The sequence below is a fragment of the Amycolatopsis iheyensis genome (genome assembly GCF_024703995.1).
GTDB lineage: Bacteria > Actinomycetota > Actinomycetes > Mycobacteriales > Pseudonocardiaceae > Amycolatopsis > Amycolatopsis iheyensis.
The window spans coordinates 1-54882 of the sequence record NZ_JAMXQV010000001.1 but is presented as its reverse complement, the minus strand read 5'-3'; the positions used below and the strand labels follow the sequence as shown (position 1 = coordinate 54882).

Genomic DNA, 54882 nt, shown 5'->3' with positions numbered 1-54882 from the left:
TGTCGCCGCCGACGGGCGGCACCTCGATCAGCCGAAGCACCGAGCCGAGGGCCGGGCTGGGCCGCCAGGTGACGTCGACGTGCCAGATGTTCTCGTAGCCGGGCATGGCGGCGGTGCGCTCGAAGCGCGTGACAGCGTCGTCGTCGCCCTTCGGGATGAACGGGTTGGTCTCCAGCTCACCCCAGTGTGCGGCGAACGCGCGCTGCTGCGCCGACGTGATGTCCTGGTCGCGGAAGAAGAGCACCTTCCACTCGAGCAGGGCGTGGTTGAGCTCCTCGCGCAGTTCGGGCGTGAGCGGTTCGCGGAGGTCGACGCCGTCGATCTCGGCGCCGATCACCCGGCCGAGCGGACGAAGCCGGAAGAGTTCGTACGTGCCCCGCGGATCCCGCAGGACGCGCGGGCCTTCGATGAGGCCATCGGCGGGCGCGACGGCCTCGCGCAGCGGAATCCGGGCAGGCAGGTCTACGGACATGGTTGTGCTCCAAGGGTTTTCGGGACGATTCGGACGGCGGGTTCGCGTCAGGCAGGGGGCGAACCCAGGCGGCCGCGGCGCAGCAGGAGCTCCACGGTGCCTTCACCGACCGACCGCTTGGAGGCGCGGCCGAGCCACCGGACAGGCGTGCTTTCCGAGGTGGCGGGCATGTGTTCATGGTCGCCGTCTTCCCGACTCGCGGTCAAGACGTCCACTTGGTGGAACAACTCAACGCCGCAGGTCACCACGGTGCGGGCGGCGGGAGCGCATGAGGCAAGATCTTCCACGATCGGGTGAGCGCCCTTGGACGACGGAGGTCCCCATGCCGGAAGGCAGAGGCTCGCGGATCAGTGACAGCCAGGCCGTCCGCAAGCCGGACCGGCTCCGCGCCGCGGCCGACCTGCTGGACCAGGCCACGGCGGCCGGCGACAAGGCGGCCGGCCGGTTCGCGGAGGCCCGGGTCGACTCGACGCCGTTCGGCATCTCGGCGCAGGCCCGCGAGCTGGCGGCGCGCTGGTCGTCGGCCCTGGCGGCCCGCGAGGCGGACGCCCGAGTCCTCGGCGACGCGACGTCCGATCTGGCCGGCCGCCTGCGCATGGCGGCGGAGAACACGCGCAGCACGGGCTTCCGCGGGCGGCTGGTGGTGGCGCCGTGAGCGTCGAATTGTTCGAACACCCGGCACTGACGTCGGCGGCTTCGTCGCTGGCGTCCTTGCGCGAGGCGGCGGGCCGCATCGGCGCGCCGGACCCGGTGGCGGCGTTGCGGCACCTGGACTGTTCCCCGGCGGCGATCCGCGCGTCGGCCTCGGCGGTCGACGCGGGAGCACTCGGGGTGACGTCGGCCCAGGCGGAGTTCCGCGGCGGCGTGGAACGCGCGGAAACGGGCGGCAGCGCGGAGACGTTCGGCACCTGGGCGGACACAGTGGACGGTCAGTACGCGGCGGCGGCCCGAGCGGCCGCGGCAACGGCGGCGTTGGGCGCCCGGCTCGCCGCCGAGCTGGACGAGCTGGCGGTCTCGGCGTCCGCGGAGGTATGCGAGCTGGCGGCCGCGGCTTCACCATCGACGGCGGCGGTCCTGTCGGGCGACCGGTCGGCGGAGGTGGTGAGCGCGGTGAGCACCGCGTGCGCGTCGGTGGTCCGCGTGATCCAGCGGCGCGTGTCGTCGTTGTCGGCACTGGCGGCGGAGCTGGAGCCGTTGACGGCGCCGGCGGTCGAACTCAGCTGATCGCCGGTGTCACGCCGCCGTTGACCGCGGCTCGTCAGCAGGTGGTTCGGGCGTCATCCGGGCGAAGTGCTTCATCTCGCTCAACGCGCCGTGCACGGCCATCGAATATGTCCACTCGGTTCGCGTTTTCGCGCCCCAGGCTTTCCAGCCCACTCCCGGGATGTGTGCCACGACCAGCGCGGCACCGGACGGGTTGATGTTCTTGATCCCGTCGAAGAACGGATGGTCGCGCACCGCGTCAACGAAGAGCCGCCACGAGTACAGCAGTTCTTGCTTCTTGCGCGGAGCGAGCAGCAGGATCACCCGGCGATGACTCAGGCGCTGCGCGATCATTTCCAGTTCCCAGCGCAACCCTTCGTTGATGTTCGTCGGCGTCGCTGACACCAGGACTGCCAAGCTCGAGTTGGCGAGCCGCTCGACGTCGTGCTTCCAGTTGTTGTGCGCCAGGTTCATCTTCGCGGCGCCCAAAGAGGGCAGGAAGTTGCTCGGATCGTTGATCGCGACGACTCCCGAGTACAGGTTTATCCGCCACGCGACGGTCTCTTCGAACCGCCGCTTCCGGCTGAAGGACAGCCGGCCGAGCAGGCCTCGCCTGCTCACCCTGCTCGCCCGGACCTTCAACTTGTCGTCGCCGAAGTTTCGCAGGTAGAGAATCGGCGGCCGGGAATCGGTTCTGATCAGTTCGCGCGCGTTCTTCGTCAGCAGCAGCAGGGCCAACCGATCGACGAGCAGCATCACCGTGATGAACGCGATGAGGAAATACCCGACGACCCAAACCGAGCCGGACGCGAAGATGCCGACGAATCGCAGGTAGTCGGTTGGACTCGCACTGCCCTGCGCTATTTTCTGTCCGGCGACACGCATGGCGTTGCCCATGAACGCGCCGTCCGGTCCGCCGAAGGCGGCGGACAGGCACGCTATCACGTATACCAAGCCGACCAGCAACGTGAGCGCCCGGATCGCGAACCGGAGCAACGCCGCCAAGCAGGTGCGGACGTTGATCTCTCTCGTGAGCGCGTTCACGGTTCCCCGGAAGAGCGGGTTGTCGAGCTTGCGACGTCCCCAGGTGAGCGCCAAGAACAGGAGGACCAGCACCAGCGAACTGATCATGACCCGCACCTCGAAGCCGAACCACAGCGAGCCGACCGCAAAGAGCAGAAACGCCAGCGTGCCACGCTGGAAACCGGTGACCAGACCAAAAAAGTAGGACCTCCACCGAAGATTTCGCGAGGCTCTTTCCACATCGACGAAAGAGCCGGGTGCAGCGGGAATCGCATACCTGTCGCGCCCGATGAACGAAGCGAGCCCGAAACCGCCCACCCAGAAGACCCAAGGCAGCGTGAGGGAAGTCAGGCCGAAGTTGAGCATCTCCTGCAGAATCGAGTGACCCACGAGCGACGGTTCGCCGGGCAGCGACGCCGACAAGCTCTTCGAGAGCACGCCGTTGAGAGCGAGGCAGTCCTGCGCTGTCCCCTGGCCACAGAAGGTCTGGACCACGACGACCGAAGTGGACTGCATCCACTCGCGGCCGTATCCCCACACCGTCGCGTTCGGCAGCTTGTAGACATCGTCGGCCCGGTTCAAGACCGAGCCTTCGTCGATCGTCGTGTAAGCGGTCCTGATCGCGGTCGCCGCCTGCTCGGTCACCTTGCCGGTCGGGCACTTGACCGTCCGCACGTCCAAGGTCACACGATGGTCCGTTTCCAGCCACAGCGACCGGTAGACCGCACAGGTCTGCACCACATCGACATCGTCGGTGCTCGTGCCGACGCGGAGCGACTGCTTCTGGGCGTCGACCTCATCAGCCTTCCAGTGACCGGGCGAGACAGCACCAGGCGCCCAGCCGCCGGTTTGCGCGAACGCCGTCACACCTGACCCACCCAGCAGGAAAAAGGCCATCAGCACGGCGATTTTTGCGAAGTTGGTTACGAGCCTCACCGGACTGAAGTCGTCCGGATCGACACCCGGCGTTACGAAGGGAACTCAGGCAATCGAGTGATCCGGCAGCCGCGCTTGTCGGTTTCTCACCGATAACCGGCGGCCGACAACCCGACGCGACCACACAGGGGTCCGCGGCCGACAACCCGACGCAACCACACAGGGGGTCCGCGGCCGACAACCCGACGCAACCACACAGGGGGTCCGGGGGCGAAGCCCGCCGGGCGGGGTTCGGGGGTTGCACCCCCGAAAAACACAGCGAGCGAGCTACGTCGACGCTGTCCGTCGACATAGCTCGCCCACTCGCGAGCGGTGGCGGTGGGATTTGAACCCACGGACGGGATCAACCGTCACACGATTTCGAGTCGTGCTCCTTCGGCCGCTCGGACACGCCACCGCCGAGAACAATACCGGAGCGTCTTCACAGCTCTCGCGAGGGGTCGGTTCGGCGCCTGACCTGGGCCTGCCGGAAGCGGTCGCGCAGGTCGTGGGCGACCTCCGCCACCTGGGCTCGACGGCGCTGCACGCGCCCTGACGTCTCGAGGCGCCGGTTGCCCGTGGCCCTGCCGAGCTTCGAGCGCGCGCTGCCGACCGCCTGCTGGACCTTGTCCTTCATCGTCATGCCGGAGGGGTACCCAGAATCAGCGGCGCGTCGCGAAATACGTCTCCAGGACGGAGGCGCACTCCGCCGAAAGGACCCCTCCGTGGACCTCCGGACGGTGGTTCAGCCGGCGATCGCGCACGACGTCCCACAACGACCCCACCGCGCCCGTCTTCGGCTCCCACGCCCCGAACACCAGCCGCGCGATGCGGGCGAGCACCAGGGCGCCCGCGCACATCGTGCACGGCTCCAGCGTCACCGCCAGCGTGCAGCCCTCCAGCCGCCAGCCGTCGCCGACGACCGACGCCGCCGCGCGCAGGGCCAAGATCTCCGCGTGGGCCGTCGGGTCGCCCAGCTCCACGCGGGCGTTGCGGGCCGCCGCCAGCGGGAGGCCGTCGGGGCCGAACACCACCGCCCCGATCGGCACGTCCGCGCCGGGGGCCCGGGCGGCCTCCAGCGCGGCCTCCACGGCCTCGGTGTCGGATGGGCGTCTCAGAGCTCGTCCAGGAGCTTGGCGAACTCGCTGCCGAACCCGCAGCGCTGCGCGACCATCTGCAGCTGCTCGTCCGGGTAGAGGTCGACTTCGCCGACGATGACCTCCAGCTCCGGCCCGGGCAGCCCCAGGTCCGTGAGGATCTCCAGGTCGCCCTCGGGCCACACGGAGTCGTCCTCCTCGTCCGGTGGATCGACCCGCAGGACGTCGAGGACGTCCGCCGCGATGTCGTAGTCCAGCGCCGCTGCCGCGTCCGAGAGCAGCAACGACGGCCCCCGCGGGCTCGGCCGGACGATGACGAAGAACTCGTCGTCGACCGCCAGCAACCCGAAGGCCGCGCCGGTGGATCGTAGTTTGCCCAGTTCAGTGATCGCCGCGTCCAGTTCGGTCAGTGCCCCCTGGTCGAGCGCACTGCACCGCCACCGACCGTCTTCCCGGACCACGGCTACCGCGAAGCCCGTGACCGGCTCATCCACCGCCATGCGCACACCGTATTCCGCCGGTCGACCGAACGCACGCACGGTGCGCCCGAAGCGCCGCATGGGGCACTATCGGGACCATGACCGGCCCCACTGACCTGCCCACCCTGCCCGGCACCCCGTTCGCCGGCCTCCTCGACGCCGCGCGGGCGCTGCAAGGCCGCACGGTCGCCCTCCGCCGTGCCGTGCACCGCCACCCGGAGCAGGGGCTCCACCTGCCGCGCACCCAGGCGGCCATCAGGGAGGCGCTCGACGGCCTGCCGCTGGAGATCACCGAAGGCAAGGCCACGACGTCGCTGACGGCCGTCCTGCGCGGCGGGAAGCCCGGTCCGGCGGTCCTGCTGCGCGGCGACATGGACGCGTTGCCGCTGACCGAGGAGACCGGCCTGGACTTCGCGTCCGAGGACGAGGAGTCGATGCACGCGTGCGGGCACGACACGCACGTCGCGATGCTGGCGACGGCGGCGCGCCTGCTCGCCGACCGGGTCGAGCAGCTCGCCGGGTCGGTCGTGTTCATGTTCCAGCCGGGTGAGGAGGGTCACCACGGCGCCCGCTTCATGATCCACGAGGGCGTGCTCGACGCCGCCGGGACGCGGGTCGAGCGCGCGTTCGGCGTGCACACCCTGGCCAACGCACGCAGCGGGCTGCTGCAGCTGCGGCCCGGCCCGCTGATGGCGTCGGCGGACTCGTTCACCGTGCGCGTCACCGGCAAGGGCGGCCACGGCTCGGCGCCGCAGCACACGATCGACCCGGTGCCCGCGGCGGCGGCGATGGTCGGCGCGCTGCACACGATGATCACGCGCCGGGTCAGCGTGTTCGACCCCGCCGTGCTCTCGGTGACGCGGATCCAGGCCGGCACGACGTCGAACATCATCCCGGAGACCGCCGAGCTCGAGGGCACCATCCGCACGCTGTCCGAGCAGACCCGCGCGCTGGTCCGCGACGAGCTGTACAAGGTGTGCGAGCAGGTCGGCGCCGCGTACGGCTGCCGGGTCGTCGCCGACGTCGAGCCGGGCTACCCGGTGACGGTCAACGACGACCGGATCGCCGGCGAGGTGCTGCGGCTCGGCGCCGAGGTGCTGGGCCCGGACGACGTCGAGCTGCTCGCCGACCCGCTGATGGGCGCCGAGGACTTTTCCTATGTCCTGCAACGCGTTCCGGGCGCGTACGCGTTCATCGGCGCGTGCCCGCCCGGCGTCGACCCCGCCGAGGCGGCGGCCAACCACTCCAACCGCGTGGTCTTCGACGAGGACGCGATGCCGAGCGGCGCCGCGATGCTCGCCGCCTTCGCGCTGGACTACCTGCGCTAGGGCCCGGTGCGTGACGGGCGCCCGTCTTCCAGGTGCCCGGCGAAGCGTCGACGCCACCCCGGCGTCTCGAAAACGACGTCGTACCAGCCGTTCTTCGCCGGCACCGGGAAGTCGTGCGCCCCGCCCGGCGGGAGGGTGACGCCGGTCAGCACGACGGGCGCCGGGCCGCGGTTGGTCACCGTGATCCGCAACGCGGGCGCGTCGGTGTAGGCGACGGTGGCGTCGAGACCGGCGCCGCCCGAGGCCTCGACGACGAAGCCGTTCGGGCCGTGGATCGCGACGTCGTAGGACTCGCCGTACGCGACTTCGCCGGTCATCTCGCCGCGCGGGCCGACGTCGAAGCGTTGTGACGTCCCGCCCGCGTGGTAGGCGTACGCGGCCAGCTGCAGCGCCTGCGTCCCGTGGTTGGCCAGGTGCAGCTTCAGCACGCCCGGCTCGGCGACGGCCCACGCCACCGGCTGGTACGGCAGCGGGCGCGCCTTCGCCGTGCCCGGGTCCTGCACCAGCGCGCCCGGTCCGAGGCCGGGCTTCGGCAGCCGTGACTGCGTGCGGTCGGCTTCGGCGCGCAACGCGTCCGCGTCCGGCAGCAGCGGGATCGTCGTGTCGTGCGTGCCGAAGTCGAAACAGCTGGTCAGGTCGCCGCAGATGGCGCGGCGCCAGGCCGAGATGTTCGGCTCGCGCACGCCGGTCCACGTCTCGAGGAAGCGCAGCACCGACGTGTGGTCGAAGACCTGCGAGTTCACCCAGCCACCGCGGCTCCACGGCGAAACGACGGTCATCGGCACCCGCGGCCCCAGCCCGATCGGCAACGGCGGCCCGGACGCCCCGCCCCGCTCCGGCCGGTTCCCCGGCAGGTACTCACCCGGGGTCCCGGGCGGCGGCGTCGGCGGGAGGACGTGGTCGAAGAAGCCGTCGTTTTCGTCGTAGTTGATGAAGACGACGGTCGATTCCCACAACTCCGGCTTGTCCCACAACGCTTTCAGCATCCGCTGGATGTAGGCCGCGCCGTCGACCGGCCGGGCCGCGGGGTGCTCGCAGTAGCCGTACGGCGCCACGACCCACGACACCGCCGGCAGCGTGCCCGCCGCGCAGTCGGCGAGGAACTCGGCCAGCACGTGGTCGAGGTCCTTGCCCTTCCCCGAGTCGGGAAGGAGCTTCTCGCGCAGGTTCGCGCGTTCGGCCACCCGCCGCTGCACCGGGTCCATCGAGTACAACGCGTCGTGGAAGTGCTGGAACAACCACAACGGGTTGTCGCCGTAGTCGCCGACGAAGTGCTCGGGGACGCCACGCTCCTCGTCGTTGGCGTAGATCCGCCACGAGATGCCCGCGGCCTCCAGCCGCTCCGGGTACGTCGTCCAGCGGAACGACGGCTCGTAGTCCGGGAAGTTGTGCGTGACCGGGCCGCCCGCGACGCCGCCGGCGTCGATGGTGCCGGTCCAGTGGAACAGCCGGTTCGGCTGCGTCGGGCCCTGGATCGAGCAGAAGTAGTGGTCGCACAGCGTGAAGGCGCTCGCCAGCGCGCGCTGGAACGGGATGTCCTCGCCGGTGAAGTACCCCATCGTCATGGGGCTCTTCGCGCCGATCCAGCTGTCGTACGCGCCGCCGTTCCACGCGCGGTGCGTGCTGTTCCAGTCGTGCGGCAGCTCGCCGAGGTCCTGACCGTCCACCACGGACGTGTCGATCCGGAACGGCAGCACCGGGGCGCCCTTGCCGCGCTGGCGGAAGACGTCGCGCAGGGCCGCGCGGTCACCGAAGCCGCGCACGCCCGCCATGGTGCCGTAGTAGTGGTCGAAGGACCGGTTCTCCTGCATCAGCACCACGACGTGGCGGACGTCGTCGATCGTGCCCGTCCGCGGCGCCGGCGCGCACGCGGCGGACAGCGAACCGGCAACGGTCGCCGCGGCCGCGCCACCGAGCACCGTGCGCCGGCGGATCCGGCCCATGCCACCTCCTCGTCCCACGCGGGTCGCCTGGCCGAGGGGTACCTTCTCCGCCGAGAGAGGTGAAGCCATGCTCAACTCAGCGGATTTGGTCGCCTTCGCACCGTCGACCGACCTGGAGCGCTCACGTGTCTTCTACACGGATGTCGCCGGGCTCGAGTTCATCGAGCAGTCCCCCTTCGCGTGTGTGTTCCGCAGTGGCACGACCATGCTGCGCGTCACCGCCGTGCCCGAGTTCACGCCACAGCCGTTCACGGTGCTCGGCTGGGCGGTCGCCGACATCCGGGCGGCGGTGGCCGCGCTGCGCGGCCGGGGCGTGGAGTTCCTCACGTTCGACACGCTGCCACAGGACACCGACAAAATCTGGACCACGCCGGGCGGGCGGATCGCGTGGTTCCCGGATCCGGACGGCAACGTGCTGTCCCTGACCGAGTTCACTGGCCATTAGACAACAGTGTTGATTTAATGGGCGCATGATCGATGCCGACCAGCTCGCTGACCAAGAAGAACGCCTCCAGTTCACGAAGTTCGACAACGAGACCGCACTCGCCCTGGGCCAGCAGCTGCTGACCGCCGCGCGGGAGCGCGGGCTGCCGGTGACGATCTCCGTCCGCCGGAACGGCCAGCGGCTCTTCCACGCGGCACTGCCCGGGACGTCGGCCGACAACGACGCCTGGATCGAGCGCAAGAGCCGCGTGGTCGACCGCTACGGCCACAGCTCGTTCCTGGTCGGCACGCAGTTCCGCGAGAAGGGCGGCTCGTTCGAAGCGGACTCCCGCCTCGACCCGGACGAGTACGCGGCCCACGGCGGCGTCTTCCCGGTGCTGGTGCGCGGCGTCGGGCCGGTCGGCACGGTGGGTGTGTCCGGCCTGCCCCAGGCCGACGACCACGCGTTCGTCGTCGAGCAGCTGGAGTTGTTCCTGGCCTAGCCGTTCCGGAGGTTGCCGAGCACGAACTCGGCGGTTTTCAGCACGCCGCCGCAGCGGTCCTTGTCCCAGTAGACCGAGGGCGATCCGTTGCCGTGGAAGCTGAAAATCAGCATGTCGGAGTCGGTGACGGCGACACCGACGTCGCAGTTGTCCGGCCCCGGCACCTCATGGAAGACCGCCGCGGGCAGTCCGGCGATCGACACCTCGGTCCACGGATCGATCGCACCGGATTCGCGTCGGGACGTGTTCTTGAGAGCCTCGAGCGTCTTGGGCTCCCTGGTCGGCTTCAGCACCGAGACAACCGGAGACTTTCCGCTGTTCCAGCGGCATCCGAAGTCCTCGGACGAAAGGGATCGGCTCGGCTTCACGATGTCCGGCGGATCGGCGACGACGGCGGCGACCTGTTCCTTGGTGAGCAGCGAGCACGGATCGGCCTCGAATTTCGCCAGATCGACCGGCTGCTCCACCGGAGCAAGCGGCAACGCAGGCCCCGTCTTCGCGGGCGACGGCGGCTCGGAAAGCGTCCGTTCCGGCCCGGCCGGCCCGCAGGCGGTGAGCACTGAGCCACCGAGGAACGCAGCGAGAACCCACGGCGAAAAGCGCGTTCGCATCATTTCACTCCGGCCAAGCCGACGGGTCGACCCGCCACTGTTTCTGGTTGTCGATCCCCGACCCGGTGCCGAGGTCCGGAATCTCCGGGAAGTCGGTGTTGCTGCGGACCAGGGCATTCGCCTTGCCCCAGAATTCGCCCATCCGGTCGTTCGCGTCCGCCAAGAGGTCCACGAAGTCCTTGACCAAGGTGCCGAACGCCTCGACCACCGTGTCGATGAGGTCCGAAGTCGTGAAGACGTCCACGATCGGGATGACCGATGTCAGCGCGGCGACGATGGCCTTGAGGTCGAACTTGGCCAGCTCGCCGGCGCACGTGCCCAGGAACTTGATCGCCGACGCGTAGGTGTCGACCACGAGGTTCGTTACGTCGGTGAGGATTGCCGACACCGCACCGACCGCCGTGTTCTGCTTGTCCAGTGCCTCGCTGACCCTCGTCGTGTACGCCCCGAACTGGCCGGCAGCGCGTCCCGACCACGTGCCGCTGACGGCTTGGACCGCGCCGCCGACGTCGGCCTTGGCGTCCGCGAGGGTGCTGACCGCGGCGAACTGCTCGGCCAGCTTCTGCACGCTGAGCACGTCCCCCAGCAGTTTGACCCGCATGTCGTCGAGCAGCCGCAGGATGTCGTTCCGCCCGAAGATCTCGGCGATCTGGCGGACCTTCGCATCGGCGTCTTCGGGGTAGGGCGCCGGCGCATGGTGCGGCTGTGACGCCGAGACGGTCGAGTTGACCATGGTCCGCTCAGCCCTCTTCCTTCGCACGCAACCGCCGGTAGTCTTCTTCGTCCTGGGTCTCGTAGTAGTCCGCCGCTTTGTCCAGTGCTTCGGCCAGCGCGGTGAGCCGTTCGGCGCCTCGTTCGCTCTTCTCCCGCATGCCTTGGATCACCGCGTTGAAGACCTGGACGATGCCCGACCGGACACCGAGCATGCCGACGTCTTCGTCATGCAGGGTCATCGGCGCGAGGTCGCCCACCGCGAACTTCTTGACCTTCTCCCGCGCCGCGAAGACTTCGTTCGTCGCCGCCCGGAGTGCCTGGGGGTAGACCTCGAAGCCGGAGTCGCCGCCAACGGGATCGAACCCACCGGTCATCGGGTTCCCCTCTCTCGCGCCGCATCGTCGAGCATGACCTTCCGACGGGTCGATGCCGCCGACTCGGCATTCTTGAGGGCGTGCAGGACGTGTCCGGACAGGCTGGCTCCGGTCTGGCCGGCGACCGCCTCGCGAACGAGGTCAACGGAAACCAGGCTCCCCGCACCATCGACGGTCACTGTGCCCAGACCCGCCCCGATGTCGAGGACCAGTGGCATGCTCCTGCTTGCCACCTCCGCCCGCGCCACCGCGACGACCCGGGCGTCGATCTCCTTGGCCAGGTTGTAGAGCCGCTCTTCGCTGTTCACCAGCGACCACCCCCGGAATCCGGTCCTTCGTCGGTCAGGAAGTCGAGCTCCTCGAAGCTTTCGTCGTCCGGCTCGCGTTGGCGCTGAACGGGCCCGCGTGCGGGTGCCGACGGCGCGGCCCCGGGGAGCGGTTCCTTGCCGAACAGCGCATTGAGCTGCGGCAATGCGGAAGCGCGCGCCGCATCCCGCGCGTTCCGGACGGCTTCGACGATGCTCAGCCCCAGCTGCTGCGCGTGCGGCCCGGTCAGCGCACCATCGTCGATCCGCAGGTCGAGCAGCTTGGCCTGCCCGGTCACGACCGCGGTGACCAGCTGGTCGGCCGACTTCGCCGTGTGCCGGGCGGCCGCGAGCCGAGCGTCCAGCTCCCCTGCCTGCTGCCGCAGCTTCCCGAGATCGTGGTGCGTCAAGACCGCGTCACGACGTCGACCATCCCCAACCCCCTACTCCGGGTGCCGTCATGGTGACGGAACGTGCCCCGAGCAGTACCATACTGCGCCCCACCGACAAGGCAACCACGCTCCGAAATGGCCAGAGCGAAATCACAGTTCCTGCTAACGTCGAAGCCATGCAGCGCGCAGCGAACACGACGACGCCGGAAAGTGTCCCGGCGCGCTGATCCATTGCTCACGAAGCCCGGGGCGGTCGCCCCGGGCTTCGTCTTGTGGTCTTCCGCCTCGCTGTCCACGAGGAGTCCAGGATGCCCGACCACCGCAAGCTCGGCCGCGAACTCGGCCTGTTCGACACCGACCCGCTCATCGGCGCGGGCCTGCCCTACTGGCTACCCGACGGCGCGCTGATCCGGCACAGCCTGGAGGAGTACGTTCGAGGCCTCGAACGGCGCGCCGGCTACCAGCACGTCAACTCGCCGGTGCTCGGCAAACGCGAGCTGTACGAGATCTCCGGGCACTGGGCGCACTACCGCGACGACATGTACCCGCCGATGGACGTCGGCGGCGAGCAGCTCGTGCTGCGGCCGAGCCTGTGCCCGCACCACGCGCTGATCTACCGCTCACGCGGCCACAGCTACCGCGAGCTGCCGCTGCGGATCGCCGAAATCGGCGGGATGTACCGCAGTGAGCTGTCCGGCGTGCTCGGCGGGCTGAGCCGGGTGCGCGCGATCCAGCTCAACGACGCGCACATCTTCTGCACCCTCGACCAGGTCGAAGCCGAGGCCGCCGCCGCGCTCGCGCTGATCCGGCAGGCCTACGACGCGCTCGGCATCAGCGTGGCGCGGTACCGGCTTTCGCTCCCCGGCGACGGCGAGAAGTACGTGGCCGGCGACTGGGACCGGGCCGCGGCCATCCTGCGTTCGGTGCTCGGCGACCTCCCGTACGACGCCGTCGAGGGCGAAGCGGCCTTCTACGGGCCGAAGATCGACGTCCAGATCGTCGACAGCGCGGGCCGCGAATCAACCCTGTCCACCGTCCAGGTCGACTTCCACCAGCCCGAGCAGTTCGGCCTCGAGTACGTCGGCGCGGACGCGGCGAAGCACCGGCCGGTCATGGTGCACCGCAGCATCATCGGCAGTGTCGAACGCGCGGTGGCGCAGCTCATCGAGGTGCACGGTGGCGCGTTCCCGGCCTGGCTGGCGCCGGTGCAGCTCCGGCTGCTGCCGGTCTCGGCTGCCGAGCTGCCCTACGCGCGATCGATCCTCGAACGCTGTGCCGACCTGCGGGCCGAGATCGCGTCCGAAGGCAGTCTCGGCGCGCGGATCCGGGACGGGCGGCTGGCGCCGTTCCAGGCCGTGATCGGGCCGCAGGAGGTGGCCGCCGGGCAGCTTTCCGTCCGGTTGCGCGACGGAAGCCGGGTGGACCCCCAACCGGTGGAGGACGCGCTCGCTTCGATCCTGGAGGCGGTCAGGCCGCCATGGCCTCGGCCAGCCAGTCGAATGCCGGAGCCAGGCTCTCCGGTGCCGCCCAGCCGTTGATCACCCCCAATAGCCGCAGATAGCGCTCGCGGCGTGGATCATTGACCACGCCGAGCCATTCCCGGAGCTCGCCGGGATCGCGCCCCAACCCGTCGACGACCGCCTTCGCCGCCGGGGACCTCGGCACGATCCCGGCCGCGACGGCCGGGGTGACCGCGTCCCGCACCTCGGCCGCCAGGTCACGGCGCAACCCGCCTTCGTGACCGTCCGCGAGCCGGCGGATGTTCGCGCGGAACTCCGTGTCCCGCATCAGCGCGGCCAGCTCGAGCCATGCCTCGGCCTGCTCGGGGCTGGGATCCTCAGGCAGGTCCGGGGTCAGGGTCTGGGCGACCCCGGCCAGCTCGGGACGATCGCCCAGGGCATCGGCGAGGAAGTCGCCGACCAGGCACCGCCGCTCCACTTCGGACAGAATGGCCCTCTGGTGCGCGAGACTCCCTTCCTCGGGGCACGAACCGCGGTCCGCCACCGCGGTCAGCACCTGCCTTCGCCGGCGCAGCACACCGATCTGCGCTTCCACTGCGGCAGCGTGCTCCGCCGCCACCGCCGCGACGGTGGTCTCGCCGTCGATCACCCGCCGGATCGTCGCGAGGTCGACACCGAGGTCGCGAAGGACCCGGATGACGTCGAGCCGGGCGAGCGCGGCGTCGTCGAAACGGCGCTGGCCCGCGGTGTTGCGCCCGGACGGCGGCACGAGGCCGCGATCCGAGTAGAACCGGACAGCCTTGACCGTGAGCCCGGTCCGGTGGGCGAGTTCGCCGATCGAATACCGCATGCCACCAGCGTGGCAGCTCCCCTCGGGGGAGGCGCAAGACCTGCAGGTTCGCTCGATCGTGTCGATCACATGTTCGACGGATCGCGGTACAGTCGATCACATGAGCGAACGGGCTAGGCCTCCTCCCGGATCCGGGTCACCAGCTGGGTCGGGTTCACGAACCGCAACGCGATGAGAAGGAGCAGGAGCATGGAAGCGGTGTAGATGGTCGCCATGGCGTCGACGGACTGGTTGGCGCGGATGCCGGCGGCGAACACGGAGTTGTAGAGCGCCACCACGAGGGTCGTCGAGTCCGGGCCGGCGGTGAGGAACGTCAGCTCGAACATGCCGACCGTGCGGACCAGCACGAGGATCGACGCGGCCAGGATCCCGGGCAGCAGCAGCGGGCCCAGGATCCGGGTGAACACCGACACCGTCCGCGCGCCGGACATACGTGCCGCGGCCTCGATCTTCGGGTCGATCTGCTCGATGAACGGCGTCATGGTCAGCACGACGAACGGCACCGAAGGCACGAGGTTGGCCAGGATGACGCCGGTGGTCGTGCCGGCCAGGTGGAACTTGTAGAGCACGGTGGCCAGCGGGATGCCGTAGGTGATGGGAGGGATCAGGATCGGCAGCACGAACAGCAGCATCACCAGGCGCTTGCCGGGGAACGAGCGGCGAGCCAGCGCGTAGGCGGCCGGAACACCGACCGCCACCGACACGGCGATCACCACCAGGGCGACGATCGCCGTGGTGAGGAGGACGTCCGAGAGGCCGAACTCGCGCCAGGCGTCGGCGTACCAGTGAGTGGTGAAGCCGTCCGGGAGCCACGTGCCGAACCACTGCTTGCCGAAGGAGTCCACGACCACCGACAGCACGACACCGGCGAGGTTGACGAAGAAGAACACGACGACGGCCCAGACGACCCAACGTCCGGGACGCGCGACCCAACCGGTCATCCCTTGCCTCCGGTCGCTCCGCGGTAGAGCGTGCCGCGCCACGCCATGACCAGGCCGATCACGATCAGCATGAGCACCGCCATGAGCATCGCGACGGCCGAGCCCATCGAGTAGTCGTACTCCTCGAACGCGGCGTGGTAGGCCGCGATCGAGATGACGCGGGTCTCGTTCGCGGGGTCGCCGACGAGCTGCGCGCTCGGGAAGACCGAGAACGCCATCACGAACGAAAGGCAGAAGGTGATCGCCAGGCCCGGAGCGAGCAGGGGCAGCGTGATCCGGCGGAAGCGCTGGACCCGGTTCGCGCCGAGCGTCGCGGCCGCCTTCTCCAAGGAGGGGTCGATGCCCGAGAGATAGGACAGCGTCAGCAGGAAGGAAAAGGGGAAGCCGGTGATGACCAGCGACAGCAGCACCCCGACGTAGTTGTGGATCAGCGGGAGCGGCTGGTCGGTGATCCCGAGGACGGTGAGCACCTTGTTCAGCCAGCCCGCCGGCCCGCCGTACATGATCAGGCCCTGCGCGGTGAGCACCGTGCCGAGCGTGATCGGCACGACGAGGATCGTCGTCAGGAGGCGCTTGCCGCGCACGCGGCCGCGCATCACGTACGCGATCGGGATGCTGGCGAGCACGTTGATGAACGTCGCCGGGAGGGCGATGCCGAGCGTGGTCCAGATGGTGTCGCGCAGGTACGGGTCGCCGAAGAACCGCGCGTAGTTGGCGAAGACCCCGCCCTTGCGCGGGGCGAAGGACAGCTGGAGGCCGTAGAGGAAGGGGTACAGGAAGAGACAAGCAGTGACCAGCAGGCCGGGCACCAGCAGGAGCAGCGTGCGGTCGACACCGCGTTCGGCCAGGCGGTGCCGGAGGGCCGGACGCGCGGACGCGACGGCCGTCATGGCTCGAACACCAGGACGCGCTCGGCCGGGACACCGATCCGGACGGCGTCGCCCGGGGCCAGGCGCTTGTCCGTCCGGAAGTACACCGGCGTCCCGCTCTCCAGGCGGGCCGAGACCGACAGCTCGCGGCCGTGGTACTCGACGATCTCGACCGTGACGTCGAGGGCGTTCTCGGCGCCGTCGCCGACCACGAAGTCCTCCGGGCGGATCGCCACCTTGGCCGCGCCCTCGGTGGGCGCACCGCGGCCGGTCAGGCGAACGCCCGCACCCGCCACGGTGACCGCGGAGCCGGCGGTTCCGGTGACCGTCGCGTCCAGGAGGTTCCGATACCCCATGAAGGAGGCCACATAACTGTTCACCGGCTGGGCGTAGACCTCTTCGGGCGTCCCGATCTGCTGGACCGAGCCCTCACGCAGCACCACCAGGCGGTCGGCCAGTGACAGGGCCTCCTCCTGGTCGTGGGTGACGTACACCGTGGTGAGCCCGAGCGTCTGGTGGAGGCGGCGGATCTCCATCCGCATCTCGAGCCGGAGCTTGGCGTCCAAATTGGACAACGGCTCGTCCATCAGGACGACCGGGGGCTCCAGCACCACGGCGCGGGCGATGGCGACGCGCTGCTGCTGTCCGCCGGACAGCTGCGCGGGGAACTTCGCCGCGTGGTCGGTCAGCTGCACCAGGCGCAACGCCTCGTCGACCCGGCGGCGGCCCTCGGCCCGGCCGACCTTGCGCATCTTCAGGCCGAAGCCGACGTTGGCCCGCACCGACATGTGCGGGAACAGCGCGTAGTTCTGGAAGACCATCCCGAACCCGCGCTGCTCCGGTGGCCGGCCGTCGATGCGGGCGTCGTCGAGCCAGATGCTGCCGCCCGTCAGCGGGAGGAGGCCGGCCAGGCAGTTCAGCGCGGTCGACTTGCCGCAGCCGGACGGGCCGAGCAGGGCCACGAACTCGCCGCGGGTGATGGCGAGGTCGAGGCCGCTCAGCGCGTTCGCGGCGCCGAAGCTGCGGGACACCCCGTCCAGGCGCAGCTGCTCGAACGTCACTTCTTGCCGACCTTCGAGCCGCCGACCAGCTGGTTCCACTTGTCGAACGCCTTCACCTGCTGCTCGGCCGGCAGCGAGGTCTCCTTGGGGTACTGGGCGATCCACTGCTCGTACTCCGGGCGCCCGAACTGCTTGATGGTGTCCTGGCTCTTCTGCGGGGCCATCTGCAGCGTGACGTCCTTGACCGCCGGGCCGGGGTAGAAGTAGCCGTCGTCGTAGGCGATCGCCTGCTGGTCGGGCTTCAACATCCACGCGATCAGCTGGAGGATCGCCGACTCCTGGTCCGGGGACAAGCCCTTGGGGATCAGCGCGTACTGGGCGTCAGTAACCCAGTGCATCGGCTGCATGATCGCGGTCTTGACCGTGTTGGGAACCGTGCCGAGCTTGCGCGGGTTGATGTCCCAGCCGGTCGTCGACGTGATCATGTCGACCGCGCCCGACGCGAGGTTCTTCATGGTCTCGGTGGTGCCCGACGGGTAGTACTTCACGTACTTGCCCAGCTCCTGCAGGTAGGCCCAGGTCTTGTCCCAGCCCTTGTCCGGGTCCTTCGGGTCCTTGTCGCCGAGCAGGTACGGCAGCCCCATCAGGAAGGTCCGGCCCGGGCCGGAGTTCGCGGGCTGCGCGTACTGGAACTTCTCCGGGTGCGCCTTGGCCCAGTCGAGCAGCTCCTGCGGAGACGCGGGCGCGGCCGGGACGGCGCCCGGGTTGAACTCCAGCAGCGGGCCGGACGGGTAGTAGACGACCTCGACGCCGTAGCCGTTGGCCAGCTCCTGCATCTTGGCCGCGGGCTCGAGGTAGTTCTGCATGAGGTTCGGGAACCGGCCGGAGAAGTCGGGGAGGATCTTCGCCAGCGTTCCGTTCGCGATGCCGGCGGACAACCCGTCGGTGCCGCTGAGCACCAGGTGGGTCTGGGCGACGCCGCCGTCCTGCTCGGCCTTCAGCTTGCCCGCCATGCTCGGCGCGGGCGCCGTCGAGTAGGTGACCTTCGAAAGCACGTCCGGGTGCGCGGTCTTGAAGTTCTCGATCATCTGCTTGGTGAGCTGCAGGTTGCCCGCGATGTCGAGGATGTTCAGCTCGACGGGCTTGCTCGGCTTCTCCGGCACGGCCGACGGGTCCGCTGCCTGGCCGCCGTCACCGCCGGGCGCTCCGCAAGCCGCGAGGCCGGTCGTGAGGCCGACGGTGAGCCCCACCGCCAGCACCACTCGCCGGAATCGGAAGCCGGTGCGACGCTGCATGGCTGCTCCCTGGGTCCGTGATAATGTTGTATGTCGCATCGTATATCAGATCGGACATGCCAGTGGCGAGCAGTTCTTCGGCCCGGAGGCCGCCGCCGCCCGGTTCGCGGACCGATTTCGTGCGGGACGCGATCAAGGAAGCGATCTTGACCGGGGAGTTCGGACCGGGCGAAACGCTCGTCGAGGCCGAGGTCGGCGCGCTGCTCGGAGTGTCGAAGACGCCGGTGCGCGAAGCACTCCGGATCCTCGCCGGTTCCGGTTTGGTCACGATGAGCACGTACAAGGGGGCCGCGGTCCGGGTCATGGACGCCGAGGGCGCGTCCGCGGTGTACGACCTGCGCGCGCTCCTCGAGCCCGAAGCCGTCCGGCGCGCGGTCGAGCGCGGCGCCGGCTTCCGCGAGGCGCGGCAGGTGCTCGCCGAGGTCGAGACCGGCGCGGACGCCGCCGACCGCGCGAAAGCCAGCCTGACGAACCGGCTGTTCCACCGCGCGCTCTACTCCGAGTGCGGCAACCCCTTGCTGGTCGAGATCCTGGACGACCTGCGCGACCAGGCCGCGCTGATCACCGTAACCGGCTGGGGCATCAGCCCGACCTGGCAGGGCGAAGCCGCCGAGCACCGGGCGATCCTGGCCGCCGCCGAGAGCGGGAACGCCCGGCAGACCGAACACCTGCTGCGCAGGCACATCGCCGATTTCCTCGACCGGGTCGCCTTCGGGCTCCCGGGTGAACCGACCACAGAGACGAAGGGGGCCCGATGACGTTCGAGGAGCAGCGGCGGCGGTTGTCCGGGGTGGTGGCCATCCCGGTCACGCCGTTCGACGCCGAGGGCGCCGTCGACGGCGAGACGTACGCGAAACTCGTGGACCGCCTGGTCACCGGCGGCATCGAGGTCGTGACGCCGAACGGGAACACCGGCGAGTTCTACGCCCTGGACGCGGCGGAAGCCCGGCAGTGCCTGGAGGTGACCGTCGAAGCCGCGGCGGGCCGGGCGAGCGTGCTGGCCGGGATCGGCCACGACGTCGCTTCCGCGACGCGGGCGGCGCAGCACGCGCGGGACGCCGGCGCCGACCTGATCATGATCCACCAGCCCGTGCACCCGTACGTCTCCGGCGACGGCTGGGTCGACTACCACGCCGCGATCGCGGCCGCGGTGCCCGAGCTCGGCATGGTCCTCTACCTCCGCAACCCGGCCATCGGCGGCGAGCAGCTGCGCGCGCTGGGCGAAGCCGCGCCGAACGTCATCGGCGTGAAGTACGCCGTGCCGGACCCGGTGCGGTTCGGCTCGGTCGCCCGGGACGCGGGGTTCGACCGGTTCGTGTGGATCGCCGGCCTGGCCGAGCTTTCGGCGCCCGGCTACTTCGCCGTCGGTGCCACCGGCTTCACGTCCGGGCTGGTGAACGTCGACCCGGCGATCTCGCTGGAGATGTTCCACGCACTGTCCACAGGGGACTATCCGGGCGCGATGGCGGTCTGGGAGCGGATCCGGCCGTTCGAGGAGCTCCGCGCGGCCAACGGCAACGCCAACAACGTCAGCGTGGTCAAGGACGCGCTGGGCCAGCTGGGCCTGTGCCGCCCCGACGTCCGGCCGCCGAGCCGGCTGCTGACGGCGGCCGAACGCGAGCAGCTGTTCGGGCTGCTGTCCTCGTGGGGGCTTTCCTAGCGCGTCATCGGCAACCCGAACCGATCGAACACCGCGGACCCGAACGTCGTCACCTCGGCAACCTGACCGGCCACGATCGAGAGCGTGTTCAGGCCGAACGCGTGGAACTCCCCGTCGTGGCGGAGGTAGGTCGCGACGGCCGGGCCGCCGTTCGCGTGGGCCGGAACCATGAGCAGCTCCATCGACGACGGCCCGTGCAGCACCGGCGCCCAGCCTTCGAGGACCGTCGCCCGGCCGCCGTACCAGGTCGGCAGCGGGCCGTCGTGGCCGCCGGCGCCCGGCTGGTGGCTGCAGCGGACGTCTTCGCGGAGCACGGCCGCGATCGCCGTGTCGTCCGCCGTCGTGATCGCCGCGATGTAGCGCGCAACGACTTCGCGCTCTTCGCTGCTCGACGTGACGCGCCACTCCGTACGCCGCGAAGGCAGCTGCTCCTTCAACTCGGCCCGCGCGCGCTGAAGCGAGCTGGTCACCGAAGCCGGGGTTGTCTCCAACGCGCTCGCGGTCTCCTTCGCCGACCAGCCGACGACGTCGCGAAGGATCAACACGGCGCGTTGCCGCGGCGAGAGGTACTGGACGGCCGCGAGGAACGCCAGCTCGACCGTCTCCCGGGCGATCGTCTCGTCGAGGAGGTCGTCGGGGCAGGGCTGCAGCCACGGGACGGCGGCCGCGGGCCGGGGCGCCAAGTGCGACCCCGACGCCACCGGCAAGTCGACCGACGGCACGACGCGGGGCGTCCGGTCGAGGAAGTCGAGGCACGCGTTGGTGGCGATCTTGTACAGCCAGGCGCGCAGGCTCGCGCGCCCGGCGTACTGGTCGCGGCCGCGCCACGCGCGCAGGAACGTCTCCTGCACCAGGTCCTCGGCCTCGTCGAGCGACCCCAGGAACCGGTAGCAGTGCACCCGCAGCTCCCGCCGGTGCTGCTCGGTCAGTTCGGCGAACTCGGTCTCGTCCATCGTGTCGGTAACCATGCCCGGTGTGACGGCGGCCGCGCCGGAAATCCAACTCCGCGCAGGTCAGCCGGGGTGTGGCCGAAGTTACTCGCGCGTTAACAAGGAGTAAGCGAGCGAGGAGAACCCGTCAGGACGGCATTCACGGGGGAAGCACGGCGAAGGGGACGGCGGTCTGCTGGCGGAGTCCGATCCGCCGTGATGCCCGGAGGCACCCCGTGACGCTCAGCGAGCTTCTTCCCAGCCTCGGTTGCGAAGCCGCCGATCACCTCGAGCCAGGAGTCTGGCCGCGAAGCACCCGACTCGGCGAAGACGGCGAGCTGCTCTTCGCCGGCGCGAAGGTCAGCCACCTCGCCGCCCGCTTCGGGACGCCCACGTACTTCATCGACGAACAGCAGGTCCGCGACACCGCCCGCGAGTACCGCGAAGCGCTGCCGGACGTCGAAGTCGCGTACGCGAGCAAGGCGCTGTGTACGCGCTCTGTGCTGCGTTGGGTCGCCGAAGAGGGGTTGTCGCTCGACACCTGCTCCGCCGGCGAGATCGCTGTCGCGCGCGGAGTCGGCTTCCCCGCGGAGCGCATGCTGCTGCACGGCAACGCGAAGACGCCCGAAGACCTGAAGGCCGCTCTCGCCTACGGCGTCCGGCGGATCGTGGTCGACTCGCTCGACGAGATCGAGCAGCTCGGCGCGCTCGCCCACGGCGCGCAGCAGGTGATGATCCGCGTGACGCCGGGTGTCGCGGCCGGGGCGCACGCGTCGATCAGCACCGGCACCGAGGGCCAGAAGTTCGGCTTCTCGCTGCTCGACGGCGTACCCGACAACGTCGACGCCGCCGCGGAAGCCGTGCGGCGGCAACCCGGGTTGCGGCTCACCGGCCTGCACTGCCACATCGGCTCGCAGGTCTCCCGCGTCGACCGGTACGAAGCCGCGGCGCGGCGGATGGCCGAGGTGCTCGTCCGGATCCGCGACACCCACGGCGTGACGCTGCGGGAGCTCGACCTCGGCGGCGGGCACGCGGTGCCGTACGTCGGCGGCGAGCCCGCGTTCGACCTCGGCGGCTACTCGCGACGCCTGCGCGTGGCGCTCGCCTACGCCTGCGCGTCGCACGGCTTTCCGTTGCCGCGCCTGACGATCGAGCCCGGCCGGGCGATCGTCGGGCCGGCCGGGATCACGGTGTACCGCGTGTGCGCGGTCAAGCGCGGGAGCCGCACGTTCGTCGCGGTCGACGGCGGGATGAGCGACAACGCGCGGCCTTCGCTCTACGGCGCGCGCTACACGACGCGGCTGGTCGGGCGCCGGTCCAAAGCCCAGCGCGTCCCGATGACCGTCGTCGGGCGGCACTGCGAATCCGGGGACGTCCTCGCCGACGGCATCAGCCTCCCCGGCGACCTGCACGCGGGCGATCTCCTCGCCGTGCCGTGCACCGGCGCGTACCACCATTCGCTGGCCTCGAACTACAACCAGGTCGGCCGCCCGCCACTGGTCGGCGTGAAGGACGGCGTCGCGACGCTGCTCGTGCGTCGCGAAACCGAGGAGGACCTCAGCCGGCGCGATTTGGGCTGACCGCGTCGAGTCCGGCGAGCAGCACGCCGAGCGCGTACCGGAAGTCGTCCTCGACCGTCGACCCGGCGCGTTCCCGCAGCCCCCGCGCCATCAGCGGGAACGGGAACGCGCCGGACGCGATCATCGCCGCTTCGTCGGACGGCGACGGCCGCGTCTGGGCCTCGACGGCCCGGCCCAGCACGAAGTGCACCAGCACCCCGGCCGCGCGGGTCGCCTCGCCGAGCGGGAAGCCCGCTTCGTGCAGCACCCCGACCGCGCGCTCGGCGAGCTCACCGAGCGACCGGGCCACCCGGAGATCGGCGCCGAGGGCGACGCGGGCGCCGTCGCGGTGCGCGAGCAACGCCGCGTGCAGCGCGAACCCCGCGTCTTCGAGCCACTTCAGCCACGGCCCGCCGGCGGGCAGCCCCTCGACGACCGGCGCCACGATCGCGTCCGTCAGGTGGTCGAGCAGCGCGCGTTTGCCGCTGAAGTGCCAGTACAACGCGGGCGCCTTGACGCCGAGCTCGGTGGCGAGCCGCCGGACGGTCAGCTTGTCCAGGCCCTCGGCTTCGAGCAGGCGCAGCGCGACGCGCACCGCGTCACCGACGTCCATCAGGAAAACCTCCCTTGACACCTTTAACTAGTTAAGGACATCCTAGCCCTTAACTAGTTAAGGAGGAAGCATGGATGCCGACGTGATCGTGGTGGGCGCGGGCCCGGTGGGCCTGTTCCTGGCGACCGAGCTCCGGCTGGCCGGCGCCGAACCCCTGGTGCTGGAGCGGCTGGCGACGCCGTCCGAGGACGAGAAAGCCCGAGGTCTGGGTCCCTTGGCGACCGAAGCGTTCTGGCGGCGCGGCCTCGGCGACCAGCTCGCCGAGGCGGACGTCCAGGGCACGAAGGACCTCGCCCGCGACCACGGCACCACCCGTGGCCACTTCGCGAACATCTTCAAGATCACCCCCAGTGAGGACCGGCCCCGCACGTACATCTGGCAGCCGGAGCTCGAGCGCGTCCTCGCGAAGCACGCCGAGGGCATCCACGTGCTGCGCGGCCACGAGGTCACCGCGCTGGAGTCCGATGTGGACGGTGTGACCGTGACCGCCGGCGGAACCTGGCGGGCGAAGTACGTCGTCGGGTGCGACGGCGGCCGGAGCACCGTCCGCAAGCTGACCGGATTCGCCTTCCCCGGCACCCCGCCGCTGCTGCGCACGACCGCCGGGCAGGTCCGCTTCGTCGGCGACGTCCCGTCGTCCGGGCGGTACGACGGCGGCACCTTCCTCCACGGCGGCCGCCTGGCCGGGATCACCGAGCTCGCGTCGACGCCGGAGCCGGTCACCGCGGCCGACTTCGCCGCGAGCATCCGGCGGATCACCGGCGCGGACGTCGTCGTCGAGGAGTTCCGCGAGGAACGCCGGTTCGGCGACCAGGCCCGGCAAGCCGAGACCTACCGCCTCGGCCGGGTCTTCCTCGCCGGCGACGCCGCCCACGTGCACTCGCCGAGTGGCGGCCAGGGCCTCAACCTCGGCCTGCTCGACGCGGCCAACCTCGGCTGGAAGCTCGGCGCCGTCCTCCGCGGCGACAAGCCCGAAGCGTTCCTCGACACCTACACGCACGAAAGGCACCCAGCGGGCGAAGCGGTGCTACGCAACACTCGCGCCCAGTCGGCGTTGCTGGCACCCGGCCCGCACGTCGACGCGCTGCGCGAAATCGTCGCGGACCTGATGGACGTGCCCGAGGCCAACAAGTACTTCGGCGACCTCCTGGCCGGGATCCACCAGCGCTACGACTTCCCTTACCTCGCCCCGGCACCGGCCGGCGAGCACTGCCCGGACCTGGAGCTGGTCGGCCACGACGGCCGCGTGACCCGGCTGCACGAACACACCCGCACCGGCCGCGGCCTCCTGTTGACGGCGGCCGACGTGACCGATCCCCGCGTCGACGTCGTGCCGGTGACGAACACCGGCCCGCTGCTGCTCCGGCCGGACGGAGTAATCGCCTGGGCGGGCGAAGGGCCCCTCGAGGTCGCCCTCGACACCTGGTTCTGAACCGGCGGTGCGCGTGCACCGCGAGCGCCTCGGAATGCCTCGTGATTTTCCTCCACAGCCACCGAATCCTCGGCAAATCACGATCCTCGCGCCGGATCACGTGAAGCTGGCGCGGGGGTCTCGCTTTCTCGACAGGGCTCGATACGCTGCGCACTTGAGAAATCACATGCCGAAACACAGGGAGGGACGGCATGGGTGAAGATTCACGTGCGCGCGGGCTGGACAATACGGACAGATCGCTGATCGCCCTGCTCCAGCAGGACGGCCGGGCGTCGTTCACCGCGCTCGCGAAAGCGGTCGGGCTCTCGGAAGGCGCCGTCCGCCAGCGCGTGCAGCGGCTGCTGCGCGACGACCTGATGCAGATCGTCGCGGTGACCGACCCCGCCAACGTCGATCTGACGCGGCAGGCCATGGTCGGGATCAGCGTCGACGGCGCTGATCCCCGTGCGGTCGCGGACAAGTTGTCCGAGCTGCCGCACGTCCACTACGTCGTGCTGTGCGCCGGCCGCTACGACCTCCTGGTCGAGCTGGTCTGCCGCGACGACGACCACATGCTCGAAGTGCTCGGCGAAGAGATCCGGAAGATCCCGGGCGTCTCCGGCACCGAGTTGTTCGTGTACCTGAAGCTGGCCAAGCAGAACTACTCCTGGGGCCGGCTCACCGCGTAGCGGCGCGGCGGCGCCGGGGATGACGGACCGCAGCCCGCCACCCCCGGACCCGCTACAGGAACCGCCGATGACCGGCGCGCACCACGCCGGCTTCGGCGAGCCCGGACAACGCCGCCGGGAGCGGATCCCGGTGCAGCACCCCGAGGCGTTGCGTGGCGCGGGTGAGCGCGACGTACAGCTCGGCCGCGCCACGCGCGCCTCCGGCCAGGATCCGCGCCGGCTCGACGACGAGCACGGCGTCGAACTCGAGTCCCTTGGCCGCCGAGGGCGGAACCGCGCCCGGCACGTCCGCCGGGCCGATCACGACGCTCGTGCCTTCGCGTTCGGCTTCGGCACGCTCGAATTCGTCGATGGCCGTTCGCAATTCGCCGTCCGCAACTCTTTTCGACCACGGCCGGGTTCCGCACGCGCGCACCGATTCCGGCGGCCGGACGTCCGGCGCGAACTCCGCCAGCAACGCGCCGGCGACGGCCATGATCTCCGCCGGCGTCCGGTAGTTCACCGTCAGCCGCCGGTACGCCCACCGGTCGGCGACGTAGGGCGCCAGCACCGGCCCCCACGCCGTCGCCCCGGCCACCGAACGACGCTGGGCGAGGTCGCCGACGATCGTGAACGAGCGGCTCGGGCACCGCCGCATCAGCACCCGCCAGTCCATTTCGGACAGTTCCTGCGCTTCGTCGACGACGACGTGCCCGTACGTCCAGTCGCGGTCCGCGGCCGCGCGCTCGGCGAGGTCGCGCGTGTCCCGCTCGACGAAGCGTTCGGCCAGGTCTTCGGCGTAGAGCAGGTGCTCGGCGGCCAGCATGACGTCCTCGTCCATTTCCTCGCGGTCCAGCTTCACGAGGTCGAGGACTCCGGCGGAGTACTCGGCTTCCTCCTCCCAGTGGCGCCGCGCGGCGGCGCGGGCGGCGGACTCGTCGCGCCCCAGCAGATCGGCCAGCTCGTCGAGCAGCGGCACGTCGGACACCGTCCAGGCGCCGCCGTCCGCGCGGAACAACGCCGGGTCGCCGCCGGCGGCTCGCAGCCTTCGCGGCGACATGTACAGCGGCGCCAGCAGCGTCTCCGGTGTCAGGTCCGGCCACAACGCGCTGAGCGTCGCGTCGAGTTCTTCGTGCTCCGCCAGCTCTTCGAGGACGTCGGCGCGGAGTTCGGCCCAGGCGCCGCCGTCCTCCTCCGTCAGCCAGCCTTCGCCGATCTTCGCGACGGCCCGCTCGGCGACGATCGCCACGACGTGCTCGCGGAACACCGCGCGCGCTTCGTTGTGCGGCAAGCCGCTTCGCCGCGCTTCGAGCCGCGCCTCATCGGCGATGCCCGCGTCGAGCTCCACGGTGACGTCGGTGAGCTCGACCGGCACCGGCTCGGCCGGCACCTGCTGCCGGTCGGCGACCGCGGCCTTCAGCACGTCGAGGATCTTCAGCGAACCCTTGAGCCGCGCGACATCCGGCTCGTCCTCGCCCCTGACGCACAGGCCGGGGACGAGATCGCCGGGTGTCATGAAGACGACATCCGACTCCCCGAGCGCCGGCAGCACGCGGCCGATGTGGTCGAGGAACAGCGGGCTCGGCCCCACCACCAGCACACCGCTGCGGGACATCCGTTCTCGCTGGGTGTAGAGCAGGTACGCCACCCGGTGCAGCGCGACGGCGGTCTTCCCGGTGCCGGGGCCGCCTTCGACCACCAGCACGCCGGCGTGGCCGAGCCGGATGATCTCGTCCTGCTCGGCCTGGATCGTCGCGACGATGTCCCGCATGCCCTCGCCACGGGGTGCGTTGACGGCCGCCAGCAGCGCCGCGTCCCCGCGCTCACCCGCTTGCGGCCGGCCGAGCACCTCGTCGGTGAAATCGACGACGGTGCGCCCCAGCGCGTGGAACTGACGACGGCGGCGCATGTTTTCCGGCGTCGCCGCGGTGGCGACGTAGAACGGCCGCGCCGCGGGCGCCCGCCAATCCAGCAGCAGCGGTTCGTAGTCGTTTTCGCCGTCGAACAACCCGAGCCGGCCGATGTAGCTGATTTCGCCCGAAAGGGCGTCCAGCCGGCCGAAGCAGAGCCCGTTGTCGGCGACGTTCAGCCGGACCGCCTCCCGGGCCCGGATCCGCACGTCGGCATCCCGCTCCACCAACGCGATCCCGGTTTCCCCCAGCGCGCTGCGGTACCGCGCCCGCGCCTGCTCCCGTTCGCCGTCGAGACGTGCGTACAGCCCGGTGATGTACGCACGCTCGGCCCGCAATTCCTCGTCGTACCCCTGGTTTGACAAGTTCCCCTCACAGCGGTTAGACTAATGACACATTCGGCGGGTTCTCCTATTTCTTTCGGAGAGCACGTCGATTTTTTATTGTCCACCCACTGTCAAGTCCGGGCCCGGCAGCGGTATCGTGCGCGGATGCGGGTTTTCCGGCTGATCCAGCCCGTCGACGACATCGAGATCGCCGTCGCGTTCTACGCCGCGGTCCTGGGCGAGCCCGGCGAGCGGATCGCGGTCAACCGGCACTACTTCACCTGCGGCGGCGTGGTGCTGGCCTGCGTCGAGGCGCCGCTCGAGACCCGCGAACCGCGGCCGCGCAAGGACCCGCGGATCGTCTACCTCGCGGTCGAAGACGTCGAGGAGACGTTCCGGCGCGTGCGCGAGGCGCGCCCGCGCTGGGTCGACGACGCGATCGAAACCCAGTTCTGGGGCGAGCGGTCGTTCTACGCGGACGACCCGTTCGGCAACCCGCTCTGCTTCGTGCAGGAGGACACGCTTTACTTGGGCGGGCCCGTCAACTGATCGCCGTTCACCGGGTTGAGCCGGAACGGCATGACGAACCAGAGCAGCCCGAACAGCAGCAGGGCCAGCACGGCCATCACGACCATGGCGACCCCGCCGTAGACCACCTTGGCGATCAACGCGACGGTCGAGGTGATCGCCAGGGCGAGACAGACGAGCCCGACGAGCACGAGCCGGTTGCCGGCGGTCAGGATCCGCTCCCGGCTGCCGGTGCGGAACAGCAGCCGGTGCCACGCCGCGGGCGCGGTGAGCAGCGCGGTCGCCGCGACCGCGAGCACGACCGCGGCCAGGTGCAGCGACTTCTCGAACCCGCTGGCGTCGTGGAACCGGTCGGTGAACACGACCGACAGCAGGAACCCGAAGAGGATCTGCACCCCGGCCTGCGCGACCCGCAGCTCCTGCAGCAGCTCGCCGATGTTGCGCTGCAGCTGCTCGTTGCGGGTCTCGCCGGTGTGTTCGGCCACCCGGTGACTCTAACCGCCGGACCGGCGGAAACGCGCCTCAGAAGCCCCACGAACGCTCGGGCACCACACGGAGGCGGACCGAGTATTCGGCGTCGAACGACTCCGCCGTGTGCCCGATCCCGGGGTAGGACGACGCGTACTTGTCGAGGTAGCCGGGCGCTTCCGAAGCCTTGCCCTCCTCGACGTGCGCCTTGCCGTTGACCACGAGGATGTCGCCGCCGGACTGGCCGCTGTTGAAGTGGAAGCTCACGTCGGCGTTCGCCTCGATGTGCCGCAGCTTCGCCGTGTCCGGCTGGCTGAACACGATGACGTCGTCACCCTCCAGGACGAACCACACCGGCCGCGGCGCGGGCCGGCCCTTCGGTGTCACCGTCGTCAGCCAGCCGATCTTCTCGGTGGCGCGGTCGGCGAGTTTCGGAGTTGCCATGTCGGTGCCCCCTGGTCGTCGGTCGATGTGACCCAGACAACCACAGGGCACCGACAATTCTTCCCGCTCTAACGCGACGCCAGCCGCTTTGCGTAATGTGTGCCGGCCGCGAGCAGCACCAGCCCCGCGCCGAGGAACGCGCCGACCCGCGCGAGGCCGTCCAGCGCCGACAGGTCGAACAGCACCAGCTTGAGCACGGCCGCGCCGACCAGGACCAGCCCGATCACGCGGAAGGCGACGGCGTCGATGCCGCGCAGCAGCAGGACGAGTGCCGCGACCGTCCAGGACACGGTGATCAGCGCGTGGCCCGTGACGAACCCGGTCCGGCCGGGGATGGCCAGCAGCGAGCCGCACAGCACGATCCCGGCGGCGCCGTACAGCGCCGAAATCCCGGCGAGCAGCCACACCGGCAGGTCGTCGGCCGGGCCGCGGAACACCTCGAGCCGGGTCGCCGCCCACGGCAGCGCCACCGACACCGCGAGGATCAGCGCGGACACCGCGAGCGCGCCCACGAGCTCGGTGGCCGGGCGCGGCCGGTCGAGGATCAGCAGCGCCGGCGTGACGTCGAGGACCACGCCGATCAGCCCGCCGAGGGCCGCGAACCCGAGCGCGCCGCCGAGCGCGAGCCGGTTGCGCCCGGCCACCGCGGCCACGACCAGCAGCAGCGCCTCGCCGAGCAGGACCCCGGCGCGAGCCGCGCCGTCGAACTGGGTGACGGTCGCCTGCAGGATCGCGAGCAGGCCGGCGATCCCGGCCAGCTGCCCGGCGAGCCCCGGCCACCAGCGGCGCGTGGCCCAGACGGCGAGCAGGAGGACCCCCGCACCGGCGGCGATCGGCACTGCCTGCGACTTCGGCAGCAGCGCGGCCGCCAGGAGCGTCGGGAGCACGGACGTCGCCAGCACGGAGAGCGCGGCGGGGTCGTTTTCGCGACGGCGCAAGACGATCAACGCGAGGGCGGCGCCGATGACACCGGCGGCCCCGGCCGCGGCGGTGTTGGCCCAGCTGCCGCCGGCGCCGAGCACGGCCGTGCTGATCACGGCGGCGAACAGCGGCGGGATCCCGGCGGCGAGGGTGAGCGACGACCAGTCGCGGCGCAGCTGCACCGGCGTCGTCGCCAGTTGGACCATCAGCAGGAAGGTGACCAGTTCGGCGGTGAAGCCGCGGGTGATCATCGGCGCGCAGACGACACAGCCGACGACAACGGCGGAGGCGAGCAGCGGCGACTCCCACCGGACGGCGACGAGCAACCCGCCGACGGCGACGGCCAGCCCGGCGGCGAGCCCGGCGAGCACGGGCAGGAACTCGTAGAGCGACGTCGCCGCGACCGCGTCGAGGTAGAGGGTGGCGATCCCGGTGGCGGCGAGGGCGAAGGCCCCGGTGCGCCCGGCGGGCTTGCGGTGCAGCCACACCCCGGCGCCGGTCAGCGCGAGCCCGAAGCCGGCCCCGACGAGCACCCGCGGCAGCGGCCCGAGCCATCCGCGTTGCACGGCGAGGACGAGCAGCAGGACGACGCCGAGCAGCGTGACCGCCCCACCGACCCAGGCGAGGACCCGGCTGCCGGCGCCTTCCTTGCCGAGCTTCTCGCCGAGCGTCTGCCGCGGAACCGGTGGCGGTGGCGGGAAGTACGGCTGCTGCGGCGGCTGCCACTGGTGCTGCGGCCACGGCGGAGGCGGCGGCATGGGGTGCGGCCAGGGCTGCTGCTGCGGTTGCTGGGGTTGCGGCGCGGGTTGCGGGGCCGGCTGGGGCTGTTCGGCCCGAACGGTCCGCAGCTCGGAGCCCACCAGCGCGAGACGACGCCCCAAGTCGTCGATCTCGCCGGCGAGCCGGAGGAGCACATCTGCTTCGGTGGTCATACCGGACAGAGTCGGGCATCACGCCCGCGAGCGGATCCGTAGCACTACTCAAACCCCGGTCACGTCCTGGTCGCGGACGTCACGGCTTGCGGGCGACGACCCCCGCGATCAGCCGCTGGGCGGCGTTCAACGGCTTCAGGTTGGGCCCGTCCGACCACCAGTTCGCCAGCAGCACGACCCCCGGCGGCACCAGCTCGAGCCCCGGCAGCAGCTCCTCGATCTCCCCCTTGGTGCGCGCGGTCGCGCCCCCGAGGGACCCGCTGGCCACGGCCTGCTGGAACGCCGCCATCGTCTCGTGGTCACCGCCCTCGCCCGGGTCGAACAGGTGCGAGACGGCGACGAACGAACCCGGCGGCAGCGCGTCGACGTACTCGCGCATGATCTCGGCCGGGCGGTGGCGGTCGCCCTTGTGGTGGTGCAGCGTCGCCACGAACATCAGCGCGATCGGGCGGGACCAGTCGAGGTGCTGCTGGACGACGTCGTCGCCGAGGATCGTCTTGGGCTCGAAGATGTCGCCCGCGATGAAGCGCGTGCGGTCGTTCTCCTCCAGCAAAGCGCGGCCGTGCGCGACCACGACCGGGTCGTTGTCGACGTAGACCACCTTTGACAGCTTGTCGACGCGCTGGACCACCTGGTGCACGTTTTCCGTGGTCGGCAGGCCGGAGCCGCAGTCGAGGTACTGGTCGATGCCGGCCTGCTCGGCCAGGAACCGGCAGACGCGGATCAGGTACCGGCGGTTCTCCAGCGCGAGGTCGGCGACCTCGGGCATCACCCTCCGCAGCCGCTCGAGCTCGTCGCGGTCGACCTGGTAGTGGTCCTTGCCGCCGAGCACGTAGTCGTACATCCGCGCGACGCTGGCCCGGCTCGGATCGACCCCGACGGGTGCGTTCCGCCCGCCCCCCACCTCGGCTGACACGACCATCTCCCTGCTGCGGCGACGAAGATCGCACCCAGGGTAGTCGAATCGTTCTCGTCCGTGAAGCCGCCCCGGAACCCCTGGTCGACGTGATCGACACCACAGGCGACAATGGAGGACGTGACCGCCACCCTGAGCAAGCCCGCCCTGAAGATCGGCCCCTACGAGGTCGATCCGCCGGTCGTGCTCGCGCCCATGGCCGGCATCACCAACGTCGCCTTCCGGCAGCTGTGCGCCGAGTACGGCGCCGGCATCTACGTGTGCGAGATGATCACCGCCCGCGCCGTCGTCGAACGACACCCCGGCACCATGCACATGATGACCTTCGGGGCCGACGAAAAGCCCCGGTCCATGCAGCTCTACGGCGTCGACCCGAAGACGATGGCCGAAGCCGTCCGGATCATCGTCGGCGAGGGCCTCGCCGACCACGTCGACTCCAACTTCGGCTGTCCCGTCGCGAAGGTGACGCGCAAGGGCGGCGGGGCCGCGCTGCCGTTCAAGCGGAAGCTGTTCGAGGCCATCGTGCGCGAGTCCGTCAAGGCCGCCGGCGACGTGCCGTTCACCGTCAAGTTCCGCATCGGCATCGACGACGACCACCGCACCTACCTCGACGCCGGCCGCATCGCCGAAGCCGAGGGCGCCGCCGCGGTCAGCCTGCACGCGCGCACCGCCGCGCAGCGCTACTCGGGCCAGGCCGACTGGACGAAGATCACGGCGCTCAAGGAGACCGTGACCAGCATCCCGGTGCTGGGCAACGGCGACATCTTCAGCGCCGGCGACGCCCTGCGCATGGTCGAGGAGACGGGCTGCGACGGCGTGGTCGTCGGCCGGGGTTGCCTGGGCCGGCCGTGGCTGTTCGGCGAGCTCGAGGCGGCTTTCGCCGGGCGCCCGCTGCCGACCCCGCCCAACCTGGGCGAGGTGGCCCGGGTCCTGCGCCGCCACGCCGAGCTGCTCATCTCCCACGACGGCGAGACGAAGGCCCTACGCGACCTGCGCAAGCACATGGCCTGGTACTTCATGAACTTCCCGGTCGGCTCCGAACTGCGCCGCGGCTTCGCGATGGTCTCCGGTCTCCCCGAGCTGGACGACCTCATCGGCCGCCTCGACCACGACGCCCCCTTCCCCGACAACGCCGACGGCCCCCGCGGCCGTCAGGGCTCACCGGGCAAGGTCACGCTGCCGCACGGCTGGCTCGACGACCCGGACGACGACTGCGTCCCCGAGGCGGAAGACATGCACTCGGGCGGCTGAGCTGCAACAGGCTGAAGCCGAACAGCAGCACCCCCAGCGGGACGTGCACGGTCTTCACGTGCGCGATCCCGAGCACCACCTGCGCGGACACGAGCCCGAGGAACAAGGCGGCGGAGAGGATCGGCCGCGCCGGACCACCACCCGGCCGCCACGCGAGCACCGCGGCGACGACGTGCACCACCGCCACCACGAACAGCGTGTACGCCGAAGCGCTGTGCAGCGCCTTCCCGCTGGGCACGGTCAGCAGCAGGCCGGCGGTGACCGGCGCGAGGAAGGTGACCAGGGTCTGCAGGCCGATCGTGACGCGCAAGAACGTTCCCATGCCGCCCCGACGACGCAGCCCCACGGAACGTGAGGCGTCACGATGGCTCGCGACGCTTGATCCCGAGCGGCGGGTGCAACGCCTTCGCGATCTCGGGGATGTCTTCCGGCCGCGCCTTGGCCACGAGGGTCTTCGCGGTCAGCCACTTGCAGAGCGGCCGGACGACGGATCCGACGGCGATGCCACTCGCCGTCACGATGGCCGCGAGCTCGGGAAATCCGGCTGCCATGCGCCACTCCTTGCCTACCCGATCGGGTGGGCAAGGCACGCCAGACCGACCCGACCAGCGTTTCCACTGGGTAGGCCGAGGTGTCCCCTCCTCAGCACTAACGACCCTGTCGCGCTGCCGCGCCCCACGAACGGCAGCTCAGTCGCGACGACGACTCTAGCAAGCCGGCCGTGACATCTGTCAGCCCGAAGTCGTGGCGGACGGCATCCTCGGCGAAGCCCTCGCCGCGACAAGCTCCTTGCATGAAGAACGAAAGCGCCTCCCTGGTCCAGACCCTCGGCATCGAGATCGCCGTTCCGCTCGGCGTCTACTACGGGCTCCACGCGCTCGGCGCGAGCGACTTCACCGCCCTCGCGCTTTCCGGTGTCTTCCCGCTGGCCCGGACGCTCTACCAGTTCGCCAAGAACCGGACCATCAACGGGCTCGCGCTCGTCGTGCTGGTGACCAACGTCGTCGGGATGCTGCTGACGTTCGTCTCCGGCGACGCCCGCATGATGATCGCCAAGGACTCGATCGGCAGCGGCATCACCGGCCTGGTCATCCTGATCTCGGCGTTCACCGCGCAGCCGATCATGACGAAGGCGCTCCGCCCGTTCCTCACCCACGGCAAGGCCGACCACGAAGCCGCCTGGGAACGCCTGCAGCACAACTCGCGCTTCACGAACGTCGTGCGCCGAAGCAGCTTCATCTGGGGCGTCGGCTTCATCCTGGAGAGCGCGGCTCGGGTGTTCGGCGCCTTCACGCTGCCCGTCTCGACGATGGTCTGGCTGAGCACGGTCATCTTCGTCGGCTCGTTCGCGGTGATCATGGTGCTCTCGGGGGCGTTCGCGAAGGCCGCCGGCGAGATGGTGGCTCGCGAAGCGCAGCCCCGCGAGCTCGTCGCCGCCTGAGTCAGCGGGGCCGGGTTTACCGCTCACCCCCTTGACCAGCGGAAACCCCAGGGTGTACAGGTGTGTACATGTACAGCAAGCGGCAGCAGCTGGTCGGCGACCTCACCGACCTGATCCGGTCCGGGCGGCTCGCCCACGGCGAACGGCTCCCCGGCGAGAACCAGCTCGCCCTGCGCTACCAGGTCAGCCGCGGCACCGTCCGCAGCGCGTTGTCCGAACTCCAGCAGCTCGAGCTCATCTCCACCCAGGCCGGTGTCGGCTCGTTCGTCACCTTCGACGGCGTCCAGCTCGACCAGCGGATCGGCTGGGCCCGCGCCTTCGCCGACGCCGGCGCGCCCGTCACCACCGAGCTCATCGGCATCGAGACGGTCGAAGACCGCGCCCTCGAAGAGGAGTTCGGCGAGCCGGCCTACGTCGCCGTCCGGCGGCTGCGGCGGGAGCACGAGCGCGGCGTCTCGCTCGAAACCGCCACCGTGCCCGCCGTCGGGCTGCTCGCCGACCTCCCCGAAACGGGCCTGCGCGACGGCTCCCTGACCAAGACCCTCGAAGCCGCCGGCCGGATCTCCACCGGTGGCGACCAGTGGATCAGCACCGAACGCCTCGACGTCTGCGCCGCGGAGCTCCTCGGCCGTTCGATCGGCGAGCTCTTCCTCCGCGCCGAACGCACCTCCGTCGACGCCGAAGGCCGGCTCGTGGAGCGCGTCGTGAGCCTGCTCGACCCGGACCGCTTCCAGTTCCACCTCACCTTCGGACACCGGTGAACGCGCGGGACCGGGCGCTCGGCGCGTTCACCGGGCTCGCCGTCGGCGACGCACTCGGCATGCCGACGCAGTCCATGTCCCGCGCCGCGATCGCCGCCGCCTACGGGCCGGTCACCGGCCTGCTCACCGCCGTCGCCGAGCAGCCGGTCGCGCCTTCGATGCCAGCCGGGTCGATCACCGACGACACCGAGCAGGCGCTCCTGCTGGCCCGGCTGCTCATCGACGGCCGCGGCACCGTCGACCCGCACGCCTTCGCCGAGGCCCTGCTCGCGTGGGAGGCGGACATGGTCCGCCGCGGCTCCGCCGACCTGCTCGGGCCGTCGACGAAACGCGCGCTTTCCCGGCTCCAGGACGGTGTCCCGGCCGATGAGGCCGGCCGCGCCGGCACCACCAACGGCGCCGCCATGCGTGTCACGCCGGTCGGCATCGCGACCCCGGCCGAAGACCTCCACACGCTGGTCGACGCCGTCGCCGCGACCGCGCGGGTCACGCACAACACCAGCCTCGGCATCGCGTCCGCCGCCGCGGTCGCGGCCGTCGTCTCCGCCGGGGTCGACGGCGCGAGCCGCGCGGAAGCCCTCGACGCGGGCGAGCGCGCCGCCGTCGTCGGCGGGGAACGCGGGCACTGGGCGGCCGGCGGGGAGATCGCCGCGCGGATCCGCTGGGCCCGCGGCTGGGTGCGGGGCATGGCGCCGGCCGCCGTCGCCGACGCGGTCGCCCGGGTGATCGGCACTTCGGTCGCGTCGCAGGAGTCCGTCGTGGCCGCGTTCGCGCTGGCCGAGGCCGTGGGCGACGACCCGCCCGCGGCGTTGCGCCTGGCCGCCGGGCTTGGCGGCGACACCGACACGGTCGCGGCGATCTGCGGGGCGATGCTCGGCGCCACGCACGGCGTCGGGGCCTTCCGCGCCGACGTCGTCGACACCGTGCTCACCGTGAACGGCCTCGATCTCGGCCCGCTGGTCGACGCACTGCTCGAGCTGCGCCGGCCATGACCGGGCGGCTGGTGCACACCGGGCAGGTCGTCGTCGACCTGGTCATGGCGGTGCCGGCCCTGCCCCGCCCGGGCGGTGACGTCCTGGCGTCGTCGACGAACCTGTTGCCCGGCGGCGGTTTCAACGTGATGGCCGCGGCCGCGCGGTCCGGCGCGCGTGTGCTCTACGCCGGCAGCCACGGCACCGGCGGGTTCGGCGATCTCGCCCGTTCGGCGCTGGCGGACGAGGGCATCGAACTGGCGCACGAACCGACGTCGGGGCTGGACACCGGGGTCGTCGTCGCGCTGGTCGACGCGACCGGTGAACGCACCTTCGCGACCGGCACGGGCGCCGAAGGACGGTTGCGGCCCGCGGTGCTCGACCATGTCGTCCCAAAGGATGACGACGTCGTGTACGTGACCGGCTACAGTTTGTTGCATAAGACCAACCGCGAGGCGCTTCTCGAATGGCTGCCCCGGTTTCCCGGCCCTCGGATCCTCTTCGATCCCGGCCCGCTCGTCACCGACATCAACCCTGGAGACCTCCATGACGTACTGTCCACAATAGACATTCTGAGCTGCAACGCGCGCGAAGCCGAGGTGCTCGGCGAGCTGCCCCCGGTCGCCGTCGTCCGTGACGGCGCGAAGGGCTGCCATGTCCACGACCACGGCCACACCACCGACGTCCCGGGCTTCCCGGTCGAGGTGGTGGACACCAACGGCGCGGGCGACACACACTGCGGCGTACTGGCCGCGGAGCTGTTGCGCGGCAGTACCCTCCTCGACGCCGCCGTGCGCGCCAACGCGGCGGCCGCGCTCTCCGTGACCCGTCGTGGGCCGGCCACCGCGCCGGGCCGCGACGCGATCGACCGCCTACTGACCAGGGACGGGCCATGACCGACATGACCAGCTCGACCGAACCAGGCACCCGCAGGCTCAAGGTGGAGACCAACGGGCTCGACGTCATCGACGACGCCGAGCGCCGGGGCCGGCCGCGGCAGCTGTTCTGGCCATGGTTCGGCGCGAACGTGTCGGTGCTGGGGCTGAGCTACGGCTCGTTCACCCTCGGCTTCGGCATCTCGTTCTGGCAGGCGCTGGTCGCCGGCGTCGTCGGCATCCTGTTCTCGTTCCTGCTCTGCGGGTTCATCGCGATCGCCGGCAAACGCGGCTCGGCGCCGACGATGCTGCTGTCCCGCGCGGCCTTCGGTGTCCGGGGCAACCGGCTGCCGTCGGCGATCTCGTGGCTGCTCACGGTCGGCTGGGAAACGGTGCTCACGGCGCTGGCCACCCTGGCGACGGCGACCGTCTTCGAACGCCTCGGCTGGGGCGGCGGAACGGCGACGAAGGTGATCGCGCTGGTCGTGGTCGCGGCGCTGACGGTCGCCGCCGGCGTGCTCGGCTTCGACGCGATCATGAAGCTGCAGACGTGGATCACCTGGATCACCGGCGTGCTCACGGTCGTCTACGTGATCCTCGTGGTCGGTGACGTGCACTGGAGCGCGGTGAGCGCGCAGCCGGCCGGCTCGGCGCAGCAGTGGGTGGGCGCGCTGGTGTTCCTGATGACCGGCTTCGGCCTCGGCTGGGTCAACGCGGCGGCGGACTACTCGCGCTACCTGCCACGCTCGTCGTCGAGCCGGGGCGTGGTCGGCTGGACGACGTTCGGCGCCTCGGTGGCGCCCCTGGTGCTGCTGGTGTTCGGGTTGCTGCTGGCCGGGTCCTCACCCGACCTGAACAAGGCAATCGCGGCCGACCCGATCGGCGCGCTGACGACGTTGCTGCCGCTGTGGTTCCTGGTGCCGTTCGCGATCGTGGCGGTGCTCGGCCTGGTCGGCGGCGCGGTGCTGGACATCTACTCGTCGGGGCTGGCGCTGCTCTCGGCCGGCTTGCGCATCCCCCGCCCGGCCGCGGCGCTAGTCGACGGCGTGATCATGATCCTGGGCACGATCTACATAGTGTTCTTCGGCGGCGAGTTCCTCGGCCAGTTCCAGGGATTCCTCGTCACGCTGGGCGTACCGGTAGCAGCCTGGTGCGGCGTGATGCTAGCGGACGTCCTACTGCGACGCCGCGACTACGCCGAGCAAGAGCTGTTCGACCCGGCGGGCCGCTACGGCGACATCCGCATCGGACCGATCGCACTGGTGCTGGTGGCAACCGCGCTCGGCTGGGGCCTGGTCACGAACACGTCTGCAGAGTGGCTGCAGTGGCAGGGATACCTCCTCGAACCATTCGGCCTGGGCGGCCGAGACGGCGCATGGGCCTTCGCAAACCTCGGCGTGCTGCTGGCGCTGGCACTCGGGTTCGTGGTCACTTTGTCGACCCGCCAACGCGTCCACGCCCAGGAGGCGGCATGAAGTCAGTCTTGGCGGCCATCGACCTACAGAACGTCTTCGCCGACCCGGCCAGCGACTGGTTCACCCCGCGCTTCGCCGAGGCGCTGCCCCCAATCCACCGACTGGTGACGGCGTTCGGCGAAGACGTCGTGTTCACCCGGTTCATCGCGCCCACGCAGCCGGAAGGAGCGTGGAAGCAGTACTACAAGCAGTGGCCGTTCGCACTCCAGCCCCCGGACGCCCCGCTGTACCAGGTGGTAGACGCGTTCACCCCAGCATCCACAGTGGACGCAACAACATTCGGCAAGTGGACCCCCCGAATGGCAACCCGAGTGGGCGGCGCACGCCTGGTGCTGGCAGGCGTCTCAACGGACTGCTGCGTCCTCTCAACAGCCTTGGCGGCAGCAGACGCGGGAGTAGCCGTAACGGTGGTAGCCGACGCCTGCGCAGGCGTCGACGACGAGAGTCACGCAAAGGCGTTGGACATCCTGCGCCTGTACAGCCCCCTGGTGGAAGTAACCACAACAGAGGAGGTGCTCGGCTAGCCCGACTCAGTGAGGTGTGACTGGGCGACCGCCCTCCGGCACCGCTACCTGCTCCGAGCCGGCCCACTCGACCTGCGTCCGCTCGCCGGGCGCTTCGGCCTGCGGGTCCTCGCCAACTTCCTCGAGCCCGTCGGCGGCAAACCGCTGGGCGGGGCAGCACGAGCGGCTTTGACCGGCCACTCGCCGTTCAACCACGCGAAGTAGATTCGGGCTCGTGATCGACCACATCAGCATCCCCACCGAGGCCGGATCCTTCGACGCCATCGCCGCCGGGCCCGATGACGGGCGGCCCGTGCTGTTGCTGCACGGCTTTCCCGAAGCCGCCGTCGAGTGGGAGCACCAGGTTGCCACGCTCGGGGTGCTCGGGTACCGGGCCGTCGCGCCCGATCAGCGGGGGTACTCGCCCGATGTGCGGCCTGAACAGGCCACCGAATACTCCATCGATCACCTCGTCGGGGACGTCGTGGCCATCACCGAGAAGCTGGGCTGGTCGCGGTTCGACCTCGTCGGGCACGACTGGGGCGGCGCCGTCGCCTGGTGGACCGCCGACGCGCACCCCGAGCGGCTGCGCAGCCTCTCCGTCGTTTCGACTCCGCACCCCGGCGCGCTCTCCGCCGCCATGAAGACCGACGAAGACCAGCACCTGCGCACCCGCTACATGACCGAGTGGCGGCAGACCCGCGTCACCGAGCGCCGGATGCTCGAGAACGACGGCCGTGCGCTGCGTGACATGTTCGAGCGGCGCGTGTCACCCAGCAAGGTGGACGACTACGTGCAGCGGTTGTCCGAGCCGGGCGCGCTCACCGCCGCCCTCAACTGGTACCGCGCCGGCCGGCCGGGCGGGAAGATCGGCAAGATCTCCGTGCCGACGCTGTACATCTGGAGCACCGAGGACGTCTCGTTCGGCTCGACGGCCGCGCTCGACACCGCGAACTGGGTCACCGCGCCCTACCGGTTCGAAATGCTCGAAGACGTCACGCACTGGGTGCCCGAAGAGGCGCCGGAAGCCGTCACCTCGCTGATCGTCGAGCACCTCGACGCGCGGTAGCGGCCCGTCACCCGGGCGGGCGGCGGGCCGGTAACCCACCCGCCTCGCGGTACGGGGCGCGCCGGTCCGTCGTGTTCACTGGGGCTCGTGGATACCGCGACCGAACCCGAGACCGAGCAGGTCGTCTTCGTCACCGAAGACGGCGTGCCCACCGGCGAAACCGGCCCGAAACTGGCCAGCCACCACGAGCACACCCGGTTGCACCTGGCCTTCTCCTGCTACGTCCTGCGACGCCGCGACAACGCCCTGTTGATCACGCAACGCGCCCTCGACAAGAAGGTCTGGCCAGGGGTCTGGACCAACAGCGTCTGCGGCCACCCCGCGCCCGGCGAGTCCCTCGATGACGCCGTCCGGCGGCGCGCCGCCTACGAGATCGGGCTGCCGTCGCTGTCCGAGCTGCACTGCGTGCTGCCGAAGTATCGCTACCGGACGCCGCCGTTCCAGGGGATCGTCGAGAACGAGTTCTGCCCGGTGTTCGCCGCCTGGGCCGACACCGACCCCGAGCCGAACCCGGCCGAGGTCGGCGGCTGGCGCTGGATCTCCTGGGCCGACTACCAGGAGTTGCTGAACGACCGGACGGCTGATGTGAGTTACTGGGCCAAGGACCAGTATTCCCAGCTCAAGGTCATCGACCCGTTCGTCGGGCTCTGACAGCTCAACTTCGCAGAGTAACGATCATCGTCCCGTTGAGCGAAATTCGCCTTCGCCCGGCCCCGACACCTCAAGCGCGGCGGCTGCCGCGACGACAACCAAGGGGTGGTGGAGGTGGGCATGGTCGCCGAGGACGAAGGCGCGCTGCGCCGGAGCCCCGACCTGCTCCACCTCCACGAGGCCGTCGCGACACTGTTCGCCACCCAGGGCGACTGGCGACGCGCCTACCAGCACCTTCGCTCAGCGCTGGACATCGCACGCGACGGCAGCCTGCGTGACGCGCTGACGTCGAGCTACAACCGCCGTTACCTCGACGAGCGGTTGTACGGACCGTTCGACCGGCAGCCGGCCCGGCCACTGGGGATCGCTCTGGTCGATCTCGACCGCTTCAAGCGCGTCAACGACACGTACGGTCACCTCGTCGGCGACCGCGTTCTGCGCCGGGTGGCCGACCTCCTGCAGGAGGAGCTGCCCCCGGGCGGCTTCTGCGCCCGCTACGGCGGCGAGGAGTTCGTGCTGTGGCTGCCCGGCGTCGACGCGCGGCACGCGGTGCGGATCGTCGACGCCGCCCGGCTGCGCGTCGCCCGTCATCCCTGGTCAGAACTCCAGCCGGGGCTGCGCGTGACCATCAGCGCCGGGCTGGCGCACGAGGGCGCGGACGCGCCGGCGCCGCCGGAGCGCCAGCTGCGCAGCGCGGACCGCTTGCTTTACGCGGCGAAACGTGCGGGGCGGAACAAAGTCGCCTATCACGACGCGCAAAGCACGCAGTTAATAACCCACTCTGAGTAACGTAAACGCCCCATTACCCGGAAAGCTGCGGGCACCCGTCACCCGTTTGTCGACGGCCACCGGCCGTTCGTCGACTCAAGGTGAAGAAAATTCCGGGAGGGTGTCGTCACGAACGGGGGGTATCCGTACGATAACGAAAACCTCCGGGGGAACGATCACCTCTCGCGGGGGAAGACGGCCAAGTCACGACCCCCGCCTTCGATCGCGCGAAAGGAGACCGAGTGCCGGACGAGCACGACAGCCCGGGAACCGGTCGCCGTTCGGACGGTCCCGCGCGGCCCCGGACCGGCAGACGCCGGTCGATGGAGGACCAGGGCGGGATCAGCGTCTCGGACGTCGTCGCCAAGACCACGGGTGTGCGCCCGACGCCATCGCCGGAGCCGCCGGCGCACCGGCCGCACGCGGCCGAGCCACACCCCGCCGATAGCCCAGTACCCACGGACGCGACACGTCAATCGCGCCCCCCGCGCCCCCGCCAGCCCCGCCGCACGACGGCGGCGGCCCCCCAGCCGGAGGCACCGCTGCAGCGCCGCCCCCCGGCGGCGAACCCGGGCCCCCAGCAGACCTCGGCGGCGGCCCAGCCGCCTCGGCGCCGCCGCCCGGCGGTGGAGCCGCAGGGTGAGGGCGCTCCGGCCCGCCGCCCCGCGGCCGAGGGTGCGCACGATGGCGCAGCTCGACGCACTGCCGAAAGCACGGGCGGCCACGACGGCCCAGCTCGACGCCCGGCGGAGAACGCGGGCGCGCACGACAGCCCAGCCCGACGCACTGCCGAAAGCGCCGGCGGCCACGACGGCCCCGCCCGACGCGCTGCTGATGGCGCGGGCGGCCCGGCCCGGCGTTCTGACATCGCGGCTGGTCAAGATGGCCACGCAGCCCGCCGCAGCGGCCCTGACTCCCGCCCCCTCCGCCGCCCGGCGGCGAGTCCCGACAGCGCTGCCCCCGACGGCGGCGGCCCCGCACCTCGCCGCGCCGCACCCGATGGTTCGACCGGCCGTCGCGCCGCCGACGGCCCGGCCGGTCGCCGTGCGGCTGACGGCGCCGCGCCTCGCCGCGCGACCCCGGACAGCCCCGGCCCTCGCCGCACCGCGGCCGCCGAGGGGTCTGTACCCGGGCGGCCCGCGCCGGATGGCCCCGCACCCCGCCGAGCTGCGGCTGCTCCCACCGAGGCAGGCGTGCCTTCGCGACCCACCTCGGACGGTCCCGCACCCCGCCGGGCCGCGGCTGCTCCCACCGAGGCAGGCCTGCCCTCGCGACCCACCCCGGACGGCCCCGCACCCCGCCGGGCCGCAGCTGCTCCCACCGAGGCAGGCGTGCCCTCGCGACCCACCCCGGACGGTCCCGCACCCCGCCGGGCCGCGGCCGCTCCCGCCGAGGCGGCGGCACCCGCCCGGCCTACCGCGGGCGGTCCCGCACGTCGCCGAGGCTCGGCTGCGCCCGAAGGAGCGGCCGCGCGCCGGCCCGGCGCGGCCGCCGAAGGCGCCGACGGCCCCCCAAGCCGCCGGACCGCAGCAACCCCCGACAGCCCCGCAGGTCGCCGACCTGCGGCAACCGCCGAAGGCACCGACAGCCGCCGCGCCGCTGCAGCCGCCGAAGGCCCCTCCGTGCGGGCCAACACCGACAGCACCCAAAGCGCCGCTGACGCGCCCACCCAGCTGCGGCCCGCCGCCGGCTCCGTTCCACCCCGGGCCGCTCTCGATCCGCTCACCATGACCGATGAGATGGAAGCGATCGACGAGGCCACCCAGTACCGGCGCAAGATCGACCACACCCTCGCCCGGTTCTCCGCCGCGCACGACGAGATGGAAGCCGAGGAAGCCAAGCGGCGGGAACGTCGTGAACGCCTCTCGCCCACCTCGCTCATCGAGAGCACCCGCACCGCCCTCCAGCGGGTCGTCACGACGACACCGCCGCCCGAAGCCGAAGAAGACTCCGCGCAGACCCGGTTGCAGGAAAAGAAACAGCGGAAGATCGACCGCTCGGCGCGGTTCGGGCGGATCGCCGCGGCCGTCGTCGCCGGGCTCGTCTTCCTCGGCATCGGAGGCGCCTGGGGCGCCCAGACCTACTTCGACGCCAAGTTCACGCAGGTCTCCGCGCTCGACGAGAACTCCTCCGACATCCAGGACGCCGACGCGCAGGCCAACGACGAGAACTTCCTGATGGTCGGCTCCGACACCCGTGACGGCGCGACCGACGAAGAAGGCGTCGGCACCGCCGACAGCAACCCCGGTGCGCGAAGCGACACCGTGATGGTGGCGCACATCCCGGCCGACCGGAAGCGGGTCGTCGTCACGTCGTTCCCGCGCGACCTCGAGATCGACCGGCCCGACTGCCAGCGCTGGGACCCGGCGCAGAACAAGACCACCGACCAGGTCTCGCCGGGCCAGAAGATCGCCAAGCTCAACACCGCGTACGCGGTGGGCGGCCCACCCTGCGTGACCAAGGTGATCCAGCAGATCACCGGGCTGCGGATCAACCACTTCGTCGGCATCGACTTCAACGGCTTCAAGGAAATGGTCGACGCCGTGCACGGGGTCACCGTCCACACCGACGTCCCGATCGACGACGAGATCCTCGGCAAAGTGCTGATGCAGACCGGTGACGTGACGATCTCCGGCGACCAAGCACTGAACTTCGTGCGCGCGCGGCACGTCAAGGCCGACGTGGCGAAGTCGGACTACGACCGGATCAAGCGGCAGCAGGAGTTCATCGGCGCGCTGCTGAAGAAGGTCATGTCGTCGGACGTCGTGCTCGACCCCGGCAAGCTCAGCGACTTCATCACGGCGTTCGCGAAGGCCACCTTCGGCGACAACCTCGGCGTCAAGCAGATGATGACGCTGGCGCAGTCGATGAAGGGCCTGGATTCCTCGAAGATCACGTTCCTCACCGTCCCGACGGTCGGCATCGCCAACAGCCGCGGCAACGAGGTCCTCGTCCGCAGCAAGACGAAGGCGCTCTTCGACGCGCTGCGCAACAACACGCCACTGCCCGACCCGAACGCGCCGATCCCGGTGAGCGAGCAGGCTCCGCCGACCAGCTCGTCGAAGTCGAAGACCTCGACGTCGAAATCGACCACCACCAGCAAGAAGACCAGCACCCGGGGCTGATCCGCGAGGATCGTTAGTCCGGGTTCACGTGCGGTTCACCCGGCGATGCGGTGTTTGGTCACGGTTGGCCGTAGGGTTGGGCCATGCGTGAGGCTTACCATGTCGAACTCGAACAGCTCGCCGACAACCTGGGCGCCATGTCGATCCAGGTCGCCGACGCCATGGAGCGCGCCACCCGGGCACTGCTGGAGGCCGACCTCAGCCTCGCCGAACAGGTGATCAGCGACGACGCCAAGGTCGACGACGCGCGCGCCCAGTGCGAGGAGCAGGCGTACGCGCTGCTGGCCCTGCAGGCGCCCGTGGCGACCGATCTGCGCACGGTCCTGGCGGCGATCCACGCCGCCGAGAGCCTGGAGCGGATGGGCGACCTGGCGCTGCACGTGGCGAAGGCCGCGCGGCGCCGCCACCCCGAGCCGGTGCTGCCGGAGGCCGTGCGGCCGTACTTCGCCGAGATGGGCGAGGTCGGCGTGCGGCTGGCCCGCCAGGTCGAGCACGTGATCCATTCGAAGGACGTCGAAGCGGCGAAGACGATCGAGTCCGACGACGACCAGGTGGACGACATCCACCGCCACCTGTTCACGGTCCTGATGGACCGCGAGTGGCCGCACGGCGTGGCCGCGGCGGTCGACGTGACGCTGCTGGGCCGCTTCTACGAGCGCTACGCCGACCACGCGGTGTCGGTGGCCAAGCGGATGATCTTCGTGGTCACCGGCAAGATGCCGGGCTACGGCTCCGACGACGACATCTGAGTCTTCCCGAAGAAGTGCCCCCGGCCGCGCGCGGCCGGGGGCACTTTTCGTTGGCGAGGCTCAGAGGCGGAGCCTGCCGGGGCGGGCGTCCGCAGGCGAAGACGCGCGCGAGCGCAGCGGTCGATGGCCGGCCTGTCGAGCACGAACTCGAAGCCGGTTTCCGGCGGCCCCAACGGTTCCGTGGCCGCTGCAAACGAAACACACCACCGTCCTTATCGGACACTGCGGTGCGCACGCGTTCCGCGCGGTGAATTTCGTGGCCACGGCACAATACAACCACACAAAAGAAAAGGCCTTTCTCGCCTGCCCCGAGCACGGGCGAGAAAGGCCTTCCCTCCAACGACAACTCAGCCGAAGCGGCCGGAAATGTAGTCCTCCGTGGCCTTCTCGTCCGGGTTGGAGAAGATCTTCTCCGTGTCGTTGAGCTCCACCAGCCGGCCCGGCTGGCCCACCCCGGCCAGGTTGAAGAACGCCGTCTGGTCGGACACGCGCGCCGCCTGCTGCATGTTGTGCGTGACGATGACGATCGTGTAGTCCTTCTTCAGCTCGCCGATCAGGTCCTCGATCGCCAGCGTCGAAATCGGGTCCAGGGCCGAGCACGGCTCGTCCATCAGCAGGACGTCCGGCTGGACCGCGATCGCGCGGGCGATGCAGAGCCGCTGCTGCTGACCACCCGACAGGCCGCCGCCCGGCTTGTTGAGGCGGTCCTTGACCTCGTTCCACAGGTTCGCGCCGCGCAGGGCGCGCTCGGCGATGTCGTCGAGGGTCTTCTTGCCCTTGGTGCCGCCCAGCTTCAGGCCCGCCACCACGTTGTCCTTGATGGACATCGTCGGGAACGGGTTGGGGCGCTGGAACACCATGCCGATCGTGCGGCGCACCTGCACCGGGTCGACCGCCGACGCGTAGATGTCCTCGCCGTCCAGCAGCACCTGGCCGTCCACGCGGGCGCCCGGGATGACCTCGTGCATCCGGTTCAGCGTCCGCAGCACCGTCGACTTGCCACACCCCGACGGGCCGATGAACGCGGTGACGTTGCGCGGCGGCACCGAAAGGGTGACGCCGTCCACGGCGTGGAACTTGCCGTAGTAGATGTCCACGTCCTTGACGTCGATTCGCTTGGCCATGACTAGCTCACTTCTTCTTCGGGGCGACGAGGCGCGCGAACACGGTGGCGAGGAGGTTGATCAGCGCGATGATGAGCACCAAGGTCAGTGCCGCGCCCCAAATCCGGTCGAAGCCGACCGTGCCGGGGTCCATCGGGTTGCTGACGCGTTCGTTGTTCATCAGCAGCGGCAGCGCCGCCTGCTCGCCGCTGAAGATGTCCCAGTTGGTGTAGGCCGAGTAGCCGACCAGGACCAGCAGCGGCGCCGTCTCGCCCATTACGCGCGCCAGCGCCATCATGACGCCGCCGACAATGCCGGACAACGCCGTCGGGAGCACGATCTTCATGATCGTCTTCCACTTCGGCACGCCCAGCGCGTACGACGCCTCGCGCAGGTCGTCCGGGACGATCCGCAGCATCTCTTCCGAAGACCGGACGACCACCGGGATCATCAGCAGCACCAGGGCCAGCGACACGGCGAAACCGCTGCGCGGCAGGCCGAACGTGGTGATCCACAGCGCGTAGATGAACAGCGCGGCCACGATCGACGGGACACCGGAAAGGATGTCCACCATGAACGTGGTCGCCTTGGCGAGCTTGCCGTTGCGGCCGTACTCGACGAGGTAGATCGCGACCAGCATGCCGATCGGCACCGCGATGATCGCGCACACCAGGCCCTGCAGCAGGGTGCCGATGATGGCGTGCAGCACGCCGCCGCCGACCTCGTCGGACAGGACGTCGCCGAAGTCCTGCGACCACCAGTTGCTGTACGGGATGCGCTTGATGCCGTACGCGATCACCGTGTACAGCACCCAGACCAGCGGCACGACGGCGACCAGGAACGACAGCCAGACCAGCGTGGTCGCCAGCCCGTTCTTGACCTTGCGGCCCAGGCTCACCTGCTGGAACGCCGGGGTCGAAGCCGGAGCTTCGAGCGTGGAGGTGGACATGCTCAGTCCCCCTTCTGGCCGATGATGGACCGCGCGGCGAAGTTGACGACGAACGTGAGCACGAACAGCACCAGGCCGGCCGCGATATACGCGCCCGCCGAGGTTTCGTTGTTGAACTCGCTGTAGTTCGCGGCGATCTTCGAAGCGAACGTCGACCCGCCGTCGAAGAGGCTCCAGTCGAAGTTGCGCCCCTGCGGGATCAGCAGGATGACGGCGAGCGCGATCGTCTCGCCGAGCGCGCGGCCGAGGCCGAGCATCGACGCGCCGACGTAGCCCGCCTTGCCGAACGGCAGCACCGTGGTGCGGATGACTTCCCAGCGCGTGGCGCCGAGCGCCAGCGCGCCCTCGATGTGCGGAGTCGGCGTGCGCTCGAACACCTCGCGCGAGAGCGAGGTGATGATCGGCAGGATCATCACGGCCAGCACGATGCCGGCGGTGAAGATCGTGCCGCGGACGCTCGGCGCGACGTTGCCGGGCGCCAGCAGCGGGAACCACGAGAACGTGTCGTTGACCCACTGCGAGAACGGCTCGATCGCCGGCGCGAAGACCAGGATGCCCCAGAGGCCGAAGATGATCGACGGCACCGCGGCGAGCAGGTCGATGACATAGGCGAACGGCCGGGCGAGCCGGGCCGGCGCGTACTGGGTGAGGAACAGCGCGATCCCCAGCGAGACCGGCATCGCGATGACCAGCGCCACGAGCGACGTCGCCACCGTGACCTCGAGCAGGTCGAGGATGCCGAAGGCCATGTTCGCCGGGTCGTTGGTCGACCAGCCGTGGTTGGTCAGGAAGTTGACCTTGTTGGCCCGCAGCGCCGGGATGGCCTGGATGAGCAGGAAGAGCCCGATCAGGCCGATCAGGGCGACGACGAAGATCCCGGCCCCGGTGGTCAGGTTCTGGAAGATGCGGTCACCGGGCCGCACCTTCTTCGGTTTCTCGCTCGCGGGCGGCTGGGGAGCCGCCGGCGGGGCTGCTTGCTCCGAAATCGGGTCCTCCGGGGGCGTCGTGGCGGACGACGAACGCCCACCGGGGTCGCCGGTGGGCGTTCGCGTCGAGGATGACTCGCTCATCAGCTACTTCTGACCAGCCTCTATCACTCGTGTGTCAGTCGCAACGGGCGTTCAGGAGATCGCCTTGACGGAGTCCAGGACCTTCGTCTGCAGCGACTGCGGGATCGGCACGTAGCCCTTCGAGGACAGCGGCTGCTGACCGTCGGTGGCCGCCACCGTCAGGAACGCCTTGACGGCCTTCGCGACGTCCGCGTTCGCGTACTTCGAGCAGACGATCTCGTAGGTCGTCAGCAGCAGCGGGTAGGCGCCCGGGGTGTTGCTGGCGTAGATCGCGTTCAGGTCGAGCGCGAGGTCCTTCGAGCCGTCCTTGAGGAACTTGGCCGCGTCCAGGGACTTCGCCACGTTCGCCGCGCTGAGCTCGACACCGCCGGAGCCGCTGTCGATGAGCGCCGCGTTGAGGCCGTCCTTGGCGAACGCGCCCTCGACGTAGGTGATGCCGCCGTCGGAGGCCTTCACCGCGGTCGCGACACCGTTGGAGCCCTGCGCACCGTTGCCGACGCCACCGTTGAACTTCTTGCCGGCGCCCTTGGTCCAGTCGGCCTTCGCCGCCGCGCCCAGGTACTTCTGGAAGTTGTCGGTGGTGCCCGACTCGTCGGCGCGGGAGACGACCTGGATGGCCTTGTCCGGCAGGTTCAGGCTCTCGTTGCCCTTGACCGCCTTGATGGCCGGGTCGTTCCACTTGGTGATGCCGCCGCTGAAGATCTTGGCGACGACCGACGGGGTCAGCGTCAGCTTGTCCACACCGGACAGCTTGTAGGCGACGGCCACCGGGCCGACGACCATCGGGATGTTCCAGGCGTCGCTCGCGCAGCGCTTGTTGGCCGCCTCGAGGTCCGCGCCGGTGACCGGCGAGTCCGAGCCACCGAAGTCGATCTGGTTGGCGTTGAACTGCTTCACGCCCGCGCCGGAACCACTCGGGTTGTAGTTGACCTGCTGGCCGGAGCACTTCTTGCCGAACTGCTGCGTGAAGATGTCGATCGCGTTCTTCTGCGCCGACGATCCTTCCGCGGACAGCGGGCTCTTGCCGCCGCAGGCGACGTCGGCCGTGCCGGTCGCGGCCGGTGCGGCAGCGGAGTTCGAGCTGCTGCTGTTGGACGCCGCGGGGTCGGACCCACAGGCGGCGAGCACGAGGGCGGCGCTCGCGACGATGCCCACCGCGCTCAGGGGCCGCATGATCTTCACTGCTGTTTCCTCCATCAGGAGCTTGACCGGGTCGCCGCGGCGTGGTGCCGCAACGGAACCGGACATTAGGCAGTGGTGGTGGACGGTCGGCCCTGAATAAATGAACGCAAAGTGAACAAGCCCCCTGATGTGAGGAGTGCTACTACCCCGAAAGGGTGCCGTGTCCTGGCCGTGACCTGCGTGTTTGCCCTCCGTGACAAGCCGCTTGCACGGCGTCGACGGTGGTCACCGACCGTACTGGACGTCGGTCTCGTGACGGGTGAACCCGAGCTTCGTGTAGACGGCGAGCGCCGGCGCGTTGTCGCCCTCGACGTACAAGATGACTTGCCGCAGCCCCCGGCCCGCGAGGTGCCGCAGCCCGGCGAGCGTCAGCGCCCGGCCGAGCCCGCCGCCCTGCGCCGCGGGGTCGACGCCGACGACGTAGACCTCGCCGACGCGTTCGCCGCCGAACCGGCCCGGCGTCGGCTCGTGCACCTTCGTCCAGTGGAAGCCGATCACCTGACCATCTTCTTCGGCGAGGAAGAAGCCGTCGGCGTCGAACCACGGACGCGCCTCGTCGGCGCGGAGGTCGTCGGCGGTCAGCGCGCCCTGCTCGGGGTGCCAGTCGAAGGCCCGCGCGTTGACCCGGACGACGGCGTCCTCGTCCTGGCCCGGCACGAACGTCCGCAGCGAGACACCGTCACGCAGCCGCGGCTCCGGCCAGTCCGCACCCTCGACGTTCGTGTGCAGGATGAGCAGCTCGCGCTTGCGCTCCAGGCCGGCCTGCACGGCCAGCTTCAGCGCCGCCGGGTGGTCGCCGTGGGCCCAGACGCGGAACCCGACGGCGGCGCGCTCGTCGAGCGCGTGGAGCAGCTTCGCGCCGTACCCGCGGTTGCGGTGGCCCGGGTGCACGAACAGCTCGGCGACCTGGTGCCCGAAGGAGTCGCCGGTGGTGTCGAGGTGGGCGTAGCCGACGACCTCGCCCTCGACGCACGCGACGAGGTGCTCACCGCCGTCGAACTCGCCGGGCAGCGGCCCCGCGGGCTCGACCTCGGGCCGGCCGTCGGCCTCGCGCACGGCCAGCAGCAGCCCGCGGACGTCCTCGAGCTGCTTGTCGTCCAGTTCCTGCCGCCACTCTCCGGTCACCCCGTGACCGTACCCGCGCGCGAGGCAACGCGACGGCTGTCGCCGCGTCCTGGGAACTATGGGGACGTCAGTGCGCGAGCTCGGGGGTCTCGGCCGCCGCCTCGGGCTGAGCCGGCACGACGGGCCGCGCGCCGCCCTTGGCCGGCCGCTCGAACTTGTAGCCGACGTTGCGCACGGTGCCGATCATCTGCTCGTGCTCCGGGCCGAGCTTGGCGCGCAGCCGCCGGACGTGCACGTCGACCGTGCGCGTGCCGCCGAAGAAGTCGTAGCCCCAGACTTCCTGCAGCAGCTGGGCGCGGGTGAACACCCGGCCGGCGTGCTGCGCGAGGTACTTGAGCAGCTCGAACTCCTTGTAGGTGAGCTCGAGGGTGCGCTTGCGCAGGCGCGCGGTGTAGGTCGCCTCGTCGATGACCAGCTCGCCGACCCGCAGCTCGGCCTCGACCTGCGCGGACCCGCCGTCACGCGTGGTGACCAGCCGCAACCGGGCGTCGACCTCGGCCGGGCCCGCGGTGGGCAGGAGGATGTCGTCGGTGCGCCACTCGGCGCTGACCGCGACCAGCCCGCCCTCGCCGACGACCGCGATGATCGGGGTGGACGCCTCGTCCTCACCCGCGCCCTTGAGCAGCCGGCAGAGGCTCTTCGCCGAGGCCAGGTCGCTGCGGGCGTCGAGGACGATGACGTCGCGGTGGCCCGCGTCGAGCAGGGCGGTCACCTCGGGAGCGCGGACGCGTACGGTGTGCGGCAGCAGGTCCAGCGCGGGAAGCACCGAAGTGGCGTCGGCTTCCGCAGTCAGTACCAGAAGGTCCAGGCTCATGAGCCGCACCGCCTCCAAAGTCGTCGCCGCACGTCGGCGTTGGTCGGTGCTAAGTGAGAATAGCGGCTGAACGAGCGGGCACCTAACCCTTGCTGGATCGATCACACCTGGACAAACCCCGGTGTCCCCGACGAACAGGAGTACGGACGCGATGGTGAGCAGGCCCGTGGCCCGGGACGACCGACCCGCACCGAGGCCGGACGCGCGACGCCGCGGCCGCCGCGCCCGCCGGTGGGTGATCGCACTGGTGGTCCTGGTGTTGCTGCTGGTCGGCGCCGATTTCGGGGCCGCCGCGTACGCCGAGCACATGATCTCCCAGAAGGCCCGGACGCAGCTGCAGCTGACCGACGACCCGTCGGTGACGATCCACGGCTTCCCGTTCCTCACGCAGGCGCTCGGCGGTGACTACAGTCACATCAGCGTGTCCGCTGCCGGCGTGCCGGTCGCGGACAAGCTCCAGGACGTCGCGGTCAACGCCGAGCTCGAGGACGTCACGGCGCCGCTGTCGGAGCTCACCTCCGGCAACACGAAGGCGATCACCATCGGCAAGCTGACCGGCTCGGTCACCATCAAGGCCGCCGACCTGGCCCGCCTTTCGCCGCTGGACAAGATCAAGGACCTGCGGATCGAGCCGTCGACCTCCGACTACGTGCAGAACGGCGATTCCGGGCAGAGCGAGCCGACGCCGACCACCACGACCACCGAGGGCCAGGCCGAGCAGGACGAGTCCAGCACCGGGGTCCGCATTTCGGGACACCTTTCGTTCGCGGGCAAGGACCTGGAAATCTTCTGCTTCGCGATGATCGAGGCCGATCCGAAGGGCGGGACGATCAACTTCGTCCCCAAGCGGCTGCAGTTCGGGAATGACCAGGAAACGACGGTTGTTCCCCAGGCAGTGCAGAACGCGCTGCTGCCGAACTTCAAGGCCTCGATCAGCACGAAGGACCTGCCGTTGTCGGTCACCCCGACCGGCGTGCGGGCGCAGAGCGGATCGGTGACGATCAAGGGCGAGGCCACGAACGTGTCCTTCGCGGAGCTGAGCAGGTAAGGAGCGGCCGGTGACGGGGCTGTGGGTGCTCGTTGCGGTGCTGGTGGCGGCTTCGGCCGTCGGCCTGCTGCTGCGGGCGCGCAACGGCCGGGTGCGCGAGGCCAGGCCCGCCGCCCGTGAGCTGCCCGGTCCCGTCACCGCCGTGCTCGACCCGGCGTCCGCCGTGACGCTGGTCCAGATCTCCACCACCTTCTGCGCGCCGTGCCGGCACGCGAAGGCCGTGCTCGAGCCGCTGGCCGAGCGCACCGACGGCCTGCACCACGTCGAGCTCGACGTGACGAACCAGCCCGAGGTCGCGCAGTCGCTGTCCGTGCTGCGGACGCCGACCACGATCGCGCTGACCACCGACGGCCGGGAGCTGCTGCGCGTCAGCGGCGTCCCGAAGGGCCCCGAACTGCTGGACGCGCTGCGCCCGCATCTCACGACTCGGACGCGCTGACCAGCCGATGTTCCACTTACCGGGAATCGTCCCAAGGTATGAACGTGGTTCCCACTCTGAGGGAGCTCTGGGTACCCTCGCACCCGTGACCGGGCTGACCACCTTCTTGACGCAGCGACGCGCAGTCGACCTCTGCCGCGTCCGCAGCAGCCTGTGTCGCGCCCACGCCGACCGGCGCTGAACCACGCCCGGAAACCAGCCAGCCCCGAAGCCGCTGAAGCGTGCCGTTCGCACGCACCCCCTCTGCTCCAGCTGGAGGAACCATGTCCGCCGGACCGGCCGTCGACCCGCGTGGCCCGCGGTTCGCCGCCATCCTGACCACGATCGTGCTCGCGGTCGTCCTGGTCACCCAGTGGTGGCCGTTGCTGGCGATCCAGACCGTCGTGTTCGCGATCGGCGCGTTCGTCGGCCTCAAGCCCGCGCCGTACTCGATCGTCTACCGCGCGCTCGTGGCCCCGCGCCTCGGCCCGACCGACGAGCGTGAGGACGCGGCACCGCTGCGGTTCGCGCAGGCCGTCGGATTCGTGTTCGCGCTCGTCGGGACGGTCGGCTTCGCGCTCGACATCGTCCCGCTCGGCGTCGTCGCGACGGCGTTCGCGCTCTTCGCGGCCTTCCTCAACGCGGCCTTCGACTTCTGCCTCGGCTGCGAAATGTTCTTGCTCATCAAGCGCTTCAGCCCCGCCCGCGCGTCGTCCTGAAGTCCAACCCAGAAAGAGAGTTCTGTTCTCATGAGCCGTGAAGACGTCCTGGTCACCACCCAGTGGGCCGAGGAGAACCTGGACACCCCCGGCGTCGTGTTCGCCGAGGTCGACGAGGACACCACCGCCTACGACGGAGGCCACATCCGGGGCGCGGTGAAGTTCGACTGGCGGAACGACCTGCAGGACGGGGTGCGCCGCGACTTCGTCTCCAAGGAGGGCTTCGAGAAGCTCCTGTCGGAGAAGGGCATCTCGAACGACGACCGCGTCATCCTCTACGGCGGCAACAACAACTGGTTCGCCGCCTACGCGTACTGGTACTTCAAGCTGTACGGCCACGAGAACGTCCAGCTGCTCGACGGCGGGCGCAAGAAGTGGGAGCTCGACGGCCGTGAGCTGAACTCCGACGAGGTCAAGCGCGAAGCCACCCAGTACAAGGCCAAGGACCAGGACCTTTCGCTGCGTGCGTTCCGCGACGAGGTCGTCCAGTCCATCGGCGCGAAGAACTTCGTCGACGTGCGGTCGCCGGACGAGTTCTCCGGCAAGCTGCTCGCCCCGGCGCACCTGCCGCAGGAGCAGTCCCAGGTCCCCGGCCACATCCCCGGCGCGCTGAACGTGCCGTGGGCGAAGGTCGCCAACGAGGACGGCACCTTCAAGACCGAGGCGGAGATCGACGAGCTCTACAAGGAGCAGGGCATCGACGCGGGCAAGGGCACCATCGCCTACTGCCGCATCGGTGAGCGTTCCTCGATCGCGTGGTTCGCGCTGCACGAGCTGCTCGGCCACGAGGACGTGAAGAACTACGACGGTTCGTGGACGGAATACGGCTCGCTGGTCGGCGTGCCGGTCGAGTTGGGAGCCAAGTGATGGCGGTTGACGACAGCTGCGGCGCACCGGTCCAGGAGGCCACGCCGGCGGACTACGACACGAAGGGCCAGGTCGTCCTGGCCGGCAAGGTGACCGGCGCGGACGGGCCGGTCGGCGGCGCGTTCGTCCGGCTCCTGGACGGCGGCGGCGACTTCACCGGCGAGGTCGTCTCCTCGGCCGACGGTGACTTCCGCTTCTACGCGGCGCCGGGTGACTGGACGGTGCGCGCGCTGCACCGCACCGGCAACGGCGAAGCGTCCGTCAAGGCGGAGGGTCCGGGCCTGCACCAGCTGGCCATCTCGGTCGCCTGACGTTTCTCCGCGAAGGCCTCCTCACTCCTTGGGTTCTAGTGGTGGTTGCAACACCTGAGCTGTTGAGGGGTTGCAGTGTTCGAGATCCGCGGGGACCGGTCGCCTCAAGGTCCGAGGAAGCTGGGCGACGAGCGCCAGACCTATCTTGATCTTG

General features: G+C 70.4%; 61 protein-coding genes and 1 tRNA gene (1 of these 62 only partly in view). 30 read left to right on the top strand and 32 right to left on the bottom strand.

Annotated features, from left to right (window positions below; all coding sequences use genetic code 11):
- On the bottom strand, nucleotides 1–472 hold the 5' portion of the coding sequence (locus tag M8542_RS00310) for a TauD/TfdA dioxygenase family protein (protein WP_257917910.1). 446 nt of this gene lie to the left of the window's left edge; the window shows 472 of its 918 coding nt (coding positions 1–472); its start codon is at nucleotides 470–472; its stop codon lies off the left edge, out of view.
- 322 nt (nucleotides 473–794) lie between these two features.
- Between M8542_RS00310 and M8542_RS00305 the strand changes: the two genes are divergently transcribed.
- Complete coding sequence (locus tag M8542_RS00305) at nucleotides 795–1127, top strand: hypothetical protein (RefSeq protein WP_257917909.1); 333 nt, start codon at nucleotides 795–797, stop codon at nucleotides 1125–1127.
- Entirely contained in the window at nucleotides 1124–1696 is a 573-nt protein-coding gene (locus tag M8542_RS00300) for a hypothetical protein (protein ID WP_257917908.1), read from the top strand. Before M8542_RS00305 ends, M8542_RS00300 begins: the two co-directional genes overlap by 4 nt.
- Nucleotides 1697–1705: 9 nt before the next feature.
- On the opposite strand, the gene M8542_RS00295 is transcribed toward M8542_RS00300, so the two are convergent.
- The 5 genes from M8542_RS00295 to M8542_RS00275 form a co-directional block, all read right to left on the bottom strand.
- Nucleotides 1706–3634: a hypothetical protein gene (locus M8542_RS00295; protein WP_257917907.1), complete on the bottom strand. Its 1929-nt coding sequence runs from the start codon at nucleotides 3632–3634 to the stop codon at nucleotides 1706–1708.
- A 310-nt stretch (nucleotides 3635–3944) separates the two neighbouring features.
- A tRNA-Ser gene (locus tag M8542_RS00290) sits at nucleotides 3945–4031 on the bottom strand.
- Between the two features lie 24 nt (nucleotides 4032–4055).
- Entirely contained in the window at nucleotides 4056–4256 is a 201-nt protein-coding gene (locus M8542_RS00285; protein ID WP_257917906.1) for a CsbD family protein, read from the bottom strand.
- Nucleotides 4257–4275: 19 nt separating this feature from the next.
- Nucleotides 4276–4704 (bottom strand): nucleoside deaminase, encoded by a 429-nt coding sequence (locus tag M8542_RS00280; protein ID WP_257917905.1) that lies wholly within the window; start codon nucleotides 4702–4704, stop codon nucleotides 4276–4278.
- 23 nt (nucleotides 4705–4727) lie between these two features.
- Nucleotides 4728–5210 carry a tRNA adenosine deaminase-associated protein gene (locus M8542_RS00275; protein ID WP_257917904.1) on the bottom strand — a complete coding sequence of 161 codons (483 nt, stop codon included), beginning with the start codon at nucleotides 5208–5210 and terminating at the stop codon, nucleotides 4728–4730.
- 77 nt (nucleotides 5211–5287) lie between these two features.
- On the opposite strand from M8542_RS00275, the gene M8542_RS00270 reads away from it, so the two are divergent.
- Nucleotides 5288–6517: a M20 metallopeptidase family protein gene (locus M8542_RS00270; RefSeq protein ID WP_257917903.1), complete on the top strand. Its 1230-nt coding sequence runs from the start codon at nucleotides 5288–5290 to the stop codon at nucleotides 6515–6517.
- Here M8542_RS00270 and M8542_RS00265 read toward each other — a convergent pair.
- Nucleotides 6514–8460 (bottom strand): phosphocholine-specific phospholipase C, encoded by a 1947-nt coding sequence (locus M8542_RS00265; RefSeq protein ID WP_257917902.1) that lies wholly within the window; start codon nucleotides 8458–8460, stop codon nucleotides 6514–6516. The two genes, M8542_RS00270 and M8542_RS00265, sit on opposite strands and share 4 nt — an antisense overlap.
- Before the next feature lie 67 nt (nucleotides 8461–8527).
- Here M8542_RS00265 and M8542_RS00260 point away from each other — a divergent pair, with 67 nt between their 5' ends.
- Together M8542_RS00260 and M8542_RS00255 are read left to right on the top strand one after the other, a co-directional pair.
- The gene (locus tag M8542_RS00260) at nucleotides 8528–8905 is read left to right on the top strand and encodes a VOC family protein (RefSeq protein WP_257917901.1); all 378 of its coding nucleotides are present in this window, start codon (nucleotides 8528–8530) and stop codon (nucleotides 8903–8905) included.
- A gap of 25 nt (nucleotides 8906–8930) precedes the next feature.
- The gene (locus M8542_RS00255; RefSeq protein ID WP_257917900.1) at nucleotides 8931–9386 is read left to right on the top strand and encodes a heme-degrading domain-containing protein; all 456 of its coding nucleotides are present in this window, start codon (nucleotides 8931–8933) and stop codon (nucleotides 9384–9386) included.
- Here the strand turns inward: M8542_RS00255 and M8542_RS00250 are convergent.
- From M8542_RS00250 to M8542_RS00230, 5 genes are read right to left on the bottom strand one after another with little or no spacing between them, the layout of a single operon-like run.
- A complete protein-coding gene (locus tag M8542_RS00250; RefSeq protein WP_257917899.1) occupies nucleotides 9383–9946 on the bottom strand; it encodes a DUF3558 domain-containing protein in 564 nt (187 codons plus the stop codon). The two genes, M8542_RS00255 and M8542_RS00250, sit on opposite strands and share 4 nt — an antisense overlap.
- 55 nt (nucleotides 9947–10001) lie before the next feature.
- Nucleotides 10002–10730 (bottom strand): hypothetical protein, encoded by a 729-nt coding sequence (locus M8542_RS00245; protein WP_257917898.1) that lies wholly within the window; start codon nucleotides 10728–10730, stop codon nucleotides 10002–10004.
- A gap of 7 nt (nucleotides 10731–10737) precedes the next feature.
- Nucleotides 10738–11085: a hypothetical protein gene (locus tag M8542_RS00240; RefSeq protein ID WP_257917897.1), complete on the bottom strand. Its 348-nt coding sequence runs from the start codon at nucleotides 11083–11085 to the stop codon at nucleotides 10738–10740.
- The gene (locus M8542_RS00235; protein WP_257917896.1) at nucleotides 11082–11393 is read right to left on the bottom strand and encodes a hypothetical protein; all 312 of its coding nucleotides are present in this window, start codon (nucleotides 11391–11393) and stop codon (nucleotides 11082–11084) included. The genes M8542_RS00240 and M8542_RS00235 overlap by 4 nt, the downstream gene beginning before the upstream one ends.
- Nucleotides 11390–11800, bottom strand: a complete 411-nt coding sequence (locus tag M8542_RS00230; RefSeq protein WP_257917895.1) for a YbaB/EbfC family nucleoid-associated protein — start codon at nucleotides 11798–11800, stop codon at nucleotides 11390–11392. Before M8542_RS00230 ends, M8542_RS00235 begins: the two co-directional genes overlap by 4 nt.
- A gap of 254 nt (nucleotides 11801–12054) precedes the next feature.
- Between M8542_RS00230 and thrS the strand changes: the two genes are divergently transcribed.
- Nucleotides 12055–13320, top strand: coding sequence for a threonine--tRNA ligase (gene thrS / locus M8542_RS00225; RefSeq protein ID WP_308210228.1), 1266 nt, complete (start codon nucleotides 12055–12057; stop codon nucleotides 13318–13320).
- On the opposite strand, the gene M8542_RS00220 is transcribed toward thrS, so the two are convergent.
- The 5 genes from M8542_RS00220 to M8542_RS00200 all read right to left on the bottom strand — a co-directional run bounded on the left by M8542_RS00220 (nucleotide 13250) and on the right by M8542_RS00200 (nucleotide 18198).
- Nucleotides 13250–14092, bottom strand: a complete 843-nt coding sequence (locus M8542_RS00220; RefSeq protein WP_257917893.1) for a MerR family transcriptional regulator — start codon at nucleotides 14090–14092, stop codon at nucleotides 13250–13252. The two genes, thrS and M8542_RS00220, sit on opposite strands and share 71 nt — an antisense overlap.
- Nucleotides 14093–14205: 113 nt before the next feature.
- Nucleotides 14206–15033, bottom strand: coding sequence for an ABC transporter permease (locus M8542_RS00215; protein ID WP_257917892.1), 828 nt, complete (start codon nucleotides 15031–15033; stop codon nucleotides 14206–14208).
- On the bottom strand, nucleotides 15030–15923 hold the full coding sequence (locus M8542_RS00210) for an ABC transporter permease (protein WP_257917891.1): 894 nt from the start codon (nucleotides 15921–15923) through the stop codon (nucleotides 15030–15032). Before M8542_RS00210 ends, M8542_RS00215 begins: the two co-directional genes overlap by 4 nt.
- Nucleotides 15920–16963, bottom strand: a complete 1044-nt coding sequence (locus M8542_RS00205) for an ABC transporter ATP-binding protein (RefSeq protein WP_257917890.1) — start codon at nucleotides 16961–16963, stop codon at nucleotides 15920–15922. The genes M8542_RS00210 and M8542_RS00205 overlap by 4 nt, the downstream gene beginning before the upstream one ends.
- Nucleotides 16960–18198 (bottom strand): extracellular solute-binding protein, encoded by a 1239-nt coding sequence (locus M8542_RS00200; protein ID WP_257917889.1) that lies wholly within the window; start codon nucleotides 18196–18198, stop codon nucleotides 16960–16962. The genes M8542_RS00205 and M8542_RS00200 overlap by 4 nt, the downstream gene beginning before the upstream one ends.
- A gap of 62 nt (nucleotides 18199–18260) precedes the next feature.
- Here M8542_RS00200 and M8542_RS00195 point away from each other — a divergent pair, with 62 nt between their 5' ends.
- Both M8542_RS00195 and M8542_RS00190 read left to right on the top strand, forming a co-directional pair.
- A complete protein-coding gene (locus M8542_RS00195) occupies nucleotides 18261–18956 on the top strand; it encodes a GntR family transcriptional regulator (RefSeq protein ID WP_257918546.1) in 696 nt (231 codons plus the stop codon).
- Nucleotides 18953–19858, top strand: a complete 906-nt coding sequence (locus M8542_RS00190) for a dihydrodipicolinate synthase family protein (protein WP_257917888.1) — start codon at nucleotides 18953–18955, stop codon at nucleotides 19856–19858. The genes M8542_RS00195 and M8542_RS00190 overlap by 4 nt, the downstream gene beginning before the upstream one ends.
- Here the strand turns inward: M8542_RS00190 and M8542_RS00185 are convergent.
- Nucleotides 19855–20826, bottom strand: a complete 972-nt coding sequence (locus tag M8542_RS00185) for an RNA polymerase subunit sigma-70 (protein ID WP_257917887.1) — start codon at nucleotides 20824–20826, stop codon at nucleotides 19855–19857. The genes M8542_RS00190 and M8542_RS00185 overlap by 4 nt on opposite strands.
- Before the next feature lie 197 nt (nucleotides 20827–21023).
- On the opposite strand from M8542_RS00185, the gene lysA reads away from it, so the two are divergent.
- Complete coding sequence (gene lysA, locus M8542_RS00180; protein ID WP_257917886.1) at nucleotides 21024–22367, top strand: diaminopimelate decarboxylase; 1344 nt, start codon at nucleotides 21024–21026, stop codon at nucleotides 22365–22367.
- Here lysA and M8542_RS00175 read toward each other — a convergent pair.
- Complete coding sequence (locus M8542_RS00175; RefSeq protein WP_257917885.1) at nucleotides 22345–22959, bottom strand: TetR/AcrR family transcriptional regulator C-terminal domain-containing protein; 615 nt, start codon at nucleotides 22957–22959, stop codon at nucleotides 22345–22347. The two genes, lysA and M8542_RS00175, sit on opposite strands and share 23 nt — an antisense overlap.
- Before the next feature lie 70 nt (nucleotides 22960–23029).
- On the opposite strand from M8542_RS00175, the gene M8542_RS00170 reads away from it, so the two are divergent.
- Both M8542_RS00170 and M8542_RS00165 read left to right on the top strand, forming a co-directional pair.
- Nucleotides 23030–24391, top strand: a complete 1362-nt coding sequence (locus M8542_RS00170) for an FAD-dependent monooxygenase (RefSeq protein ID WP_257917884.1) — start codon at nucleotides 23030–23032, stop codon at nucleotides 24389–24391.
- 191 nt (nucleotides 24392–24582) lie between these two features.
- Complete coding sequence (locus M8542_RS00165) at nucleotides 24583–25059, top strand: Lrp/AsnC family transcriptional regulator (RefSeq protein WP_257917883.1); 477 nt, start codon at nucleotides 24583–24585, stop codon at nucleotides 25057–25059.
- A 52-nt stretch (nucleotides 25060–25111) separates the two neighbouring features.
- Here the strand turns inward: M8542_RS00165 and helR are convergent, their stop codons facing one another.
- Complete coding sequence (gene helR / locus M8542_RS00160) at nucleotides 25112–27313, bottom strand: RNA polymerase recycling motor ATPase HelR (protein WP_276585746.1); 2202 nt, start codon at nucleotides 27311–27313, stop codon at nucleotides 25112–25114.
- 126 nt (nucleotides 27314–27439) lie between these two features.
- Between helR and M8542_RS00155 the strand changes: the two genes are divergently transcribed.
- Nucleotides 27440–27823, top strand: a complete 384-nt coding sequence (locus tag M8542_RS00155; RefSeq protein WP_257917881.1) for a VOC family protein — start codon at nucleotides 27440–27442, stop codon at nucleotides 27821–27823.
- On the opposite strand, the gene M8542_RS00150 is transcribed toward M8542_RS00155, so the two are convergent.
- The 4 genes from M8542_RS00150 to M8542_RS00135 form a co-directional block, all read right to left on the bottom strand.
- The gene (locus tag M8542_RS00150; RefSeq protein WP_257917880.1) at nucleotides 27799–28287 is read right to left on the bottom strand and encodes a DUF6328 family protein; all 489 of its coding nucleotides are present in this window, start codon (nucleotides 28285–28287) and stop codon (nucleotides 27799–27801) included. The genes M8542_RS00155 and M8542_RS00150 overlap by 25 nt on opposite strands.
- Before the next feature lie 37 nt (nucleotides 28288–28324).
- Entirely contained in the window at nucleotides 28325–28714 is a 390-nt protein-coding gene (locus M8542_RS00145) for a TIGR03667 family PPOX class F420-dependent oxidoreductase (protein WP_257917879.1), read from the bottom strand.
- Nucleotides 28715–28782: 68 nt separating this feature from the next.
- Entirely contained in the window at nucleotides 28783–30567 is a 1785-nt protein-coding gene (locus tag M8542_RS00140) for a DUF2339 domain-containing protein (protein ID WP_257917878.1), read from the bottom strand.
- Nucleotides 30568–30646: 79 nt separating this feature from the next.
- A complete protein-coding gene (locus M8542_RS00135; protein WP_372508446.1) occupies nucleotides 30647–31489 on the bottom strand; it encodes an SAM-dependent methyltransferase in 843 nt (280 codons plus the stop codon).
- 105 nt (nucleotides 31490–31594) lie between these two features.
- Between M8542_RS00135 and dusB the strand changes: the two genes are divergently transcribed.
- Nucleotides 31595–32734: a tRNA dihydrouridine synthase DusB gene (gene dusB / locus M8542_RS00130; RefSeq protein WP_257917876.1), complete on the top strand. Its 1140-nt coding sequence runs from the start codon at nucleotides 31595–31597 to the stop codon at nucleotides 32732–32734.
- Here the strand turns inward: dusB and M8542_RS00125 are convergent.
- Together M8542_RS00125 and M8542_RS00120 are read right to left on the bottom strand one after the other, a co-directional pair.
- Nucleotides 32655–33056, bottom strand: a complete 402-nt coding sequence (locus M8542_RS00125) for a hypothetical protein (RefSeq protein ID WP_257917875.1) — start codon at nucleotides 33054–33056, stop codon at nucleotides 32655–32657. The two genes, dusB and M8542_RS00125, sit on opposite strands and share 80 nt — an antisense overlap.
- 37 nt (nucleotides 33057–33093) lie before the next feature.
- Nucleotides 33094–33285: a hypothetical protein gene (locus M8542_RS00120; RefSeq protein ID WP_257917874.1), complete on the bottom strand. Its 192-nt coding sequence runs from the start codon at nucleotides 33283–33285 to the stop codon at nucleotides 33094–33096.
- Nucleotides 33286–33527: 242 nt separating this feature from the next.
- Between M8542_RS00120 and M8542_RS00115 the strand changes: the two genes are divergently transcribed.
- From M8542_RS00115 to phoU, 12 genes are all read left to right on the top strand, one after another.
- The gene (locus M8542_RS00115; RefSeq protein ID WP_257917873.1) at nucleotides 33528–34175 is read left to right on the top strand and encodes a VC0807 family protein; all 648 of its coding nucleotides are present in this window, start codon (nucleotides 33528–33530) and stop codon (nucleotides 34173–34175) included.
- A 68-nt stretch (nucleotides 34176–34243) separates the two neighbouring features.
- The gene (locus M8542_RS00110; protein WP_257917872.1) at nucleotides 34244–34936 is read left to right on the top strand and encodes a GntR family transcriptional regulator; all 693 of its coding nucleotides are present in this window, start codon (nucleotides 34244–34246) and stop codon (nucleotides 34934–34936) included.
- Entirely contained in the window at nucleotides 34933–35928 is a 996-nt protein-coding gene (locus M8542_RS00105; protein WP_257917871.1) for an ADP-ribosylglycohydrolase family protein, read from the top strand. Before M8542_RS00110 ends, M8542_RS00105 begins: the two co-directional genes overlap by 4 nt.
- On the top strand, nucleotides 35925–36803 hold the full coding sequence (locus M8542_RS00100; protein ID WP_257917870.1) for a PfkB family carbohydrate kinase: 879 nt from the start codon (nucleotides 35925–35927) through the stop codon (nucleotides 36801–36803). The genes M8542_RS00105 and M8542_RS00100 overlap by 4 nt, the downstream gene beginning before the upstream one ends.
- The gene (locus tag M8542_RS00095) at nucleotides 36800–38257 is read left to right on the top strand and encodes a purine-cytosine permease family protein (RefSeq protein ID WP_257917869.1); all 1458 of its coding nucleotides are present in this window, start codon (nucleotides 36800–36802) and stop codon (nucleotides 38255–38257) included. Before M8542_RS00100 ends, M8542_RS00095 begins: the two co-directional genes overlap by 4 nt.
- A complete protein-coding gene (locus tag M8542_RS00090; protein ID WP_257917868.1) occupies nucleotides 38254–38781 on the top strand; it encodes a cysteine hydrolase family protein in 528 nt (175 codons plus the stop codon). Before M8542_RS00095 ends, M8542_RS00090 begins: the two co-directional genes overlap by 4 nt.
- A gap of 9 nt (nucleotides 38782–38790) precedes the next feature.
- Nucleotides 38791–38985: a hypothetical protein gene (locus M8542_RS00085; protein ID WP_257917867.1), complete on the top strand. Its 195-nt coding sequence runs from the start codon at nucleotides 38791–38793 to the stop codon at nucleotides 38983–38985.
- Between the two features lie 10 nt (nucleotides 38986–38995).
- Nucleotides 38996–39829 carry an alpha/beta fold hydrolase gene (locus M8542_RS00080; RefSeq protein WP_257917866.1) on the top strand — a complete coding sequence of 278 codons (834 nt, stop codon included), beginning with the start codon at nucleotides 38996–38998 and terminating at the stop codon, nucleotides 39827–39829.
- 87 nt (nucleotides 39830–39916) lie between these two features.
- On the top strand, nucleotides 39917–40480 hold the full coding sequence (gene idi, locus M8542_RS00075; RefSeq protein ID WP_257917865.1) for an isopentenyl-diphosphate Delta-isomerase: 564 nt from the start codon (nucleotides 39917–39919) through the stop codon (nucleotides 40478–40480).
- A gap of 120 nt (nucleotides 40481–40600) precedes the next feature.
- The gene (locus M8542_RS00070) at nucleotides 40601–41269 is read left to right on the top strand and encodes a GGDEF domain-containing protein (RefSeq protein WP_257917864.1); all 669 of its coding nucleotides are present in this window, start codon (nucleotides 40601–40603) and stop codon (nucleotides 41267–41269) included.
- Between the two features lie 1706 nt (nucleotides 41270–42975).
- A complete protein-coding gene (locus M8542_RS00065) occupies nucleotides 42976–44373 on the top strand; it encodes an LCP family protein (protein ID WP_257917863.1) in 1398 nt (465 codons plus the stop codon).
- A gap of 83 nt (nucleotides 44374–44456) precedes the next feature.
- Complete coding sequence (gene phoU, locus M8542_RS00060; RefSeq protein WP_257917862.1) at nucleotides 44457–45122, top strand: phosphate signaling complex protein PhoU; 666 nt, start codon at nucleotides 44457–44459, stop codon at nucleotides 45120–45122.
- A 347-nt stretch (nucleotides 45123–45469) separates the two neighbouring features.
- Here the strand turns inward: phoU and pstB are convergent, their stop codons facing one another.
- The 6 genes from pstB to M8542_RS00030 all read right to left on the bottom strand — a co-directional run bounded on the left by pstB (nucleotide 45470) and on the right by M8542_RS00030 (nucleotide 51365).
- Nucleotides 45470–46246 carry a phosphate ABC transporter ATP-binding protein PstB gene (gene pstB, locus M8542_RS00055; RefSeq protein WP_086862623.1) on the bottom strand — a complete coding sequence of 259 codons (777 nt, stop codon included), beginning with the start codon at nucleotides 46244–46246 and terminating at the stop codon, nucleotides 45470–45472.
- 7 nt (nucleotides 46247–46253) lie between these two features.
- Nucleotides 46254–47174: a phosphate ABC transporter permease PstA gene (gene pstA / locus M8542_RS00050; RefSeq protein ID WP_257917861.1), complete on the bottom strand. Its 921-nt coding sequence runs from the start codon at nucleotides 47172–47174 to the stop codon at nucleotides 46254–46256.
- Between the two features lie 2 nt (nucleotides 47175–47176).
- Entirely contained in the window at nucleotides 47177–48097 is a 921-nt protein-coding gene (gene pstC, locus M8542_RS00045) for a phosphate ABC transporter permease subunit PstC (protein ID WP_257918545.1), read from the bottom strand.
- 198 nt (nucleotides 48098–48295) lie between these two features.
- Nucleotides 48296–49426 carry a phosphate ABC transporter substrate-binding protein PstS gene (gene pstS / locus M8542_RS00040; protein WP_257917860.1) on the bottom strand — a complete coding sequence of 377 codons (1131 nt, stop codon included), beginning with the start codon at nucleotides 49424–49426 and terminating at the stop codon, nucleotides 48296–48298.
- Nucleotides 49427–49651: 225 nt separating this feature from the next.
- A complete protein-coding gene (mshD, locus tag M8542_RS00035; RefSeq protein WP_257917859.1) occupies nucleotides 49652–50551 on the bottom strand; it encodes a mycothiol synthase in 900 nt (299 codons plus the stop codon).
- A 67-nt stretch (nucleotides 50552–50618) separates the two neighbouring features.
- Nucleotides 50619–51365, bottom strand: a complete 747-nt coding sequence (locus tag M8542_RS00030) for a winged helix-turn-helix transcriptional regulator (protein WP_257917858.1) — start codon at nucleotides 51363–51365, stop codon at nucleotides 50619–50621.
- Between the two features lie 151 nt (nucleotides 51366–51516).
- Here M8542_RS00030 and M8542_RS00025 point away from each other — a divergent pair, with 151 nt between their 5' ends.
- From M8542_RS00025 to M8542_RS00005, 5 genes are all read left to right on the top strand, one after another.
- Nucleotides 51517–52413 (top strand): LmeA family phospholipid-binding protein, encoded by an 897-nt coding sequence (locus tag M8542_RS00025; protein WP_257917857.1) that lies wholly within the window; start codon nucleotides 51517–51519, stop codon nucleotides 52411–52413.
- Between the two features lie 10 nt (nucleotides 52414–52423).
- Nucleotides 52424–52852, top strand: coding sequence for a thioredoxin family protein (locus tag M8542_RS00020; protein WP_257917856.1), 429 nt, complete (start codon nucleotides 52424–52426; stop codon nucleotides 52850–52852).
- Nucleotides 52853–53115: 263 nt separating this feature from the next.
- On the top strand, nucleotides 53116–53550 hold the full coding sequence (locus M8542_RS00015; RefSeq protein ID WP_257917855.1) for a DUF4395 domain-containing protein: 435 nt from the start codon (nucleotides 53116–53118) through the stop codon (nucleotides 53548–53550).
- A 30-nt stretch (nucleotides 53551–53580) separates the two neighbouring features.
- Nucleotides 53581–54417, top strand: a complete 837-nt coding sequence (locus tag M8542_RS00010; protein ID WP_257917854.1) for a sulfurtransferase — start codon at nucleotides 53581–53583, stop codon at nucleotides 54415–54417.
- Nucleotides 54417–54728, top strand: coding sequence for a DUF1416 domain-containing protein (locus M8542_RS00005; RefSeq protein WP_257917853.1), 312 nt, complete (start codon nucleotides 54417–54419; stop codon nucleotides 54726–54728). Before M8542_RS00010 ends, M8542_RS00005 begins: the two co-directional genes overlap by 1 nt.
- Nucleotides 54729–54882: the final 154 nt, after the last annotated feature.

Bases quoted from the DNA above. Each gene is read 5' to 3' on its own strand.
- M8542_RS00305 (WP_257917909.1), top strand. From the start codon at position 795: ATGCCGGAAGGCAGAGGCTCGCGGATCAGTGACAGCCAGGCCGTCCGC.
- M8542_RS00285 (WP_257917906.1), bottom strand. From the start codon at position 4,256: ATGACGATGAAGGACAAGGTCCAGCAGGCGGTCGGCAGCGCGCGCTCG.
- M8542_RS00275 (WP_257917904.1), bottom strand. From the start codon at position 5,210: ATGGCGGTGGATGAGCCGGTCACGGGCTTCGCGGTAGCCGTGGTCCGG.
- M8542_RS00270 (WP_257917903.1), top strand. From the start codon at position 5,288: ATGACCGGCCCCACTGACCTGCCCACCCTGCCCGGCACCCCGTTCGCC.
- M8542_RS00265 (WP_257917902.1), bottom strand. From the start codon at position 8,460: ATGGGCCGGATCCGCCGGCGCACGGTGCTCGGTGGCGCGGCCGCGGCG.
- M8542_RS00260 (WP_257917901.1), top strand. From the start codon at position 8,528: ATGCTCAACTCAGCGGATTTGGTCGCCTTCGCACCGTCGACCGACCTG.
- M8542_RS00255 (WP_257917900.1), top strand. From the start codon at position 8,931: ATGATCGATGCCGACCAGCTCGCTGACCAAGAAGAACGCCTCCAGTTC.
- M8542_RS00245 (WP_257917898.1), bottom strand. From the start codon at position 10,730: ATGGTCAACTCGACCGTCTCGGCGTCACAGCCGCACCATGCGCCGGCG.
- M8542_RS00240 (WP_257917897.1), bottom strand. From the start codon at position 11,085: ATGACCGGTGGGTTCGATCCCGTTGGCGGCGACTCCGGCTTCGAGGTC.
- M8542_RS00220 (WP_257917893.1), bottom strand. From the start codon at position 14,092: ATGCGGTATTCGATCGGCGAACTCGCCCACCGGACCGGGCTCACGGTC.
- M8542_RS00215 (WP_257917892.1), bottom strand. From the start codon at position 15,033: ATGACCGGTTGGGTCGCGCGTCCCGGACGTTGGGTCGTCTGGGCCGTC.
- M8542_RS00210 (WP_257917891.1), bottom strand. From the start codon at position 15,923: ATGACGGCCGTCGCGTCCGCGCGTCCGGCCCTCCGGCACCGCCTGGCC.
- M8542_RS00200 (WP_257917889.1), bottom strand. From the start codon at position 18,198: ATGCAGCGTCGCACCGGCTTCCGATTCCGGCGAGTGGTGCTGGCGGTG.
- M8542_RS00190 (WP_257917888.1), top strand. From the start codon at position 18,953: ATGACGTTCGAGGAGCAGCGGCGGCGGTTGTCCGGGGTGGTGGCCATC.
- M8542_RS00185 (WP_257917887.1), bottom strand. From the start codon at position 20,826: ATGGTTACCGACACGATGGACGAGACCGAGTTCGCCGAACTGACCGAG.
- M8542_RS00175 (WP_257917885.1), bottom strand. From the start codon at position 22,959: ATGGACGTCGGTGACGCGGTGCGCGTCGCGCTGCGCCTGCTCGAAGCC.
- M8542_RS00170 (WP_257917884.1), top strand. From the start codon at position 23,030: ATGGATGCCGACGTGATCGTGGTGGGCGCGGGCCCGGTGGGCCTGTTC.
- M8542_RS00165 (WP_257917883.1), top strand. From the start codon at position 24,583: ATGGGTGAAGATTCACGTGCGCGCGGGCTGGACAATACGGACAGATCG.
- M8542_RS00155 (WP_257917881.1), top strand. From the start codon at position 27,440: ATGCGGGTTTTCCGGCTGATCCAGCCCGTCGACGACATCGAGATCGCC.
- M8542_RS00145 (WP_257917879.1), bottom strand. From the start codon at position 28,714: ATGGCAACTCCGAAACTCGCCGACCGCGCCACCGAGAAGATCGGCTGG.
- M8542_RS00140 (WP_257917878.1), bottom strand. From the start codon at position 30,567: ATGACCACCGAAGCAGATGTGCTCCTCCGGCTCGCCGGCGAGATCGAC.
- M8542_RS00135 (WP_372508446.1), bottom strand. From the start codon at position 31,489: ATGGTCGTGTCAGCCGAGGTGGGGGGCGGGCGGAACGCACCCGTCGGG.
- dusB (WP_257917876.1), top strand. From the start codon at position 31,595: ATGGAGGACGTGACCGCCACCCTGAGCAAGCCCGCCCTGAAGATCGGC.
- M8542_RS00125 (WP_257917875.1), bottom strand. From the start codon at position 33,056: ATGGGAACGTTCTTGCGCGTCACGATCGGCCTGCAGACCCTGGTCACC.
- M8542_RS00120 (WP_257917874.1), bottom strand. From the start codon at position 33,285: ATGGCAGCCGGATTTCCCGAGCTCGCGGCCATCGTGACGGCGAGTGGC.
- M8542_RS00115 (WP_257917873.1), top strand. From the start codon at position 33,528: ATGAAGAACGAAAGCGCCTCCCTGGTCCAGACCCTCGGCATCGAGATC.
- M8542_RS00110 (WP_257917872.1), top strand. From the start codon at position 34,244: ATGTACAGCAAGCGGCAGCAGCTGGTCGGCGACCTCACCGACCTGATC.
- M8542_RS00100 (WP_257917870.1), top strand. From the start codon at position 35,925: ATGACCGGGCGGCTGGTGCACACCGGGCAGGTCGTCGTCGACCTGGTC.
- M8542_RS00095 (WP_257917869.1), top strand. From the start codon at position 36,800: ATGACCGACATGACCAGCTCGACCGAACCAGGCACCCGCAGGCTCAAG.
- M8542_RS00090 (WP_257917868.1), top strand. From the start codon at position 38,254: ATGAAGTCAGTCTTGGCGGCCATCGACCTACAGAACGTCTTCGCCGAC.
- M8542_RS00070 (WP_257917864.1), top strand. From the start codon at position 40,601: ATGGTCGCCGAGGACGAAGGCGCGCTGCGCCGGAGCCCCGACCTGCTC.
- M8542_RS00065 (WP_257917863.1), top strand. From the start codon at position 42,976: ATGACCGATGAGATGGAAGCGATCGACGAGGCCACCCAGTACCGGCGC.
- phoU (WP_257917862.1), top strand. From the start codon at position 44,457: ATGCGTGAGGCTTACCATGTCGAACTCGAACAGCTCGCCGACAACCTG.
- pstB (WP_086862623.1), bottom strand. From the start codon at position 46,246: ATGGCCAAGCGAATCGACGTCAAGGACGTGGACATCTACTACGGCAAG.
- pstA (WP_257917861.1), bottom strand. From the start codon at position 47,174: ATGTCCACCTCCACGCTCGAAGCTCCGGCTTCGACCCCGGCGTTCCAG.
- M8542_RS00030 (WP_257917858.1), bottom strand. From the start codon at position 51,365: ATGAGCCTGGACCTTCTGGTACTGACTGCGGAAGCCGACGCCACTTCG.
- M8542_RS00025 (WP_257917857.1), top strand. From the start codon at position 51,517: ATGGTGAGCAGGCCCGTGGCCCGGGACGACCGACCCGCACCGAGGCCG.
- M8542_RS00015 (WP_257917855.1), top strand. From the start codon at position 53,116: ATGTCCGCCGGACCGGCCGTCGACCCGCGTGGCCCGCGGTTCGCCGCC.
- M8542_RS00010 (WP_257917854.1), top strand. From the start codon at position 53,581: ATGAGCCGTGAAGACGTCCTGGTCACCACCCAGTGGGCCGAGGAGAAC.
- M8542_RS00005 (WP_257917853.1), top strand. From the start codon at position 54,417: ATGGCGGTTGACGACAGCTGCGGCGCACCGGTCCAGGAGGCCACGCCG.